The sequence below is a fragment of the Micromonospora sp. ANENR4 genome (assembly GCF_015354395.1).
Taxonomy (GTDB): domain Bacteria; phylum Actinomycetota; class Actinomycetes; order Mycobacteriales; family Micromonosporaceae; genus Micromonospora; species Micromonospora aurantiaca.
This window is the reverse complement of sequence record NZ_JADKYQ010000001.1, coordinates 170,993-227,253: the sequence shown is the minus strand read 5'-3', so window position 1 is coordinate 227,253 and position 56,261 is coordinate 170,993. Positions and strand designations below refer to the sequence as shown.

At 72.4% G+C, this 56,261-nt stretch carries 52 protein-coding genes (1 of these 52 cut by a window edge); 32 read left to right on the top strand and 20 right to left on the bottom strand.

The annotated features are described in order from the left end of the window. Nucleotides 1-511 precede the first annotated feature (511 nt). Nucleotides 512-766 (top strand): hypothetical protein, encoded by a 255-nt coding sequence (locus IRY44_RS31205; protein WP_091415556.1) that lies wholly within the window; start codon nt 512-514, stop codon nt 764-766. A gap of 292 nt (nt 767-1,058) precedes the next feature. On the opposite strand, the gene IRY44_RS01040 is transcribed toward IRY44_RS31205, so the two are convergent. Then, the gene (locus IRY44_RS01040; RefSeq protein WP_121684324.1) at nt 1,059-1,511 is read right to left on the bottom strand and encodes a hypothetical protein; all 453 of its coding nucleotides are present in this window, start codon (nt 1,509-1,511) and stop codon (nt 1,059-1,061) included. Between the two features lie 101 nt (nt 1,512-1,612). Next, nucleotides 1,613-1,825: an acyl-CoA carboxylase subunit epsilon gene (locus tag IRY44_RS01035; RefSeq protein WP_194798600.1), complete on the bottom strand. Its 213-nt coding sequence runs from the start codon at nt 1,823-1,825 to the stop codon at nt 1,613-1,615. A 92-nt stretch (nt 1,826-1,917) separates the two neighbouring features. Here IRY44_RS01035 and IRY44_RS01030 point away from each other — a divergent pair, with 92 nt between their 5' ends. Together IRY44_RS01030 and IRY44_RS01025 are read left to right on the top strand one after the other, a co-directional pair. Then, complete coding sequence (locus tag IRY44_RS01030; RefSeq protein WP_194798599.1) at nt 1,918-3,906, top strand: serine/threonine-protein kinase; 1,989 nt, start codon at nt 1,918-1,920, stop codon at nt 3,904-3,906. An 88-nt stretch (nt 3,907-3,994) separates the two neighbouring features. Further along, nucleotides 3,995-4,207 (top strand): hypothetical protein, encoded by a 213-nt coding sequence (locus IRY44_RS01025; protein ID WP_194798598.1) that lies wholly within the window; start codon nt 3,995-3,997, stop codon nt 4,205-4,207. A gap of 65 nt (nt 4,208-4,272) precedes the next feature. Here the strand turns inward: IRY44_RS01025 and IRY44_RS01020 are convergent, their stop codons facing one another. Continuing rightward, entirely contained in the window at nt 4,273-5,028 is a 756-nt protein-coding gene (locus IRY44_RS01020; protein ID WP_194798597.1) for a GH25 family lysozyme, read from the bottom strand. A 290-nt stretch (nt 5,029-5,318) separates the two neighbouring features. Here IRY44_RS01020 and IRY44_RS01010 point away from each other — a divergent pair, with 290 nt between their 5' ends. From IRY44_RS01010 to IRY44_RS00995, 4 genes are read left to right on the top strand one after another with little or no spacing between them, the layout of a single operon-like run. Further along, nucleotides 5,319-6,062: a M50 family metallopeptidase gene (locus IRY44_RS01010; RefSeq protein WP_194798596.1), complete on the top strand. Its 744-nt coding sequence runs from the start codon at nt 5,319-5,321 to the stop codon at nt 6,060-6,062. Nucleotides 6,063-6,122: 60 nt separating this feature from the next. Then, on the top strand, nt 6,123-7,106 hold the full coding sequence (locus tag IRY44_RS31200) for a ketopantoate reductase family protein (RefSeq protein ID WP_194798595.1): 984 nt from the start codon (nt 6,123-6,125) through the stop codon (nt 7,104-7,106). Between the two features lie 59 nt (nt 7,107-7,165). Beyond that, nucleotides 7,166-7,669, top strand: a complete 504-nt coding sequence (locus tag IRY44_RS01000; protein WP_194798594.1) for a SigE family RNA polymerase sigma factor — start codon at nt 7,166-7,168, stop codon at nt 7,667-7,669. Continuing rightward, a complete protein-coding gene (locus tag IRY44_RS00995; protein WP_194798593.1) occupies nt 7,662-8,549 on the top strand; it encodes a hypothetical protein in 888 nt (295 codons plus the stop codon). The genes IRY44_RS01000 and IRY44_RS00995 overlap by 8 nt, the downstream gene beginning before the upstream one ends. Before the next feature lie 43 nt (nt 8,550-8,592). Here IRY44_RS00995 and IRY44_RS00990 read toward each other — a convergent pair whose 3' ends face one another. Further along, nucleotides 8,593-10,176, bottom strand: a complete 1,584-nt coding sequence (locus tag IRY44_RS00990; protein ID WP_013284052.1) for an acyl-CoA carboxylase subunit beta — start codon at nt 10,174-10,176, stop codon at nt 8,593-8,595. 72 nt (nt 10,177-10,248) lie between these two features. Here IRY44_RS00990 and IRY44_RS00985 point away from each other — a divergent pair, with 72 nt between their 5' ends. Both IRY44_RS00985 and IRY44_RS00980 read left to right on the top strand, forming a co-directional pair. Then, on the top strand, nt 10,249-11,121 hold the full coding sequence (locus tag IRY44_RS00985) for a biotin--[acetyl-CoA-carboxylase] ligase (RefSeq protein WP_194798592.1): 873 nt from the start codon (nt 10,249-10,251) through the stop codon (nt 11,119-11,121). A 110-nt stretch (nt 11,122-11,231) separates the two neighbouring features. Beyond that, nucleotides 11,232-11,801, top strand: a complete 570-nt coding sequence (locus tag IRY44_RS00980; protein ID WP_194798591.1) for a PH domain-containing protein — start codon at nt 11,232-11,234, stop codon at nt 11,799-11,801. Nucleotides 11,802-11,857: 56 nt separating this feature from the next. Here the strand turns inward: IRY44_RS00980 and IRY44_RS00975 are convergent, their stop codons facing one another. Beyond that, complete coding sequence (locus IRY44_RS00975) at nt 11,858-12,553, bottom strand: GtrA family protein (RefSeq protein WP_194798590.1); 696 nt, start codon at nt 12,551-12,553, stop codon at nt 11,858-11,860. A 62-nt stretch (nt 12,554-12,615) separates the two neighbouring features. After that, the gene (locus IRY44_RS00970; RefSeq protein ID WP_194798954.1) at nt 12,616-13,152 is read right to left on the bottom strand and encodes a GtrA family protein; all 537 of its coding nucleotides are present in this window, start codon (nt 13,150-13,152) and stop codon (nt 12,616-12,618) included. 491 nt (nt 13,153-13,643) lie between these two features. Here IRY44_RS00970 and IRY44_RS00965 point away from each other — a divergent pair, with 491 nt between their 5' ends. The 4 genes from IRY44_RS00965 to IRY44_RS00950 are packed head-to-tail and all read left to right on the top strand — an operon-like array spanning nt 13,644 to nt 18,436. Beyond that, on the top strand, nt 13,644-15,485 hold the full coding sequence (locus IRY44_RS00965) for a phosphoenolpyruvate carboxykinase (GTP) (protein WP_194798589.1): 1,842 nt from the start codon (nt 13,644-13,646) through the stop codon (nt 15,483-15,485). A gap of 40 nt (nt 15,486-15,525) precedes the next feature. After that, a complete protein-coding gene (locus IRY44_RS00960; RefSeq protein WP_194798588.1) occupies nt 15,526-16,416 on the top strand; it encodes a hypothetical protein in 891 nt (296 codons plus the stop codon). A gap of 57 nt (nt 16,417-16,473) precedes the next feature. Continuing rightward, a complete protein-coding gene (locus IRY44_RS00955; RefSeq protein WP_194798587.1) occupies nt 16,474-17,634 on the top strand; it encodes a geranylgeranyl reductase family protein in 1,161 nt (386 codons plus the stop codon). 31 nt (nt 17,635-17,665) lie between these two features. Beyond that, complete coding sequence (locus IRY44_RS00950; RefSeq protein WP_194798586.1) at nt 17,666-18,436, top strand: isoprenyl transferase; 771 nt, start codon at nt 17,666-17,668, stop codon at nt 18,434-18,436. Between the two features lie 151 nt (nt 18,437-18,587). On the opposite strand, the gene otsB is transcribed toward IRY44_RS00950, so the two are convergent. The 3 genes from otsB to IRY44_RS00935 all read right to left on the bottom strand — a co-directional run bounded on the left by otsB (nt 18,588) and on the right by IRY44_RS00935 (nt 20,439). Next, nucleotides 18,588-19,412 carry a trehalose-phosphatase gene (gene otsB, locus IRY44_RS00945; protein WP_194798585.1) on the bottom strand — a complete coding sequence of 275 codons (825 nt, stop codon included), beginning with the start codon at nt 19,410-19,412 and terminating at the stop codon, nt 18,588-18,590. Nucleotides 19,413-19,481: 69 nt separating this feature from the next. Continuing rightward, complete coding sequence (locus tag IRY44_RS00940) at nt 19,482-19,835, bottom strand: hypothetical protein (RefSeq protein ID WP_013284062.1); 354 nt, start codon at nt 19,833-19,835, stop codon at nt 19,482-19,484. Nucleotides 19,836-19,998: 163 nt separating this feature from the next. Beyond that, nucleotides 19,999-20,439: a helix-turn-helix transcriptional regulator gene (locus tag IRY44_RS00935; RefSeq protein ID WP_194798584.1), complete on the bottom strand. Its 441-nt coding sequence runs from the start codon at nt 20,437-20,439 to the stop codon at nt 19,999-20,001. A 264-nt stretch (nt 20,440-20,703) separates the two neighbouring features. Between IRY44_RS00935 and IRY44_RS00930 the strand changes: the two genes are divergently transcribed. From IRY44_RS00930 to IRY44_RS00905, 6 genes are all read left to right on the top strand, one after another. Continuing rightward, nucleotides 20,704-21,045, top strand: coding sequence for a hypothetical protein (locus IRY44_RS00930; RefSeq protein ID WP_013284064.1), 342 nt, complete (start codon nt 20,704-20,706; stop codon nt 21,043-21,045). Continuing rightward, nucleotides 21,042-21,467, top strand: a complete 426-nt coding sequence (locus IRY44_RS00925) for a hypothetical protein (protein ID WP_194798583.1) — start codon at nt 21,042-21,044, stop codon at nt 21,465-21,467. The genes IRY44_RS00930 and IRY44_RS00925 overlap by 4 nt, the downstream gene beginning before the upstream one ends. A 317-nt stretch (nt 21,468-21,784) precedes the next feature. Continuing rightward, the gene (locus tag IRY44_RS00920; protein ID WP_194798582.1) at nt 21,785-23,191 is read left to right on the top strand and encodes a PhoH family protein; all 1,407 of its coding nucleotides are present in this window, start codon (nt 21,785-21,787) and stop codon (nt 23,189-23,191) included. Between the two features lie 232 nt (nt 23,192-23,423). Beyond that, nucleotides 23,424-24,113: a transglycosylase SLT domain-containing protein gene (locus tag IRY44_RS00915; protein ID WP_194798581.1), complete on the top strand. Its 690-nt coding sequence runs from the start codon at nt 23,424-23,426 to the stop codon at nt 24,111-24,113. A gap of 101 nt (nt 24,114-24,214) precedes the next feature. After that, complete coding sequence (locus IRY44_RS00910) at nt 24,215-24,871, top strand: rhomboid family intramembrane serine protease (RefSeq protein ID WP_013284068.1); 657 nt, start codon at nt 24,215-24,217, stop codon at nt 24,869-24,871. A gap of 105 nt (nt 24,872-24,976) precedes the next feature. Continuing rightward, complete coding sequence (locus tag IRY44_RS00905) at nt 24,977-25,945, top strand: NAD(P)/FAD-dependent oxidoreductase (protein ID WP_194798580.1); 969 nt, start codon at nt 24,977-24,979, stop codon at nt 25,943-25,945. Between the two features lie 12 nt (nt 25,946-25,957). On the opposite strand, the gene IRY44_RS00900 is transcribed toward IRY44_RS00905, so the two are convergent. After that, nucleotides 25,958-26,644, bottom strand: a complete 687-nt coding sequence (locus tag IRY44_RS00900; RefSeq protein ID WP_194798579.1) for a TetR/AcrR family transcriptional regulator — start codon at nt 26,642-26,644, stop codon at nt 25,958-25,960. 140 nt (nt 26,645-26,784) lie between these two features. On the opposite strand from IRY44_RS00900, the gene IRY44_RS00895 reads away from it, so the two are divergent. Next, nucleotides 26,785-27,723, top strand: a complete 939-nt coding sequence (locus IRY44_RS00895) for an NAD-dependent epimerase/dehydratase family protein (RefSeq protein ID WP_194798578.1) — start codon at nt 26,785-26,787, stop codon at nt 27,721-27,723. A 100-nt stretch (nt 27,724-27,823) separates the two neighbouring features. Here the strand turns inward: IRY44_RS00895 and glpX are convergent, their stop codons facing one another. Further along, complete coding sequence (gene glpX, locus IRY44_RS00890) at nt 27,824-28,855, bottom strand: class II fructose-bisphosphatase (RefSeq protein WP_194798577.1); 1,032 nt, start codon at nt 28,853-28,855, stop codon at nt 27,824-27,826. A gap of 147 nt (nt 28,856-29,002) precedes the next feature. Here glpX and IRY44_RS00885 point away from each other — a divergent pair, with 147 nt between their 5' ends. Together IRY44_RS00885 and IRY44_RS00880 are read left to right on the top strand one after the other, a co-directional pair. Further along, nucleotides 29,003-29,695 carry a DUF4245 domain-containing protein gene (locus IRY44_RS00885; protein ID WP_194798576.1) on the top strand — a complete coding sequence of 231 codons (693 nt, stop codon included), beginning with the start codon at nt 29,003-29,005 and terminating at the stop codon, nt 29,693-29,695. A 92-nt stretch (nt 29,696-29,787) separates the two neighbouring features. After that, a complete protein-coding gene (locus IRY44_RS00880; protein WP_194798575.1) occupies nt 29,788-30,627 on the top strand; it encodes a hypothetical protein in 840 nt (279 codons plus the stop codon). 40 nt (nt 30,628-30,667) lie between these two features. Here IRY44_RS00880 and IRY44_RS00875 read toward each other — a convergent pair whose 3' ends face one another. Both IRY44_RS00875 and xseA read right to left on the bottom strand, forming a co-directional pair. Next, on the bottom strand, nt 30,668-30,880 hold the full coding sequence (locus IRY44_RS00875) for an exodeoxyribonuclease VII small subunit (protein WP_194798574.1): 213 nt from the start codon (nt 30,878-30,880) through the stop codon (nt 30,668-30,670). 13 nt (nt 30,881-30,893) lie between these two features. Further along, a complete protein-coding gene (gene xseA, locus IRY44_RS00870) occupies nt 30,894-32,150 on the bottom strand; it encodes an exodeoxyribonuclease VII large subunit (protein ID WP_194798573.1) in 1,257 nt (418 codons plus the stop codon). Nucleotides 32,151-32,237: 87 nt separating this feature from the next. Between xseA and IRY44_RS00865 the strand changes: the two genes are divergently transcribed. Together IRY44_RS00865 and IRY44_RS00860 are read left to right on the top strand one after the other, a co-directional pair. Then, complete coding sequence (locus tag IRY44_RS00865; protein WP_194798572.1) at nt 32,238-33,227, top strand: 4-hydroxy-3-methylbut-2-enyl diphosphate reductase; 990 nt, start codon at nt 32,238-32,240, stop codon at nt 33,225-33,227. Nucleotides 33,228-33,265: 38 nt separating this feature from the next. After that, on the top strand, nt 33,266-33,682 hold the full coding sequence (locus IRY44_RS00860) for a hypothetical protein (protein ID WP_194798571.1): 417 nt from the start codon (nt 33,266-33,268) through the stop codon (nt 33,680-33,682). A 62-nt stretch (nt 33,683-33,744) separates the two neighbouring features. Here the strand turns inward: IRY44_RS00860 and IRY44_RS00855 are convergent, their stop codons facing one another. Both IRY44_RS00855 and IRY44_RS00850 read right to left on the bottom strand, forming a co-directional pair. Further along, nucleotides 33,745-37,035 (bottom strand): S8 family serine peptidase, encoded by a 3,291-nt coding sequence (locus IRY44_RS00855; RefSeq protein ID WP_194798570.1) that lies wholly within the window; start codon nt 37,033-37,035, stop codon nt 33,745-33,747. Between the two features lie 148 nt (nt 37,036-37,183). Continuing rightward, entirely contained in the window at nt 37,184-38,362 is a 1,179-nt protein-coding gene (locus IRY44_RS00850; RefSeq protein ID WP_194798569.1) for a DNA recombination protein RmuC, read from the bottom strand. Nucleotides 38,363-38,416: 54 nt separating this feature from the next. Between IRY44_RS00850 and IRY44_RS00845 the strand changes: the two genes are divergently transcribed. Beyond that, the gene (locus IRY44_RS00845) at nt 38,417-39,181 is read left to right on the top strand and encodes a hypothetical protein (protein ID WP_194798568.1); all 765 of its coding nucleotides are present in this window, start codon (nt 38,417-38,419) and stop codon (nt 39,179-39,181) included. Nucleotides 39,182-39,231: 50 nt separating this feature from the next. On the opposite strand, the gene ppc is transcribed toward IRY44_RS00845, so the two are convergent. Both ppc and IRY44_RS00835 read right to left on the bottom strand, forming a co-directional pair. Next, nucleotides 39,232-42,018 carry a phosphoenolpyruvate carboxylase gene (ppc, locus tag IRY44_RS00840; RefSeq protein ID WP_194798567.1) on the bottom strand — a complete coding sequence of 929 codons (2,787 nt, stop codon included), beginning with the start codon at nt 42,016-42,018 and terminating at the stop codon, nt 39,232-39,234. A 123-nt stretch (nt 42,019-42,141) separates the two neighbouring features. Then, nucleotides 42,142-43,170 (bottom strand): hypothetical protein, encoded by a 1,029-nt coding sequence (locus IRY44_RS00835; RefSeq protein WP_194798566.1) that lies wholly within the window; start codon nt 43,168-43,170, stop codon nt 42,142-42,144. Between the two features lie 84 nt (nt 43,171-43,254). Here IRY44_RS00835 and IRY44_RS00830 point away from each other — a divergent pair, with 84 nt between their 5' ends. Then, on the top strand, nt 43,255-44,295 hold the full coding sequence (locus IRY44_RS00830) for a S66 peptidase family protein (RefSeq protein WP_194798565.1): 1,041 nt from the start codon (nt 43,255-43,257) through the stop codon (nt 44,293-44,295). 141 nt (nt 44,296-44,436) lie between these two features. Here IRY44_RS00830 and IRY44_RS00825 read toward each other — a convergent pair whose 3' ends face one another. After that, nucleotides 44,437-45,339 carry a cyclase family protein gene (locus tag IRY44_RS00825; protein WP_194798564.1) on the bottom strand — a complete coding sequence of 301 codons (903 nt, stop codon included), beginning with the start codon at nt 45,337-45,339 and terminating at the stop codon, nt 44,437-44,439. A 155-nt stretch (nt 45,340-45,494) separates the two neighbouring features. On the opposite strand from IRY44_RS00825, the gene mfd reads away from it, so the two are divergent. The 4 genes from mfd (at nt 45,495) to IRY44_RS00805 (ending at nt 52,903) form a co-directional block, all read left to right on the top strand. Then, complete coding sequence (gene mfd, locus IRY44_RS00820; protein WP_194798563.1) at nt 45,495-49,151, top strand: transcription-repair coupling factor; 3,657 nt, start codon at nt 45,495-45,497, stop codon at nt 49,149-49,151. Between the two features lie 104 nt (nt 49,152-49,255). After that, on the top strand, nt 49,256-50,026 hold the full coding sequence (locus IRY44_RS00815; protein WP_194798562.1) for a hypothetical protein: 771 nt from the start codon (nt 49,256-49,258) through the stop codon (nt 50,024-50,026). Then, complete coding sequence (locus tag IRY44_RS00810; protein WP_194798561.1) at nt 50,023-51,012, top strand: nucleoside triphosphate pyrophosphohydrolase; 990 nt, start codon at nt 50,023-50,025, stop codon at nt 51,010-51,012. The genes IRY44_RS00815 and IRY44_RS00810 overlap by 4 nt, the downstream gene beginning before the upstream one ends. 271 nt (nt 51,013-51,283) lie before the next feature. Further along, on the top strand, nt 51,284-52,903 hold the full coding sequence (locus IRY44_RS00805; RefSeq protein WP_194798560.1) for a DUF885 domain-containing protein: 1,620 nt from the start codon (nt 51,284-51,286) through the stop codon (nt 52,901-52,903). A gap of 31 nt (nt 52,904-52,934) precedes the next feature. Here the strand turns inward: IRY44_RS00805 and IRY44_RS00800 are convergent, their stop codons facing one another. Further along, nucleotides 52,935-53,759, bottom strand: coding sequence for an NUDIX domain-containing protein (locus IRY44_RS00800; RefSeq protein WP_194798559.1), 825 nt, complete (start codon nt 53,757-53,759; stop codon nt 52,935-52,937). Beyond that, the gene (locus IRY44_RS00795; protein ID WP_194798558.1) at nt 53,756-54,448 is read right to left on the bottom strand and encodes a hypothetical protein; all 693 of its coding nucleotides are present in this window, start codon (nt 54,446-54,448) and stop codon (nt 53,756-53,758) included. Before IRY44_RS00795 ends, IRY44_RS00800 begins: the two co-directional genes overlap by 4 nt. A gap of 212 nt (nt 54,449-54,660) precedes the next feature. Between IRY44_RS00795 and eno the strand changes: the two genes are divergently transcribed. Together eno and IRY44_RS00785 are read left to right on the top strand one after the other, a co-directional pair. After that, nucleotides 54,661-55,944, top strand: a complete 1,284-nt coding sequence (eno, locus tag IRY44_RS00790) for a phosphopyruvate hydratase (protein WP_013284093.1) — start codon at nt 54,661-54,663, stop codon at nt 55,942-55,944. 28 nt (nt 55,945-55,972) lie between these two features. Beyond that, nucleotides 55,973-56,261, top strand: the 5' portion of a protein-coding gene (locus IRY44_RS00785) for a septum formation initiator family protein (RefSeq protein WP_194798557.1). 347 nt of this gene lie beyond the right edge of the window; 289 of the gene's 636 nt are visible here — the first part of the coding sequence; the start codon lies at nt 55,973-55,975; its stop codon lies beyond the right edge, outside the window.

Below are 56,261 nucleotides of genomic sequence, written 5' to 3'. Positions count from 1 at the left end.
GTTGACCCGCCGCGGAGCGCTTGGCGCTGGTTGGCTGATGCCTTGGCTCGGGGGTACTCCAACAAATCCGTTAGGTAGAGCTGGACGCCCAGTGCTGCCTGAAGGTGGGCGAGACGTCCCCACGTCACTTGTGGGAAGGTTCGGCTGTGCGGGTGCTGCCGAGCGGTGAAATGAGTTTCGCCCGAGGTTTGCCGTTGGTGAAAGGCCGATCTGCCCTCCAACCCCAGTCGTGGGATGGAGGGCTTGGCTGATCGGTGGCGATGGCGCCAGCGGCGGGACTGGCGCTGCCCCGGGTCCGGCCCCGCCCAATATCGGTCCAACGTTGCTCGAAGGTGTTGTCGGTGACTTGGCCGCTGATGGGGAGATCGTCGATGGCTTGGCGGGTGACCGTCGTGCTGAGGCCGGAACCTGGACTGGCGCAACCGGTGGGATGACCGGCGGGACCTCGCCGTAGGCGTCGGGATCGCTGATCTGGCGGCCTGGGCGGATTGGTGTGGGTGGGCGCTGGAGCATGACCTGGGCGTGCTGGAGTTCGCCGCTCAGCCCCGTCATCAACCCGCGCGCCCGTACGTTCAACTGCTCCAGGTCGTCGTCCGTCACCGGGGGCCGCTCCGGCAACCGGCTGCCCGCAACCGCCTTCGGGTCGGCGATCGTCGCCTCGTACGCCTGCTTCTGCCGCAGCTTCTTCGCGTACTCCTCGTGCAGTGGTTGCAGCTCGGCCCGCGCGCTGCCGATGGCCCGGGCGGCGGCCGCCAGCGCGTCGTAGTTCGCGGCGGCCGCGTCGTGGGTGCGCTGCACGCGCTCGATGAGCTGGTCGAGTTCGGCGATGTACGCCCGCGCGGCGGCGTTGGTCTCCGGTGGCCACGCGTCGGCCAGGCCGCGCCGGTATTCGCGCAGGCGGCTCAGGTGGGCCAGGGCGAGGTCGCAGACCTTGCGCCAACCGGCGACCTGCTTCCACTGGCCGGCGGTGTCCTGGTCCTGCACGCACGCCCACATGCTGAGGACGTCCATCAGCCGCCAGTCGGTCAGCCCGGAGGTGCGTCCGCTGCCCCGTTCGATCACGGCAGGATCACCCGGCTCTGTTCGGGGGCGGTGGGGTCGGCCAGTGGCGGCATCGGGCGGGCGACGGTGGCGGACGGCCCGGCGAGCGCTCGTTCCACGTCGGCCACGCGGGCGGAGGAGAACGCGTCGGCGTCGCCGTAGCGGGCGGCGATCCGCCCGGCGGCGTCGGCGAGCCGGCCGGTCGCCGGTGCGAGATCCCAGACCGCGCTCACCGCGGCGGTCTGGGTGTCGTGGTGGGCCTGGAGGAACTGGACCAGCTCGATGAAGGCGTCGGCCGGGTTGGGCACCGGCGCCTTCATGTCGTCGGCGATGTAGGACAGGTGCGGCGAGTAGTTGCGCGTCACCTCGTCCTGGAGGCGGTCGGCGAACTCCCGCATCTGTCGGATGTCGGCCTCGATGCCGCCGTAGCCGCGCAGCCAGCCGGCTGGCTGGTTGTCCTCCGGGATCATCGGAGCCTCCTGCCCGTCACCACACGGTTTCCCTGAGTGAGGTTAATGGCTCGACGCTGATCCCGGCAGCCCCGCCCCGTCGCCGCGAGCGGGAGGTGAGGTCAGCGGGGGAGGCCGGAGGCCCGCCACGCGCCGGGGCCCGCGACGTGCCCGGCCAGGGCGGGGCGTGCGCTGCGCGCCCACTGCGACACGGGGGCCGGCGCGGCGGCCTGGGCCGGGCGGGTGCGCACCACGATCGCGCCGACCAGAGCGGCCAGCTCCTCGGCGGTGGGCACGCCACGGACGATCCGGAACAGCGGCTCCTCGGCAGACATGACCCAAGGGTACGCGTCGCGAATTCGACCTTCGCCGTACAGTGGCGTGCCGACGGTGTGGGCGTCGCAGCGGCCGGGTACGGTTCTCTGCGATGTCGAACGCGCTCCCCCAACTCGTCGCCGACCGGTACCGGCTTCTCACGCCGCTCGGCCAGGGCGGCATGGGCCGCGTCTGGAAGGCGCGGGACGAGGTGCTGCACCGGGACGTGGCCATCAAGGAACTGGTCCCGCCCCCCGGCCTCACCCCGGAGGAGCGCCGCGAGATGCGCGAGCGCTCGCTGCGTGAGGCGCGGGCGATCGCCCGCCTCAACAACGTCAACGTGGTCCGCATCTTCGACGTGCTGCGCACCGACGGCGATCCGTGGATCGTGATGGAGTACGTGGCGTCGAAGTCGTTGCAGGACACCATCGCCGAGGACGGCCCGGTCACCCCGGCCAAGGCGGTCGAGATCGGCCTCGGCGTGCTGAACGCGCTGAAGGCCGCGCACAAGGCCGGCATCATGCACCGCGACGTCAAGCCGGGCAACGTGCTGCTCGGCGAGGACGGCCGCGTGGTGCTCACCGACTTCGGCCTGGCCACCATCCCCGGCGACCCGAACGTGACGCGTACCGGCATGGTGCTGGGCTCGCCCGCGTACATCTCGCCGGAGCGTGCCCGCGACGGCACCGCGGGTCCGGAGGCGGACCTGTGGTCGCTCGGCGCCACGCTCTACGCGGCGGTCGAGGGCAAGTCGCCGTACGCGCGCCCGTCGGCGATCGCCACGCTCGCCGCGCTCGCCACCGAGCCGATGCCGCCGCCGCGCAACGCCGGGCCGCTCAAGCCGGTGCTCCAGGGCCTGCTGCGCAAGGATCCGGACGAGCGGATCACCGCCGAGGTCGCGGAGCGCATGCTGCGCAAGGCCGCCGGTCGGCGGGCCAAGAGCATCTCGCTGCTGGACGGCGTACGCCGGCCCGGGCCCAACGGTCCGCGTGTGCCGCGCCCGCCGCTGGTGCCCGCGCCGCGCCCGGCCGACCAGGCCGAGCGATCGGCGGGCGCCGCGTCCGGGGTCGCCGCAACCGGAGGTACGGCGGCAGCCGCCGACCCGACGGCGAAGGTGCCGGCACCCACCTCGGACGCCGGTCCCACCGCGAAGGTGACCCCGCCGCCCGCCGACCCGACGGCGAAGCTCGACCCGGCGCCCTCGGCCGACGAGACGCTTGTGGACGACGAGGCGCGGGTGGACGGCGTCGACCCGGCGCTGGACGAGACGCGGCTCGACGGCGAACCGGTCGCCGACACCCCGGCGCCGGTGAGCCCGGCCGTGACCGGCTCCGCGCCGGTCAGCCCGGCTCCCGTGCAGGAGGCGTCGTCGACCGGCCGGGCGACGGTGCTGCCGGTCGAGAAGTCCGCGCCGAACCGGCGCAACCTGCTGATCGGCGCGCTGGTAGTGCTGCTGCTCGTCGGCCTGGTGGTGGCCGTGCCGCTGCTGAACAACGGTGACGACGGCGACGGCGGTGAGCCGACTGCAGGCACCTCGGCGTCGGCGGCGGCGCCGCCCGCGCCGAGCGAGAGCGCGTCGCCGAGTGCCCCGGCGGCGAGCGCGTCGGCCAGCCCCACGCCGTCGGCCAGCCCGTCGGCCTCGGGGTTCACGCTGCCGGCCGGGTGGCGTCTCTACACCGGCCCGAACGGCTTCAAGGTGCCGATCCCGAACGGTTTCGAGGCGCGGGTCCGCAGCGACAACGTCGTGCTCTACGAGGTCGGTGGCGCCCGGCGGGTGCTGTTCATCCAGTGGACGCCCTCGCCGGAGAAGGACGCGTACGCCGACTGGAAGAGCAAGGAATCGTCCCGGCGCAACTACGTCCGGAATTACGAGTACGTCAGCATCACCAAGTGCGACCCCTACTTCCGCACCTGCGCCGACTGGGACTGGCTGGAGACGCGCGACGACGGCACCCGGTTCCACGTGCGTAACCGGGGTGTGGCGACGGCCAGCAACAGGGGCTTCGCGCTGCGCTGGGAGGTGCCCGCGAAGGACTGGGACGCCAACCTGGCCAACTGGGAGATCATCACCAAGGGCTTCGTGCCGGACCGTCAGAACTGACCGGGAATCCCGCCGCTCACGAAACTCGCTCGCATGGCTTTCCGTCCTCGGGGGTATGAATCCCTCCGACGACGGAAGGAGGCGCGACATGGGTTACCGACGGAGGTACACCGGCCCGCGGCTGGCACTGTGGATGCTCGTTGCGCTCGGCGACGTCGTACTGCTCCTGATCAGCGCCGGTCTGTCCGCGCCGGTCGCGGTCCTCGGCGTGCTGACGCTCACGGTAGTGGGCGTGGCGGCGTGGCGCCTGACGCGCCGCACGCCGGTGCCCGTCCCGGCCACCGCGCGCCGCAGAGCCTGACCTCGGGGTACGACGACAGCGGGACCGCCTCGTGACGAGGCGGTCCCACTTGTGTCGCACGTACGTCAGGCGGTGTTGTTCGCCAGCGCGATCAGCCGGCTGCGGTCACCGTTCCAGTAGTTGCGGTCGACGTTGCCGCTGATCCCGGAGACGGCGCCGGTGCTGGTGTACTGCCAGAAGCTCCACACCGGGGCGCCGGCCGGCAGCGTGCCGGGCGCGCTGGCCCAGCGGGCGAGCCACAGCGGGTGGTTGGCCCACGGGCCGGTCCAGCTGCCCGTGCACTGGTTCCACCAGCTCGTGGTGGTGTAGATGACCGCGTACCGGCCGGTGCGGGAGCGGTAGGTGTTGAGGAAGTCCTGGATCCAGTTGCGCATGCCGGTGGTGCTCAGGCCGTAGCAGTAGCCGCCGCTGTACGGGTTGCCCTCGATGTCCAGCGCGGCGGGCAGCGTACGGCTGTCCGCCGACCAGGCGCCACCGTTGCTGGCCAGGTAGTTGGCCTGGGTGGAACCGGCGGAGATGTTCGGCCGGGCGAAGTGGTACGCCCCGCGGATCACCCCGGCGTTGTACGCGTTGACGTAGTTCGCGTTGAAGTTCGGGTCCTTGTAGCTCGTGCCCTCGGTGGCCTTGATGAAGGCGAACTGGATACCCGAGTTGCGCACGCTGGTCCAGTTGATGCTGCCCTGGTAGCGGGAGACGTCGATCCCGGGCGTGGTCGCGGCGGCGGCCGGTCCGGCGGTCGCCACGAGGGCCACGGCCGCGGTGGCGGCGGCGGCCAGGCCGGCGGCGAGAAGCCGGCGTACGGAGAGTCTGGTGCTGGGCATGGTTGCCTCCAGAGGGACGTCCGTCTATTGACGCCCATCTTTGGAGCTTAGTGCCCTAGATCGCAATAGGGGGAAAGGAAATTTTCATCGACGGCCGTCGTTCGTCCAGGTGGCGCGACGGATGCGGGTCAGCGCAGGTCGCTCGGGTCCATCGCCCAGCGGAACGGCTCGGTGACACTCAGCGTCTCGCCCGCCTTGGTGACGGCATCCTCGACGTAGTGCGCGCCGTCGAGCCGGTGCAGCAGCACGCCGGTCGAGCGACACGGCTCGGGGCGGTAGGCTCCCCGCCCATGCCCCTGATCGACGGTCTCACCACGCTCTGGGACACGCTGACCAGCGCCCAGCCGGACCCGCCGCCGCTGCTCGTGGTGGTCACCGCCGTGGTCGCGCTCGCGGTGGTCGTGGCCCGGCTGCCCTGGCGGATCGCCCGCAACGCGGTGACCATCGCGCACGAGGGCGGCCATGCGCTCGTCGCGTTGCTCACCGGCCGGCGGCTGCACGGCATCCGGCTGCACTCGGACACCTCCGGGCTGACGCTGTCCGCCGGCCGTCCCACCGGGCCCGGCATGATCCTCACGCTGCTCGCCGGGTACGTCGCGCCGTCGCTGCTCGGCCTCGGCGGCGCGTGGCTGCTGGCCGGGAACCGGATCACGCTGCTGCTCTGGCTCGCGGTGGCGCTGCTGCTGGGCATGCTGGTGATGATCCGCAACCTGTTCGGCGTGCTGTCGCTGCTGGTCACCGGCGGCGTGGTGCTCGCCGTCTCCTGGTACACCTCGCCCGAGGTGCAGGCCGCGTTCGCTTGGACGTCGGTGTGGTTCCTGCTGATCGGCGGCGTACGGCCGGTGTTCGAGCTGCACCGGCAGCGCGCCCGGGGCCGGATGCCGCAGTCCGACGCCGACCAGCTCGCCCGGATCACGCCGTTCCCGGCGCTGTTCTGGGTGGGCCTGTTCCTGCTGGTGAGCGTGGGCGCACTCGCCGCCGGAGCGCTGCTGCTGGCCGGCCCGATCCTCGCCGACACGGGCCTCACCGCCTGACCGAGCCGAACCGCATCTCGTCCCGGAGCGGACCGCCTCGCGACAGGGCAGAATCGGACCGTGCGATACGTGATCATCGGAGCGGGCGCGGTCGGCGGCACCATCGGCGTACTCCTGGCCGACGCCGGCCACGACGTGACGCTCGTGGCCCGCGGCGCGCACCTAAACGCGCTGCGGGAACGGGGTCTGACGCTGCGCACGCCGGACCGCGAGGTGACGGGCCGGCTCCCCGCGGTGGCCGGTCCGGACGGGCCGCCACTGCCGGCGGACACCGTGCTGGTCCTCACCGTGAAGTCGCAGGACACCGTGGCGGCGCTCGACACCTGGGCGGACGCCCCGGTCGAGGGCGGCGGAACGGCGGGCGAACGGCTGCCGGTCGTGCTGGCGCAGAACGGCGTGGCGAACGAGCCGGCCGCGCTGCGTCGCTTCGCCCGCGTGCACCCGGTGTGCGTGTGGCTGCCCGCCACCCACCTGGAGCCGGGCGTGGTGGTCGCCAACGGCCATCCGCATCCGGGCATGCTGCACATCGGCCGCTACCCGACCGGCGCCGACGACACCAGCCGCGCGGTCGCCGCCGACCTGACCGCGGCCGGGTTCGTCGCGCCTGTCCGGGACGACGTGATGCGCTGGAAGTACGGCAAGCTGCTCGCCAACCTCGGCAACGGCCTCCAGGCCCTGCTCGGCCGGGACGTGCCCGAGCCGCTGTCGAAGCGGGTACGCGCAGAGGGAGAGGCGGCGCTCGCCGCGGCGGGCATCGCCCACACCACTGTCGAGGAGGAGGCCGCCGAACGGGGCGACCTGGTGTCGCACCGGCCGGTCGGCGGCGAGGAGCGCTCCGGCGGTTCCACCTGGCAGAGCCTGGCCCGTGGTGCCGGCTCGGTCGAGACCGACCACCTCAACGGTGAGATCGTGCTGCTCGGGCGCCTGCACGGCGTACCCACCCCGGCCAACGCGGCCGTGCAGACCGCGGTCCGCCGGGCGGTCCGCGACCGGATCCCGGCCGGCGGCTTCCCGCTCGGCGAGTTGGAGAAATTGCTCGGCTGAGCGGGCAACCCGCGCCGCGCCGCCAGGCGTGTCCCCTCACGAACACGGGGAGGTGGCAGGTGCCCGACAGCGACGGGTTCGACGAGTTCTACCGGGGCAGCCGACAGCGGCTGCTCGGCTTCGTCTACGTGCTCACGGGTGACCTCGCCGAGGCGCAGGACGCCGTGCAGGAGGCGTACATCAGGGCCTGGCAGCGGTGGTCCACGGTGCGCGGGTACGACGACCCGGAGTCCTGGGTGCGGGTGGTGGCGAGCCGGATCGCGGTGAGCCGCTGGCGCAGCCTGCGCAGCCGGGCGCGCGCCTACCTGCGGCACGGCGCGGTGGCGGACGTGCCGGCGCCGAGCACCGAGACGCTGGACGTGGTCGCCGCGCTGCGCCGGCTGCCCGAGGCCCAGCGCACCGCAATCGCCATGCACTACCTGCTCGGCATGCCGGTCGCCGAGGTGGCGCGCGAGACCGAGGCGCCGATCGGCACCGTCAAGGCCCGGCTCTCCCGGGGGCGGACCGCGCTCGCCGGGCTGCTCGCCGTGGTGGACCTGGAAGAGGAGGCGGCAGATGCCTGACGACGTCGCACTCGTGGAGTTGCTGCACCGGGATCTGCGCAACGTCACCTGGCCGGAGCCGGAGGCGATCCGGGCCACCGCCCGGCGGCGCAGCCGGCGCTCCGCCGCGCTCGCTGCGGCTTCGGTGGTGGTCGTCGCGGCGCTCACCGCGACGCTCGTGGACCGGGCCGGCGCGCCGCCACCGCCCGCCGCCGGTGCCGTCGACGGGCGGGGGGAGATCGTGGCCGAGGCGATGCTGGAACCGGCCGACGTCCCGGTACCGACCGGTGAACGGCTCGGCGAGACCGGCCTCGACGAGCCGGTCCGGGTCGACGACCTGCTTCAGGTCTGCGCCCGGGAACAGGGGCGGCCGGCCGAGGAACCGCGCTCGCGCTACTCACGGGGGCAGACCCTGATGGAACCGCCGACCGAGCCCGCTACGACCATCGGATCGGTCCTCACCCAGGACGTCTACCGGATGGAGCCAGGCGAGGCGGGCCGGTTCGTCACCGACCTGGAGGGCACTGTCGCGGCCTGCGGGGCGTGGCGGACGACCGGCCAGGCCTACACCGAGCGGGGGATGGTCAGCGCGGATGTCGTGCACCGCTGGTACGTCGCGGCGACCGGCTTCGCCGGAGACCAGGCGCTGCTGCTGCGGCACGAGGCGAGCGTGCCGCCCGACGAGACGACCGGCTGGCCGCCCGGCTACGCGCCGTTGTTCGAGGACCGGCTGGTCGTACGGGTGGGTGACCTCGTGACGGTGCTGATCCCGTCCGGCCGGCTGCGGACCGACCTGCCCGAGGGCCAGGTGCCCGAGGCCAGGGTGACCGAGGAACAGGTGCGGCAGATGGCGCAGGTCGCGGCCGAGCGGATGTGCGTGGCCGCGAACCCGGGCTGCTGACGCCGGTGCCCCCGCCGCCTCAACGTCGGGGGCACCGGGCCGGCTACAGCGGGATGTTGCCGTGCTTCTTCGGCGGCAGCGTCTCGCGCTTGGTGCGCAGCACCCGCAGCGCCCGCACGATCTGGGTACGCGTCTCGTGCGGCGGGATCACCCCGTCCACGTAGCCGCGCTCGGCGGCGATGTACGGGTTGGCGAGCGTGTCCTCGTACTCGGCGATCTTCTCGGCGCGGACGGCGGCCGGGTCCTCGGCGTTCGCCAGCTCCGAGCGGTAGAGGATGTTCACCGCGCCCTGCGCGCCCATCACCGCGATCTGCGCGGTCGGCCAGGCGAAGTTCAGGTCCGCGCCCAGGTGCTTGGAGCCCATCACGTCGTAGGCCCCGCCGTACGCCTTGCGGGTGATGACGGTGACCTTCGGGACGGTGGCCTCGGCGTACGCGTAGATGAGCTTCGCGCCGCGGCGGATGATGCCGTCCCACTCCTGGCCGGTGCCGGGCAGGAAGCCGGGCACGTCGACGAAGGTGAGCACCGGGACGTTGAACGCGTCGCAGGTACGCACGAACCGGGCCGCCTTCTCCGACGCGGCGATGTCGAGCGTGCCGGCGAACTGCATCGGCTGGTTCGCCACCACGCCTACCGGGCGTCCCTCGACGCGGCCGAAACCGACCACCATGTTCTGCGCGTACAGCGGCTGCACCTCGAGGAACTCGCCGTCGTCGAGCACGTGCTCGATGACCCGGTGCATGTCGTACGGCTGGTTCGCCGAGTCCGGGATCAGCGTGTCCAGCTCGCGGTCCTCGTCCGTGACGTCGAGGATCGCCGGCGCGTCGAAGACCGGCGGCTCGTCCAGGTTGTTCGACGGCAGGTACGACAGCAGCGCCTTCACGTACTCGATCGCGTCCTCCTCGTCGGTGCCGAGGTAGTGCGCGTTGCCGCTGCGGGTGTTGTGGGTACGGGCGCCGCCCAGCTCCTCCATGCCCACGTCCTCGCCGGTGACCGTCTTGATCACGTCGGGGCCGGTGATGAACATGTGCGAGGTCTGGTCGACCATGACGGTGAAGTCGGTGACCGCCGGGGAGTAGACGGCGCCGCCCGCGCACGGGCCCATGATGAGCGAGATCTGCGGGATGACGCCGCTGGCCCGGACGTTGCGGAAGAAGATCTCGCCGTAGAGGCCGAGGGACGTGACGCCCTCCTGGATCCGCGCGCCGCCGGAGTCGTTGATGCCGACGACCGGGCAGCCGATCTTCATGGCGAGGTCCATCAGCTTGACGATCTTCTCGCCGAAGACCTCGCCGAGGGAGCCGCCGAAGACGGTGAAGTCCTGCGAGAAGACGCAGACCTGCCGGCCGTCGACGGTGCCGTAGCCGGTCACCACGCCGTCCCCGTACGGGCGGGTCTTCTCCAGCCCGAAGTTGGTCGAGCGGTGCCGGGCGAACTCGTCCAGCTCGACGAACGAGCCCTCGTCGAGGAGCATCTCGATCCGCTCGCGGGCGGTCTTCTTGCCCCGCGCGTGCTGCTTCTCGACGGCGCGTGCCGACCCGGCGTGCACCGCCTCGTCGAGCCGTCGCTCCAGGTCCGCCAGCTTGCCGGCGGTCGTGTGGATGTTGAACCCGGTCTCGGTAGTCACCCGTGGAATATAACGATGGTTCAGGTCGAAGAGGCTGTGCAGTGCGCCTCACTCGGGCCGTAGGCTGGCGGGATGCCCGGCTCGCCGTACACCGATCTGGACCGACCGCCGCTGTCGGCGGCCCGGCTGCGGCGCGCGCTGGTCGCGCCGCACGGCCCCTGGCGCCGCCTGGAACTGCTCGCCGAGACGGGCTCGACGAACGCCGACGCGGTGACCGCGGCGCGCGCCGGCGAGCCGGAGGGCCTGGTGGTGGTCGCCGAGCGGCAGACCTCCGGCCGGGGGCGGCGGGGCCGCGTCTGGCAGTCGCCGCCGCGTGCCGGTCTCGCGACGAGCGTGTTGCTGCGGCCCGGCGAGGCGGACGCCGAGCGCGGCTGGTCGCCGGTGCCGGTCACCGGGTACGGCTGGCTGCCGCTGCTCGCCGGTGTCGCGCTGGTCGAGGCGGTACGCCTGCTGGCCGAGCTGGACGCGCGGCTGAAGTGGCCGAACGACCTGCTGGTGGACGGCGCGAAGTGCGCCGGGGTGCTGGCCGAGGCGGTGCCGGGGGAGAGCGACAGGCCGCCGGCGATCGTGGTCGGTGTCGGGCTGAACGTGACGCTGCGCGCCGACGAGCTGCCGGAGAACCCGACCGGGCTGCCCGCCACCTCGCTCCAGCTCGCGGGTGCCACCGCCACCGACCGGGATCCGCTGCTGCGGGCGCTGCTGCGCGCGCTCGCCGACTGGTACGAGCGCTGGCGTGACGCCGGAGGGGACGCGGAGGCCAGCGGGCTGCGCGAGGCGTACCTGGCCCGGTGCGCCACCATCGGCCGTCAGGTACGGGTGCTGCTGCCCGACGGCAGCGAGGCGTACGGCACCGCCACCGGCGTGGACGGCGACGGGCAGCTCCTGGTCGAGACGGGCGCCGAGACGCTGCGGCTGGCGGCAGGCGACGTGCTGCACCTGCGGTGAGGGAAGGGCCCCCTGTCAACAACCACGGGTAGCCGTCCGCGCGGCCGATGCCGACCGGATGCGCCGACCGGTTACGGTCAGCGCGTCCTGTTCTGCGAGGAGGTTCCGCCGTGGCGTTCCCCGAAGACGTGCTCACCGAGGACGAGCACGTCGTGTTGCACCTGCACCCGCACTGGAAGGCCCTGATCCGGCCGGTCCTGGTGCTCGTGCTCGCCGTCGCGGCGGTCGTCGCCGGCTGGCTCCTGCTGCCCGACGGCAGCGGCGGCACGATCGCGCTCTACGCGATCGCCGTGGTCGCCCTGGCGCTGGTGCTGTGGCTGGGTCTGTGGCCGTTTCTGGTCTGGCGCACCACGCACTACCTGTTCACGAACGAGCGGGTGCTCCTCCAGCAGGGGGTGCTGTCGCGTAACCGGCGGGACCTGCCGCTGACCCGGATCAACGACCACGCCATGCACCAGCGTTTCGTGGAGCGGCTGCTCGGCTGCGGCACGCTGACCATCGAGTCGGCGGGTGAGCGTGGCCAGTCGGTGCTGCACGACGTGCCGGGCGTGGACAGGGTGCAGACGAAGCTCTACGAGCTGGTCGAGTCGCACCACGACAAGCACAGCCTGGGTGACGGCGAGATGCGCGAGATCCTGGCCGACATGACCGAGGGCAAGTCCCTGCGCGAGCAGCCCTGACCCGTCTGACGGAGAAGGCCGGCACCCCTGACCAGGGGTGCCGGCCTTCTCGTGGTTCAGCGGCGGGCGCGGCGGGGCTGGAGTTCCGCGGCGAGTTCGGCGTCCAGGTCGGCGCCGAGCGCCCCACCGAGTCCGGCGTCCGCCGGTGCGGGGCGACCACGCGGTGGCGGGAAGCCGGCCGCCCGGCCGGTGCCCGGAGCCGGTTCCTCCTCCTCCAGCTCGCTGACCGACTCGGCCAGCTCGGCCACCGGGTCCATCTCGGCGACGTTGTCCCACTCGTCACGCGGCACCGAGTGCCAGGTCTCCTCGGCGTGCTTGGGGACGGGCTGGAAGACGAACGTCCGGTAGGACCAGAAGCGGAACAGCGTGGCCAGCAGGACACCGATGGTCTTGGCGACGTTCAGCGCGAGCAGCCCGTGGACGCCGAGGCCGTACTTGGCCAGGGCCAGGACGCCGAGCTCGATGAGCAGGCCCGCCCCGTTGAAGAGGAAGAACAGGACGTATTCGCGCCGGAGTGCCGATTTCGGTCGATCACGGTACGTCCAGTGACGATTCATCAGATACGACGTGATCGTGGCGACAATCGTCGCGACCACTGTCGCCTTCAGCTGACCGTCACGGAAAACCGTGAGTGCCAGCGCATTGAACACCGCGTAATTGATGACGGTGTTGATGCCGCCGACGATGCCGAATTTGAGCGCCTCGTGGATGAACTTCTGCCAGCGCTCGGGCAGCAGACGGACTCCAGGCATGCGGAACACCTTAGGCAGTTGGCTGGGCCGGCTGGGCCCGGCGGGTCGGGATGGGCGGTTCGTCACGCCCCGGACTCTCGGTCGTGGCTCGTTGCCGGAACGGGAGGTGTTCCCGCCTCGACGAAGACGAACCGTCGGTACGACCAGAACCGGAAGAGCGTGCCCAGGCCGGTGCCGACGATGAAGCTGGCGAGGTTGTCGGCCAGGGGGGTCTGGAACACCGCGGGCCAGATCGCGCCGAGCCCGTAGTGGCTGATCGCCAGGCAGGCCACCGCGATGCCGAGGCCGACCGCGTTGAAGAAGAAGAACAGGGCGTACTCGCGGGCCGGGTTCGACCGCTGCCGGTGCCGCCACGTCCAGAACCGGTTGCCGAGGAAGGCGACTGTCGCGGCGATCACCGTGGAGATGGTCTTCGCGGCCAGCGGCGGCATGTCCCGGCCGCTGGACAGATAGTTGAAGAGGACGAAGTCCACGACGAAGGCGAGCCCGCCGACGGTGGCGAACTTGCTCAGTTCGTGGATGAGGTGACCGAAACGGTCGAGCAGTGCTCCGATCGGACCCCGGCGGGTCTGCGGAGCCCCCGGTTGGTCTCCGGTCATCGTCGCGGCCACCCGCCGAGAGTACCGGTTGTGCGGTAACCGGGCGGACTCCAACGGCGAGTCGGCCACGACGGCTTCGCCGCGGCTGTCTCGCGCGGGCCGCCCGGGTCGGAGAGGCGTCGCCCGTTCTCGATGTCCGTGAGCAGAGCGTAACGCGCTGTGCGAATCTGTGGAGCGCATCACGGAATCGTCTTTCGCGACATGTTCGTACGCTTCCCCGCGATCGGACGTCGGAGTCACTCCGGTGCCGGACCCGGCCGTCGAAGGTTCACCGCAGGATTTGCGTGAAACTGCGCGCGAAAGCGGGTATCAGATCGTGATGCCGCAGCGTGGCCGTACCTTGTGCAGTTCTTCACAACCAGTCCCACTGACTGACGAGGCAGTCCGGTTTACGCTGAGCCCAATCCCAGGTTTCCACGAGGCGGCGTACCAGCCCGCCGGAACTCGTGCACCCCATAGATCGGTCAGCGTCGACCACAAGGAGAAGTGACATGGTTGCTCCGGCTGCTGTTCGGGGTATCGATCAGGCCCCGACGTCCCACCCCAAGCTGCTGGCCTGGGTACGTGAGGTCGCGGAACTGACCACCCCCGACCGCGTGGTCTGGGTGGACGGGTCTGATGAGGAGTGGCGCCGCCTCACCGACGAACTCGTCGAGAACGGCACCCTGATCCGACTGAATCCCGAGAAGAAGCCCAACTCGTTCTACGCGCGTACCGACCCCACGGACGTCGCCCGGGTGGAGGAGCGCACCTTCATCTGCTCCGCCGACGAGGCGGACGCCGGCCCCACCAACAACTGGATGGCGCCGGCCGAGATGAAGCGGACGATGACGGAGCTGTACCGCGGCAGCATGCGCGGGCGCACCATGTACGTCATCCCGTTCTGCATGGGCCCGGTCGAGGCCGAGAACCCCATGTTCGGCGTGGAGATCACCGACAGCCCGTACGTCGTCGCCTCGATGCGGATCATGACCCGGATGGGGTCTTCGGTCCTGGAGGCGATGGGCGACGACGCCGACTTCGTGCACGCGCTGCACTCCATCGGCGCCCCGCTCGCGCCGGGCGAGCAGGACGTGGCGTGGCCGTGCAACGAGACCAAGTACATCTCGCACTTCCCGGAGACCCGGGAGATCTGGTCCTACGGCTCCGGCTACGGCGGCAACTCGCTGCTGGGCAAGAAGTGCTACTCCCTGCGTATCGCCAGCGTGATGGGGCGCGACGAGGGCTGGCTGGCCGAGCACATGCTGATCCTCAAGATCACCTCGCCGGAGGGCAAGGTCTACCACATCGCGGGCGCCTTCCCGTCGGCCTGCGGCAAGACCAACCTCGCCATGCTGGAGCCGACCATCCCGGGTTGGAAGGTCGAGACGATCGGCGACGACATCGCCTGGATGCGGTTCGGCGCGGACGGCCGCCTCTACGCGGTCAACCCCGAGTACGGCCTGTTCGGCGTCGCGCCCGGCACCGACTGGAAGACCAACGCCAACGCCATGCGGACGCTGGACCGGGGCAACTCCATCTTCACCAACGTGGCGCTGACCGACGACGGCGACATCTGGTGGGAGGGCATGGGTGAGCCGCCGGCGCACCTGATCGACTGGAAGGGCAACGACTGGACGCCGGAGAGCGAGAACCTCTCCTCGCACGCGAACAGCCGTTTCTGCACGCCGATCACGCAGTGCCCGATCCTGGCGGACGACTACTACGACCCGAACGGCGTGCCGATCGACGCGATCCTGTTCGGTGGCCGTCGCCGGGACACCATCCCGCTGGTCACCGAGGCCCGCGACTGGGTGCACGGCGTCTACATGGGGGCCACCCTCTCCTCGGAGACGACCGCCGCCGCCTCCGGCGCGGTCGGTGTGGTCCGCCGCGACCCGATGGCCATGCTGCCGTTCATCGGTTACAACGCCGGCGACTACTTCCGGCACTGGATCGAGATGGGCAAGGGCGCGGACGGCGACGAGGCCAAGCTGCCCAAGATCTACTACGTGAACTGGTTCCGCAAGGACGCCGAGGGCAACTTCCTCTGGCCGGGCTTCGGCGAGAACTCCCGCGTGCTCAAGTGGGTCATCGAGCGGCTGGAGGGCCGGGCCGAGGCGGTGGAGACGCCGATCGGCATGGTCCCGGCGCAGGACGCGCTCGACGTCGAGGGTCTGGACATGACCCCGGAGGACGTCCGGATCGCGCTGAAGGTCGACGCGGACGAGTGGCGCAACGAGCTGCCGCTGGTCACCGAGTGGTTCGAGAAGTTCGGGGACAAGCTCCCCGGCGTGCTCTGGGCCGAGCTGGACGCGCTGCGCGCCCGGCTGGACGCGGAGCCGCAGAAGTAACAGGTGTGCCTGTTGCCCGCGCCGGGCAACATCGGATGCCATGAGGACGGCCGCTGAACCTGTCGAGGTCCGGCGGCCGTCCGCCGTCCGGGCGCTCACCACGCTGCTCGCCGTGACCGCGGCGGCCACCGTCGTGGTCGAGCTGCTCAACTACTGGTACGCCCCGGAGCAGGAGTTCGGTCTGGCCGTACGCACCGGCTGGGCGATGCTCCGGTCGCTCGGCTTCCTGCTGCTGATCGGCCACGTGAACAAGGGACGGGTGGGGGCCCGGCCGTTCGGGCTGATCCTGGCGGTGACCACGATCTTCGCGGTCGGGCGGCTGATCGTGCCCCGGCAAGGGGTGCCCGCGCTGCCCGGCCTGGTCGGGTTCGCCGTGCTCACCGCGTTCTGCGTCGCCGTCGTGGTGTTGCTCTACCGCTCCGAGGCGATCCGCGCACACCTGGTCCGGCACCGCAAGGGCCTGGTCGTCGAGGGCGGGACGATCGCCTGGCGGGAGGTGGCGCCGAGGCGCCCGCAGGCGAACGGCTGGCTGCTCACCGCCCGCGTCGCGGCGTTCACCTACAGTCCGCTGATGCTCGTGCCCGCGCTGGTGGCGACGGGTGCCGTGCTGGACGGGCGGCTGGCCGCCGTACCGGCATTGATCTTCTGGTTCGGCGCCGGCATCGCGGTCAGCTACGCCGTGCTGTTCTGTACCGCCTTCCTGCTGCGTGACAAGGCGTGGGCGCGGAAGGGCCTGGTGGCCGTCACGCTCGGCGTCCTCGCGATCGACCTGCCCCTGTGCTGGTGGCTGCTCGGCACCGACGGCCTGATCCGCGACGGCGCCCCCCTGGTCACCGCCGCCGCCCTCACCCTCTGGTCCCTCAACCGAGCCACCCGCACCCCACCCCACCCCGTCGATCATGAAGTTGACGGCGATTTCGATCTCCGTTGATGCCGCCAACCTCATGATCGTCGCCCGGGGCGGGGCGCGGCGGGGCAGGATGAGGGGGTGTGGGACGTCGTGGTGGTGGGGGCGGGGCCCGCTGGGGCCGCCGCCGCGCTCGGCGCGCGGCGGGCCGGGGCGGCGCGGGTGCTGCTGCTCGACCGGTCCGACTTCCCCCGCGACAAGGCGTGCGGGGACGGCATCGCCGCGCACGCGCTGGACGTCCTCGCCGAGCTGGGCGTGACCGGCGCCGTCGACGGCTACGCACCGCTGCCCGCGCTGCGCCTCGTGGGGCCCGGTGGCGGCACCGTCGCCCGGACGCTGCCCCGGCCCGCGTACACGGTGCCCCGCAAGGTGTTCGACGCTCGCCTGGTCGCGGCGGCGGTGGCCGCCGGCGCGGAGTTGCGGCGGCACACCGTACGCCGGGTGGAGATCGCCGCCGACCGGGTGCTGCTCGACGGCGAGCTGCCCGCGCGGGCGGTGGTGGGCGCCGACGGCGCCGGATCGGTGGTACGGCGCGCGCTCGGCCACCCGGTCAACCCGGACCGGCACCTGGCGCTCGCCATCCGGGGCTACGCGCCCGCGCCGGCCGGGCCGCCGGAGCAGCTGATCGTGACGTCCGCGGCGCGCTGGCCCGCGTACGCCTGGGCCTTTCCGATCGGCGACGGTCGCGCGAACGTCGGGTACGGGGAGGTGCTGCGCGGCGAACCGCTCAGCCGCGCGCACCTGGTGGACCGGATGGCCGCGCTGCTCCCGGACGTCGACCCGGCCACGGTGACCGGGCTGCGGGCGCACCACCTGCCGCTGTCCACCCACCGGCCGGCGCCCGGCCGGGGGAGGGTGGTGCTGGCCGGGGACGCGCTGTCGCTGATCAACCCGTTCACCGGCGAGGGCATCTTCTACGCGCTGCGCTCCGGGGCGCTCGCCGGTGCGGCGGCGGCCGGCTCCCCGGCCGAGGCCGCCCGGGTGTACGCCGCCGCCCTGCGCGCCCGGCTCGGCACCCACCTGCGGCACAGCTCGGTGGCGGCGTGGCTGGCCCGGCGGCGCCGGGTGGTCGACGCGGTGGTCGGCGCGGCCCGGCGGGACGAGCGCGTCTATCGCACCGTCGTGGAGCTGGGACTCGGCGACGGCCGGCTCGACGCGCGCACCCTGATGGCGATCGGCGCGGACCTGCCGCGACCGCGCCGGACCGGCTCGCCCTCAGGTGATATGCCACCGAGACACTGATCTCTCCCGCGGGTCGCTACCCTGCAAGGTGATGACTCTGCGGAAACTCCTCTACTCCGTGTACGAGCGCCGGCTGACGGCGAAGCTCGCGGGCAAGCCCGTACCCGCACACGTCGGCGTGATGTGCGACGGCAACCGCAGATGGGCCCGGGAGATGGGCTTCGTCGACCCGAACGACGGCCACCGGATGGGCGCCGAGCGGATCAAGGAGCTGCTCCGCTGGTGCGACGCGGCCGGCGTCGGGCACGTCACACTCTGGTTGCTCTCCACCGACAACCTGTCCCGCCCGGCCGCCGAGCTGGACCCGCTGCTCCAGATCATCGAGGACCTCAGCACCGAGCTGGCCGAGGAGGGCAACCCCTGGCGGCTGCGGATGGTCGGCGCGCTCGACGTGCTGCCGGCGCAGCACGCCGCCGCGCTCAAGGCCGCCGAGGAACGCACCCGCGACCGCGACGGCGGGGCTCAGGTCAACATCGCGGTCGGGTACGGCGGGCGGCGCGAGATCGCCGACGCGGTCCGCTCGCTGCTGGTGGAGCACGCGGCGAACGGCGGCACGATCGAGGAGCTGGCCACCTCGATCAACGTCGACCACATCTCCGAGCACCTCTACACGAAGGGGCTGCCGGACCCGGATCTGATCATCCGGACCAGTGGCGAGCAGCGGCTCTCCGGCTTCATGCTCTGGCAGAGCGCGCACTCGGAGTTCTACTTCTGCGAGCTGAACTGGCCCGACTTCCGCAAGGTCGACTTCCTGCGGGCCCTGCGCTCCTACGCCACCCGCCAGCGCCGCTTCGGCACCTGACCCACCCTCGCCCCGGCCGCCCCGCCCCGCCCTCGCCCCGCGCGCCTCGGCGATCTTGCACCTTCGGCCCCGAAAGCGTGGCTTATGCCCCCTTTTCCGGGGCGGCAAGTGCAAGATCGCGGAGGAGAGACGGGCCCCGGGGCCCGGGGGGTCAGCGGAGGTGGGGCAGGGCTGAGGTGAGGAAGTCGGCCAGGGCGGCGGGGGAGTCCAGGGTCAGGTCGGCGGCGTCGGCCACCTCGTGACCGGTCTCCGGGTTGGCGACCGCGACGCAGACACCGAGGAAGTCGGGATCGGCGGCGGCGCGGGCACGCAGCGCGGCGAACGCCTTGATGTCGGAGACGTCGTCGCCGAAGTACCAGGCGCCACCGGCGTCCCGGACCGTCTCGCCGATCACCATGCCCTTGTCCCGGTCGACCGGAGGCTTGAGTTCCAGCACCATCCGGCCCGGCTGGGCGCGCAGCCCCAGCCGCTCGGCCTGGGCCCGGCCCCACTCCTGCACCAGGTCGCCGAGCTGCGGGGCGGTACGCCAGTGCAGCGCCACGGAGAGCCGTTTGAACTCGACGAGCGCGCCGGGCGGCAGTTCGGCGCGGGCCTGCTCGGCCAGCTCCGACATGGTCGGCACCCACGGCAGGGCGGCCGGCTCGGTGACCGTCTCGCCGCCGGAGTGGCTGTGCTCCAGGCCGTAGAGCCCGTACAGGTCGATGCCGGCGAGGCCGCCGAGGTGGTCGCGGAGGAAGTCCACCGGGCGTGCGGAGACGATGGCGATCCGGCGGACGTGCGGGGCGAGTGCCTCCAGTGCGGTGAGCACGTTGGGTGCGGGCCGTACGGCCGTGGGATCGTCGTCGACGGGCGCGAGGGTGCCGTCGAAGTCGAAGAAGAGGACGACGTCACCCGCGCGGGCGGCGGTCGCACGCCAGGCGTGCTCCGCGTTCAACGGGGTCTTCGGCTGCTGGTTGCCCAGATTCAACGGCGGCACGCGCGTCAGCGTACCCCGCGCCGGGCGGCGTATTCGTGGCCGAGATGTGACGTCGGAACGACGTGGTGATCAGCGTTCGGCGGCTCCTCGTCCCCGGCGACCGAACGGCACCACTGCTGCCTCCTGCCCGTGGCTGAGCAGGTAGCCCTCCACGAAGCCGGTGTTGCGGTCGCCGGTGTGCGCCTCGATCTCGTTGAGCCGCGCCACCAGGAACTCGGTGAGCGCGCTGACCCGGTCGTTTAGTCGATCGTGCAGCTCGGCGACGACGGCGAGGATCACCGCGGTGCCGGCTGTGGTGAGCGCGAAGAGGTTGACGACCAGGGGAAGCTGCCCGCCGTCCAGTACGCCGACCACCACGTTGCCGGTCACGCACGATGTCAGCGACACCACCGCGACCACGACTGCCAACCATTTCAGGGTCATGGACAGACCCCTCCTTCTGTCCCGCAGGGCTGGGTTCGGCTGTGTCCCGTCCCCCCGCCGATGACGAGCCCCTAGCAGTACAAACGTGGACGCTAGCGGGTCCGATCCGTCCCCGCGGCGAAACGATCGGGTCCGACCTTCCGTTCTTTCGCCATCTGAGGAACTACCCGGCCTGTTTACCCCTATTTCGGACACCGCCCGGCAGCGTCGGGCGATATGCGAGGTAACGAATGGTTTCTCGAATGTGGAACTTCTCCGCGTCGGAGACGTTCGGGTCGACCAGCCGGCGCAGCAGCGCCTCCACGTCCGGGTCCATCGGGGGCGGGGCCGGCGCGGTGCGCGGTCCGGCGGCCCGGTCCCAGCCGAGCGCGGTGAACGCGACGGCCGGATCGAGTCCCAGCCCTTCGCAGAAGGCGACGACGCGTTCCGCCTCCGGGTCGCTCGCCCAGTCGCCGCGTACCCATCGGTTGATGGTCTGGCGGGAGACGCCGGTGCGCCGGGAGACCTCGGTGCCGCTCCAGGCCCGCAGCGCGCGGGCGTCGTCGAGCGCGCGCCGGACGAAGGTGGCGAACGCGATCTTCCGTGCGTTGGTCGTCTCGGTCACCCCGTGACGGTACGGCCAGTCGGTCCCGGGAGGGCGGCTCGGCACGCTGCTGTCACGCCGACGTGACGTCGGTGGCGGATTTCCGGTAAACGATCCAGTGCTGCTCCTGAGGGGTGTCACCCGGGCAGAATAGATGGACGCCAGTACGGCGGCAAAGGCCTGAAAAGCTGATACTGTCACGCTCATGAGACAACTTACGGTGTGTCACGTGCTTGAGACGACGAGTGCTCACATGCGTCACTCCGCGGGTGCCGAGGGGGTCTCGTGACCGAGCTCGCGACCCGTGCCCAGGCCTTCGGGCTGATCGCGGACGGAGTGTCCGCCGGGCTGAGCGCCCCCTGGCGTCTCTATCTCGCCCGCGGGTGCCGGTACCTCTCGCTCAGCGTCGGCGACCGGGGGGAGTGGGACGCCTGGCGTACCCACCTCGGCTGCCCCGAGCTGAGCGTGCGGGTCTACGACTCCGGCGGTGAGATCCGCCGGGCGTCGGTGGCCGAGGTGATCCTCGACGGATGCCGGATCAGCGTCGAGCTGGTCGAGGAGGTCAGCACCGACGACCTGGAACGGCTGCTGGTGGTCGACCCGCTCCCCGGGGCGGACGAGCGATGACCCCCTTTCTCGCCGTGGTGCTCGTCCTCGTGCTCGGCTCCACCTGCTACGCGGCCGGCCGCCTGCACGGCCAGCTCAGCTACCGCATCGGCTACCGGTTCGGTTACCGCCAGGGCTACTTCGACGGTGACCGGGGCGCCTGGAACCGCCGCCGGCGCGACGCCCAGGCGGCCATCGCCTCCGCGTTGTCCGGTCCCAGTCCCACGGTGGTGACGTCGGCCGGCCGCTCGGCCGTGCCGTTCGCCGGCACCTCCGTACCCGCGGCGGTCGCCGCCCGGCCCGGCTCCGCTCCGGCCGTCCGCGTCACCGCCACCGCCCAGTTCGGCGGCGTCGGGCGGGTGGGCACCACGTACACCGGATCGTCGTTCGGCGCGGCCGGCGCCGGACCGCGGGCCGGGACGCTGGTGCGCCGCCAGGGCTGAGGCCCGCGCCGCGTCGCGGCGCCGCAGTGGACGACCGGCCGGGGTGCGCGCAGGGGGCATGCATCCCGGCCGGTTCCGGTCCGCCGGTCACTCGAACGGGTGTACGTCAGGCGAAGACCGGACGATGATCCACGCGCGCCTCTAGCCCCGCGGCCCCGGTGCGATTAGCGTCTAGGCATGGCACGGGGTTTTCCCGGGCCAGCCGGACAGCCCGGACCTGCGTCCTCGCGCACGGGGCCCGCATCCGACCCCGTGTCCTCCGGGCACCGGAAGAGGCGGAACTCGGGTGGCCGGGTGCCCATCCGCGGAGCAGGCCTGTGACCACTCGCCGTACCCCCGCCGGAGCCGAGCAGACCCCGGCCTCGACCGCCCCGACCCGCCGGACCACCCGCAGCCGCCGCGGCGCCGCCGCCGAGGCCGAGGAGCCCCGACCAGCCGGCCCGGCCTTCGTCCTGGACACCTCGGTCCTGCTGTCCGACCCGGCCGCCTTCCACCGCTTCGCCGAGCACGAGGTGGTGCTGCCGCTGGTGGTGATCTCCGAGCTGGAGGGCAAGCGACACCACCCCGAGCTGGGCTGGTTCGCCCGCCAGTCGCTGCGCATGCTGGACGAGCTGCGGGTGCGGCACGGCCGGCTGGACCGCCCGGTGCCCGCCAACGATCAGGGCGGCACGCTGCGGGTGGAGCTGAACCACACCGACGACGGGGTGCTGCCGCCCGGCTTCCGCAACGAGTCGAACGACGCGCGCATCCTTTCCGTGGCGCTCAACCTGGCCGCCGAGGGGCGTGAGGTCACGCTCGTCAGCAAGGACATGCCGCTGCGGGTGAAGGCGGCCTCGGTGGGCCTGCGCGCCGACGAGTACCGGCACGGCCAGGCCAGCGATCCGACCTGGACCGGGATGGCCGAGCTGGACCTGGCCGAGGAGGAGATCGGCCGGCTGTACGCGGGCGAGGCGCTCGACGTCGACGCGGCGGCGGGCCTGCCCTGCCACACCGGCCTGGTGCTGCACTCGGGGCGGGGCTCGGCGCTGGGACGGGTGCTGCCGGACAAGACGATCCGGCTGGTCCGGGGCGACCGGGAGGCGTTCGGCGTGCACGGGCGCTCGGCGGAGCAGCGGATCGCACTCGACCTGCTGCTGGACGAGTCCATCGGCATCGTGTCGCTCGGCGGGCGGGCCGGCACCGGCAAGTCCGCGCTGGCGCTCTGCGCCGGCCTGGAGGCGGTGATGGAGCGTCGCCGGCACAAGAAGGTGATCGTGTTCCGTCCCCTGTACGCGGTCGGCGGCCAGGAACTCGGCTACCTGCCCGGGTCGGAGTCGGAGAAGATGTCGCCGTGGGCGCAGGCCGTCTTCGACACGCTCGGCTCGGTGGTGCACGAGAACGTGCTGGAGGAGGTCACCTCGCGCGGGCTGCTGGAGGTGCTGCCGCTGACCCACATCCGCGGCCGGAGCCTGCACGACGCGTTCGTCATCGTGGACGAGGCGCAGTCGCTGGAGCGGGGCGTCCTGCTCACCGTGCTGTCCCGGATCGGTCAGGGGTCGCGGGTGGTGCTCACCCACGACGTGGCCCAGCGGGACAATCTGCGGGTCGGCCGGCACGACGGGGTGACGGCGGTGATCGAGGCGCTGAAGGGGCATCCCCTCTTCGCGCACGTCACCCTCAGCCGATCGGAGCGTTCTCCGATCGCCGCTATGGTCACCGATCTGTTGGAGGACATCCCCGGCTGACTGCCGCTTTTGCCCCACTTTGTCCGCATTTTGAGGGTGACGCAGATCACTTTTAGGCCCGGCCATTTCCCACCGGCCTCACTGTGCGCAATGGTGTCCATCGAGCGTCACCTACCACTCGGGAGCCGGACACGGCCCGAAGTCACACCGGTACCGGTGCGCTCACGGCACCGGCGTGACCCGACCCGGCCATGCGCGTGCCGTGTCCCTGCCCCCGACGAAGGGAAACTTCGTGAGTCGGCTCTGGAGCCGGTTCGGCGCCCGTACGGCCGCTGTCGCGCTGCTCTCCGTGGGCGTCGCCGGCGGCTTCTATCTGGGTGAGGATCGACAGACCCAGCAGCAGGGCCTGACCGCGCAGGTCGGCCTGGAGGTCGACCAGGCGGAGTACGCGTACCAGCGCGACCGGCTGTCCGACCACCGCGTGGACTCGTCCCGGCAGCGGGCCGCCGAGTACCAGGCGAAGCTGCGTGCCGCCGCGGCGGCGAAGGAGGCCGCCGAGCGGGCCAGGAAGGCCGAGGCGGCCGCCGCCACCCGCAAGAAGGAGCGGGCCGCGGCCGAGGAGGAGGCGGAAGCCAAGGTCAAGCCGTACGACGGCCCGATCCCGTCCTCGTGCGCGGAGTACAGCGGCAACCGGAAGATCGGTTGCGCCGTCATGCTCGACAAGGGCTTCGGCATCGACCAGTTCCCCTGTCTGGACAAGCTCTGGACCAAGGAGAGCGGCTGGAACCCGAAGGCTTCCAACAGCTCGTCCGGGGCGTACGGGATCCCGCAGGCCGTGCCGGGCAGCAAGATGGCCTCGGTGGCCGACGACTGGAAGACCAACCCGGCGACCCAGATCACGTGGGGGCTCGGCTACATCAAGGGCCGGTACGACACCCCCTGCGGCGCCTGGCAGAAGTCACAGAGTTCGGGCTGGTACTGACATCACGACGGCGGCGGGACACGCGGGGAGACCCGGTGTCCCGCCGTCGTCGTACCGGCCCCGACTGGCGGCCTGCCGCTTTTGCTGATAGCTCTTGGTAGGTGACCTGGCACGGCGGCCCCAGCGGCGACCCCTACCGGTTCGGCACCGACGCGTTCTACGCGGCGCTCGGCCGGGCCTTCGTCGCCATGTGCGCGGTCGTGCCGGTGCTGTTCCTCATCGAGGCGCTCGACGTCGGCCTGCGACTCGGCCTGGACTACACCGCCGGCATCATCCCGCAGCGGCTCCAGGGCCTGGACGGCGTCTTCTTCTCACCGTTCCTGCACGCCGGCTGGAACCACCTCTACAGCAACAGCATCCCGCTGATCCTGCTCGGCACGTTCGTGCTCGCCGCGGGCACCCGCCGGTTCCTCTGGTCCACCGCCGTCATCATCCTGGTCAGCGGCCTGGGCGTCTGGTTCACCGGCTCACCCAACTCGGTGGTGGTCGGCGCTAGCGGCGTCATCTTCGGCTACCTCGGCATCCTGCTCACCCGGGGCGTGGTGGAGCGGAGCTGGTGGAACTTCGCCGTCGGCCTGCTGGTCGGGTTGCTCTACGGCTGGCAGCTGCTCGGCATCCTGCCCACCGACGAGCGCATCTCCTGGCAGGGCCACCTGTTCGGGCTGCTCGGCGGCGTGGTCGCGGCGATCCTGTTCCGCCGCCGCAACGACACCGGCGAATCCGACCGCCTCGGCTCACCCAGGATGACGCTGCCCTGACGGCGCGTTGATCGAAGCGCGGGACATGCTTGCCCGGGGCCACCCGCCCGCCTACCGTTTCGGCATCAGCACGGGGTGATCCGAAGCGGAAAGTGACGGTACGCCATGCGCGAGGTCGATGTCGCCGTGATCGGGGCCGGTCCCGCCGGGCTCTTCGCCGCCTACTACGCCGGTTTCCGCGGACTCTCCGTGTCGGTGATCGACGCGCTGCCCGAGCCGGGCGGTCAGGTCACCGCGATGTACCCGGAGAAGCTGATCCTCGACGTCGCCGGCTTCCCCGCGATCAAGGGCCGTGAGCTGGTCACGAACCTGGTCGCCCAGGCCGCGCCGTTCCACCCCGACTACCGGCTCGGCGTACGCGCGGAGAAGCTGTCCTACCTCGACGGCCGGCCGGTGCTCGGCCTCGCCGGCGGTGAGCAGCTCACCTGCGGCGCGGTGCTGGTCACCGGCGGGCTCGGCAGCTTCACGCCCCGGCCGCTGCCGGTCGCGGAGAGCTTCACCGGCGGCGGGATCGTCTACTTCGTGCCGCAGCCGGCCGAGCTGACCGACCGGCACGTGCTCATCGTCGGCGGCGGCGACTCGGCGTTCGACTGGGCCGCCACGCTCGCCCCGCTGGCCCGGTCGGTGACGCTGGTGCACCGGCGGGACCGCTTCCGGGCGCACGCCGCCACCATCGAGCGTGTCCGCGCGCTGCCGGTGCGGATCGTGGTGAACGCCGAGGTGAGCCGGCTGTACGGCGAGGAGACGGTCACCGGCGCCGAGCTGACCGTACGCGGCGGCGAGGTGGAGACGCTGCCGGTGGACACCGTGGTGGCCGCGCTGGGCTTCACCGCCGACCTCGGCCCGCTCGCCGAGTGGGGGCTGAACCTCGACCGGCGGCACATCGTGGTGGACAGCGCGATGGCCACCAACCTGCCCCGGGTGTTCGCGGCCGGTGACATCACCGAGTACCCGGGCAAGGTCCGCCTGATCGCCACCGGCTTCGGCGAGGCCGCCACCGCCGTCAACAACGCGGCCGTCGTCATCGACCCGACCGCGCACCTGTTCCCCGGTCACTCCTCCGACGGCACCTGACGCCGATCGGCGTCAGGGCAGGCCGACCAGGTCCGCCATCAGGCCGATCTGGTGGTCGAAGTACTCGTCGCGGTGCGGTAGCGCCCGGTTGATCCGGCCGAACAGCTCGAAGCTGATCAGCCCGAACAGCTGGGTCCAGCCGGCCATGCCGCGGGCCAGCAGCGCGGGTGGCACGTCCATGCCGAGCAGCCCGACCAGTTCGGCCACGTCGCCGCGCAGCGGCTCGGGCAGTTCGTCGTCGGGCGGGGCGAGCCGGCCGGAGGCCAGGCCGTCGCGCAGGATGCCGACCAGGGTCACCGGAGGGCGCTGGGCCGGCGCGACCGTGTCGTCCGGGGCCGCGTACCCGGGCACCGGGCTGCCGTAGAGCAACGCGTACTCGGCGGGGTGGGCCAGCGCCCACGTACGGGCCGCCCGGCAGGCGGCGAGCCACCGTCCGCGCAGGTCGGCCTGGTCGGCGGCGGCGTCGGCCGCCTCCACCGCGTCGCCGAGCGCGTCGTACGCCTCCAGGATGAGCGCGGTGAGCAGGTCGTCGCGGCTGGGGAAGTAGCGGTAGATCGCCGAGGAGACCATGCCGAGGTCGCGGGCCACTGCGCGCAGGGAGAGGTTCGCGCCGTCGGTGTCCAGGTGGCGGCGGGCGACCGTCTTGATCTCTTCGATCATCCCGGCGCGGACCCGGGCGCGGAGCGAGGGAGCGACCATGCCGTCACTCTGCCACGGATGAGAGCAGCAATCAAAAGAGAGAGCACTGCTCTTGACGTGGGCTGCTCGCATGAGTCATGCTCTGTTTCGAGAGCGGTGCTCTCGCTTCGAACAACTGCTTCAGTGAAGGTGGACCTGTCATGGCACTGCACGTGATCGTCGGCGCCGGCCCCGTCGGCACCGCCACCGCCCGCCTCCTCGCCGAGCGCGGCGAGCGCGTGCGCGTGGTCACCCGGCGCGGCACCGGCCCCGAGCACCAGGCGATCGAGCGGGTGGCCGCCGACGCCGCCGACGCGGACCGGCTCGCCGCGCTCACCGAAGGCGCTGACGCGCTCTACAACTGCGCCAACCCGGAGTACCACAGGTGGCGGACGGACTGGCCGCCGCTCGCAGCCGCCCTGCTCACCGCCGTCGAGCGCAGCGGCGCCGTGCTCACCACAGTCGGCAACCTCTACGGGTACGGCCCGGTCGACGCCCCGATGACCGAGGCCACCCCGCTCGCCGCCACCGGCGTCAAGGGCCGGGTCCGCAACCGGATGTGGGCCGACGCCCTGGCTGCCCACCGCGCCGGCCGGGCCCGGGTCACCGAGGTACGCGGCTCCGACTACATCGGCCTCGGCGGCAACTCGCTGCCGATGATGGTGCTGCCCAAGGTGCTCGCCGGGCAGCGGGTGTTCCTGCCGGTCGCCTGGGACGCCCCGCACACCTGGACGTACGTGGGAGACGTCGCCCGTACCCTCGTCGCCGCCGCCACCGACCCGCGGGCCTGGGGACGAGCCTGGCACGTGCCGAGCGCGCCCTCGATGTCCATGCGGGCGCTGGCCGACCGGGCGGCGAAGCGGGCCGGGGCGCCGGCACCCCGGCTGATCCGAATGCCCTACCCGGTGCTCTGGCTCGGTGGCCTGGCCGACCCGTTCGCCCGGGAGCTGCGGGAGACGGCGCACCAGTTCGCCGGGCCGTTCGTGATGGACTCCACCGCCGCGAGCGAGACGTTCGGGATCGAGGGGACGCCGCTGGACCGGGTGGTCGACGAGATGGTCACCGGCCTGCGGGCCGCCGCACCCGCCGCCGCCCGTTAGGGGCGGCGGGCCGGGCCGAGGGCGGCGACGAGCACCGCGACCAGGGTCAGCGCCGCGGTGGCCAACCCGACACCGTCGCCCGGTCGACAGCGTGTCCGGCTCACTCCTGCTCGGCCAGCGGGCGTCCGTCGAAGTCGACAGCCGAGTAGAGGGCGAGCTTCTCCAGGCGGTGGTACGAGTCGATCACCCGGATCGTGCCGCTCTTGGAGCGCATCACGATCGACTGGGTGTACGCGCCACCGGAGCGGTACCGCACGCCGCGCAGGAGGTCACCGGAGGTGACACCGGTGGCCACGAAGAAGCAGTTGTCGCCGGTGACCAGGTCGTCGGTGAACAGCACCCGGTCCAGGTCGTGCCCGGCGTCCAGCGCCTTGCGGCGCTCCTCGGCGTCCTTCGGCCAGAGCTTGGCCTGCATCATGCCGCCCATGCACTTGAGCGCGCACGCCGCGGTGATGCCCTCCGGGGTGCCGCCGATGCCCATCAGCACGTCCACGTCCGACTCGCCGCGGGCCGCCGCGATGGCGCCGGCGATGTCGCCGTCGGAGATGAACCGGATCCCCGCGCCGGTACGCCGGATCTGCTTGACCAGGTCGTCGTGGCGCGACCGGTCCAGCACGCACACGGTCACCTCGGCGGCGTCGGTGCCCTTGACCTTGGCGATCCGGTTGATGTTCTCGGCCACCCCGGCGTTGATGTCCACCACGTCGGCGTACATCGGGCCGACCGCCAGCTTCTCCATGTAGAAGACCGCGCTCGGGTCGAACATCGCGCCGCGCTCGGCCACCGCGAGCACCGCCAGCGCGTTCGGCATGCCCTTGCTCATCAGCGTGGTGCCGTCGATCGGGTCGACCGCCACGTCCACCTCGGGGCCGGTCCCGTCGCCGACCTCCTCGCCGTTGAACAGCATCGGGGCGTTGTCCTTCTCGCCCTCACCGATCACCACGACGCCGCGCATCGGGATCGAGTTGATCAGCTTTCGCATGGCGTCGACAGCTGCGCCGTCGCCGCCTTCCTTGTCGCCCCGGCCGACCCAGCGGCCGGCGGCCATCGCCGCGGCCTCGGTCACCCGGACCAGATCGAGGGCGAGGTTGCGGTCGAGATCCTGGGGCGTCCGCGTCCTGGTGGTTGTCATGGCGGCCTCCTCGCGACGTTGCGGGGTGGGACCGGCGGCCACCGCCGCCGGTTTTGTCGCTGATCCTCACACGATCTCAGGTTCGCCGTCCCGGCGGGGCGGAGGAGGCCAGGATCACGTCCCCCGGTGGGCTGCGACAATGGCCCGGTGGAAGCCGCACAGCCTGCCGACCGCACACCGACCGACGCCACCCCGCCGGACGGCCAGCCGCCGGTCCGACCGGACGGCGGCCCGGCCCCGTCCGAGGGGCAGCCCGCGCTGGTCGAGCCGGCTGCCGCGGCCGGCGAGCCCGCGCCCGCCGAGCCCGTGGTCGCCCCGGCGGCGGGCAAGGCCCGGTCCGAGCGGTCGCCGAAGGACATGGCGCTGTCCCTGCTGATCCTGCTGGTCCCGATCGCGCTGCTGCTCGCCTTCTACCGGGGCTTCCTCGGGGGCGACTCGCCGGTCACCGTCGACCCGGCGCCCGCGCTGGAGCAGGCCCGCTCCGCGAACGCCTTCCCGGTCAGCGAGCCGACCGGTCTGGGCGACGACTGGCGTACGGTCAACGCCCGATTCCGGACCGAGCCGGACGGCTCGACGCTGCGGATCGGATACGTGACCCCGGAGGGCCGGGGCGCGCAGCTCGTGGAGAGCAACGTCCCGGCGGAGAAGCTGCTGCCGGCCGAGCTGACCGAGGGGCAGCCGCAGGGCGCTGCCGACCTGCCCGGCGGGCTGAGCTGGCAGCGCTACACGGCACGCGGCAACGAGCAGGCGCTCGTCCTGCTGGAGCCGAACCGCACCGTGATCGTGGTCGGTGACGCGGGCGAGACGGAGCTGCGCAAGCTCGCCACGTCGCTGCGCTGACATCCTCCCTCCGGGTGAGGCGGGATTGCGGATCCCCGCTTCCGGGAACAGAAGGGACATCGAGCCCGGACGACCCACCTGGAGAGGTTGACGTGAAGATACGACGCTTCAGCGCCACCGCGTTCGCCGCGGCGCTGCTCATTCCCGGCCTGGCGGCCTGCAACGGCAACGGGACGACGTCCGACGCCTCCGCGACCCCGAGCGCCTCCGGCAGCGTCGCACCGAGCGCCACGGCGTCCAGCAGCGCGGCCAAGCAGGCCCTGCTCGACTCCACGAACGCGATCCGCGAGGGGAACTTCAAGTTCTCCATGACCGGCGCGGGCTCCACCGCCGAAGGGCAGGTGCACGAGCCGAGCCAGAGCGCCGACATGCGGATGACCATCGGCGACCCGTCGTCGGACCTGATGATGAAGCTCGACCTCATCCACGCGAAGCCGGACAGCTGGGTCAAGCTGGAACTCGGTGGCACCGCCGCCGCGCAGATCCCCGGCGTGAAGAACCTCAACACCGGCAAGTACCACCACCTCGACCAGAACCGGATCAAGGGCAACCGGGCGCTGGGCTTCGACTTCGAGAAGCTCGACCCGGCCGGCAGCGCCGTCCTCACCCAGGGCATCACCGAGGTACGGCAGACCGGCGAGGGCGCGTACGAGGGCACCGTCGACGTGTCGAAGGCCGCCGAGGCGGGTTCGCTCGACCCGGCCGTGATCACCGCGCTCGGGGCGCAGGCCCAGTCGGTGCCGTTCACCGCCAAGGTCGACACGCAGGGGCGGCTCAGCGAGATGGTGCTCAAGATCCCGGCCGCCGGCCAGAGCGCCGCGCAGGACCTGAAGATCACCTACACCGACTACGGCAACGCGGCCCCGGCCCAGAAGCCCTCGGCCGACCAGGTCGTCGAGGCGCCCTCCGAGCTGTACAACCTGTTCAACTGAGGTCCGCGGTGGGGTTCGGCGAGCGCGCCGGACCCCACCGTCAGTCCTCGGCGCGCTGGCGGGCGGCGTCGATGCGGGCGCGCGCGCCGTCCAGCCAGCGCTGACACACCCCGGCGAGCTGCTCGCCGCGCTCCCAGAGAGCCAGCGACTCCTCCAGCGAGGTGCCGCCCGCCTCCAGCTTCTCCACCACCGAGGCCAGCTCGGCGCGGGCCTGCTCGTAGCTGAGCTGTTCGTCCTGCTTCCTGCCGGTCATCGTCTCTCTTCCCTCAGCCGTCGACGGTCGCGGTCAGCTCGCCCTCGGCGAGGCGTACCCGCAGTGGATCGCCCTTGGCGACCTCGGAGGCCGCGCGGACGACGTGGCCGTCGGCGCGCTGCACGATCGCGTAGCCGCGCTCCAGCGTGGCGGCCGGGGACAGCGCGCGCAGCCGGGCCAGCGTGTGCCGCAGGTCGTCGGTGGCACCCCGCAGCCGGTGCTCCAGCGACCGGCCGGCGCGGTCGCGCAGCGCTGACACGTCCACCGCCCGCTGTTCGACCATCACCTGCGGCCGGGCCAGCACCGGGCGGGAGCGCAGCAGGTCGATCCGGTGCTGCTCCCGGTCGACCAGGTGACGAACGGCCCGTTCGAGCCGGGACCGGGCCTGGCCGATCAGTCGGACCTCCTCGGTCAGGTCCGGCACGATGCGCTTCGCCGCGTCGGTCGGGGTGGAGGCGCGCACGTCGGCGACGTAGTCGAGCAGCGGCGCGTCCGTCTCGTGGCCGATCGCGCTGACCACCGGTGTGCGGCAGGCGAAGACCGCCCGGCACAGCGCCTCGTCGGAGAAGGGCAGCAGATCCTCGATGCCGCCACCGCCCCGGGCGATGACGATCACGTCGACGGCCGGGTCGGCGTCGAGCACCTTGAGCGCGCCGACGATGTCGGGTACCGCGCTCGGCCCCTGCACCGCCACGTTGATCGTGCGGAAGTCGACGGCGGGCCAGCGGCGGCGGGCATTGGTCAGCACGTCCCGCTCGGCCGCCGAGGCGCGGCCGGTGATCAGGCCGACCCGGCCCGGCAGGAACGGCAGCCGCCGCTTGCGGGACCGGTCGAACAGGCCCTCGGCGGCGAGCAGCTTCTTGAGCTTCTCCAGCCGGGCCAGCAGCTCGCCGAGGCCGACCTGGCGGATCTCGTCGGCGCGCAGGCTGAGTGTGCCGCGCGCGGCGTAGAACTCCGGCTTGGCGTGCAGCACCACCCGGGCACCCTCGCGCAGCTCCGGCGCGCCCGCGTCCAGCACGTCGCGGTTGGTGGTGACGGTGAGGCTGAGATCGGCCGACGGGTCGCGCAGCGTGAGGAAGACGGTGCTCGCGCCGGGGCGGCGGCTGATCTGCGCCACCTGGCCGTCGACCCACACCCAGCCCAGGCGGGCGATCCAGGCGCCGACCTTCTGGCTGACCACCCGGACCGGCCAGGGCTCCTCGGCCGTGCTCCGTCCGTCCGGGCTGCTCCGCCCGTCCGGCGCCCCCCGGCCGTCCTCTCCCGCGCTCACCCGCCCACCCTACGGCCCGGGACCGACAGCGCCCGCGCGTGCCTCGCGGCCGCTGCCGTGCGGGAGGGCGGCACGTACGATGGGCGGGTGACTGACGCTGAGACGACTCCCCGGACCGGCAAGCGCGTGCTCCTGGCCAACCCCCGCGGCTACTGCGCGGGCGTGGACCGGGCGGTGCAGACCGTCGAGGAGGCGCTGAAGCTCTACGGCGCGCCGATCTACGTGCGCAAGCAGATCGTGCACAACAAGCACGTGGTGCGCACGCTGGAGGCCCAGGGCGCGATCTTCGTGGAGGAGAACGAGGAGGTGCCGGAGGGCGCCACCGTCATCTTCTCCGCCCACGGCGTCGCCCCCGAGGTCTACGACCAGGCCAAGCAGCGCTCGCTGCGGGCGATCGACGCCACCTGCCCGCTGGTCACGAAGGTGCACCACGAGGCCCGGCGGTTCGCCGCGCAGGACTACGACATCCTGCTCATCGGGCACGAGGGGCACGAGGAGGTCATCGGCACCGCCGGTGAGGCCCCCGCCCACATCCAGCTCGTCGACGGCCCGGACGGCGTCGACAAGGTCACCGTGCGCGACCCGGAGAAGGTGGTCTGGCTGTCCCAGACCACGCTGTCGGTGGACGAGACGCTGGAGACCGTGGCCCGGCTCAAGAAGCGGCTGCCGCTGCTCCAGTCGCCGCCCAGCGACGACATCTGCTACGCCACCTCCAACCGCCAGCACGTGGTCAAGGAGATCGCCCCCGAGTGCGACGTGGTGGTCGTGGTCGGCTCGCGCAACTCCTCGAACTCGGTCCGGCTGGTCGAGGTGGCGCTCGACGCCGGAGCCCGCGCCGGCTACCTGGTCGACTTCGCGCACGAGATCGAGGACGCCTGGCTTGCCGGGGCGAGCACTGTGGGTGTGACCTCCGGCGCGAGCGTGCCCGACGAGCTGGTCCAGCAGGTGCTGGCGCACCTGGCCGAGCGCGGCTTCGGCGACGTCGAGGAGATCACCACCGCGGACGAGCGGCTGACGTTCTCGCTGCCGCAGGAGCTCAAGCGCGACATGAAGGCCGCCGCCGCGGCCCGCGGCTGACCGGGAACGGATCGGCCGTCCGCCGCGTCCAACCGACCATGAAGACTCCTCGTACGGTGCTCGTCGCACTGCTCGCCGGCCTCGCGCTGACCGCCTGCGCCGCACCCGGCGACGGGTCCGCCGATTCCAGCCCGAGCCCGAGCCCGAGTACGACGGGAGCCGCCCCCGTGACCAGCCAGCCCGACCCCGGCACGAGCCCGAAGCGTCCCGGCCCCTCCTGGAAGGGTGGCCCGTCGACCCCGCCGGGGGTCGGCGGCACCGTCATCAGCGGCACCGTGCAGGCCGGCGTCGAGCCGAACTGCCTGTTGCTCGACGGCCACCTGCTCGTCGGCGGGCCGCGCGACGTGCTCAAGCCCGGCGCCCGGGTCGAGGTCACCGGCCGCCCCGAGCCGGGCATGATGACCACCTGTCAGCAGGGCACCCCGTTCGTGGTCGAGTCCGCCCGCCGCGCCTGACCGCAAGCACGAAGGAGCCCCGCCCCCTCCGAGAGGGGACGGGGCTCCTTCGTGTCAGCGGCTCAGTTGACCGCGAGGACCTCGACCGAACCGCGGCCGACGACCGCGCCCTCGGTGGTGGTCACGGCCATGTCGCCGTACAGCTCCCGGCCGGCGGCCGGGGTGGACAGGGCGGTCACCGCACCGGTGAGGGTGGCGGTGGCGCCGTTGGCCAGGGACAGCGGCGTGGACGGCGCGGAGAGCGTGCCCAGCGCCGGGGACGCGAACGAGTCCCGGTAGTCGTACGCGGTGCTCGGGTCACTCATCGAGTAACCGTCGACCACGACCCGGTAGGTGCCGGGCGTCGGGTTGGTCAGCGTGACCGCCTCCTCCGAGTCACCGTCGGCCGACTGGCCCACCTGCGTGGTGCCGCGGAAGACCGTCAGGTCCAGGTCGGCGCTCAGGTCGGACGGGTTGCCGATCCGGGCGGTGAACGAGGTGGCGCCGGCGGGCACCTCCACCGTGTACTCCTGGGTCGCGCCCTCGGTGATGCTGGGACGCTCGGACCGGACGCTCGCCAGCGGACCGCCGACGCCGGTCACCTGGACCGGGCCGAACGTGTTGGTCAGGCTCCAGCTCACCGAGGCCGGGGTGCCGGCGGTGACCGACGGGAGCTGGACCACTGCCGGCTCCACAGTGACGCCCTGCACGCGGGCCTGGAGCCGGAACGGGTTGTCCAGCGCCGGCGAGGTGCGACGCGCCTCCACCTCGATCTCCCACACGCCCGGCAGCGGGTTCTGGTAGTCCCGCTCCTGCGGCTTGCAGACCGCGGCGTCGGAGAAGTTGGTGTAGCAGGCGGTGCTGGCGGTGCTCTCGACCGGCACGCCGTACGGGTTGATGGCGATGAAGCGGGTCTGCGAGCCGGTCGCGATGCCGGACAGGTTGACCTGCAGCGCGCCGGCACCCGGCGGCACCGTCACGAAGTACGACCGGAAGCCGTTGCGCTCGACCGAGCCGTCGGCCGAGAACGAGTACGCCGGAGCGGCGACCGGGTTCGAGGCGATCACGACGGTGGCGACCTCGAAGTCGACGACGGAGGTGGCCGGGTCGTCGACGGTCATGATGGCGCCGTGCGCACCGGCCGTCATCGGCTTGGCCTTCACCTTGACCGTGACGGTCTTGTTCAGCGGCAGCCACACCACCTTGGGGGCGCTGTAGGTGCCGTCGTTGCCGCGGAAGGCGACCTCGTGCTTGACGCCCTTGTTCGGGCCGCTGGTGCGGGTCAGCTTCACCTCGTAGTGGCGGCTCTCCTTGACCTTCTGGCCACCACGGTCGGCGGCGCAGCGGTTGTAGAGGCCGGTGCCGACGTTCGGGTTCGGCACGAACGTGCCGGAGGCCCGGTCGTAGCGGGTCAGGTTCGGCGACAGCTCGGTGCAGACCGGCGCCTCGGAGGTGTAGGTGCGGGTCTGCACGCCCTTGGCGAGCAGGCTCCACGCGCCCGGTACGTCGAACATGCCGTAGCCCTGCGCGTACGTCGGGACGCCGCTGATCGGGTCCGCCGAGGTGTAGACGGCCCGGCGCAGCGCGGCCGGGGTGACGCCCTTGCCGGTCGCCTTGGCGGCCGACAGCAGCAGCGCGGCGGCACCGGCGGCCTGCGGGGACGCCATCGAGGTGCCGTTGAGCATCTGGTAGCCCGGGGGCAGCGAGTAGCCCGCCTCCGGCACCGGGTTGCCCGGCTGCCAGGTCGGCGCGGTGGAGATGGCCGAGCCGGGGGCGGCGATGTTCGGCTTGAAGCCGCCGTCCTCACGCGGGCCGCGCGACGAGAAGTTGAACAGCGCGTTGTCCTTGCGGACCACCGAGCCGTAGTTGGCCAGCCAGGTGTCCTTGCTGACGCTCGCCGCCACGCTGACCACGTCGGTGGCGACAGACGGGTCACCGACGGTGTTCACGCCCGGACCGGAGTTGCCGGCCGAGATGAACAGCTGCACGCCGTAGGTGTTGATGAGGTCGTTGTAGAGGACCGCACGGGCGTTCGAGCCGTCGTTGAGCGCCGGCAGACCGCCGATCGACATGTTCACCACGTCGACCTTGCGGTTGATCACCAGGTCGGCCATGCCGGTGGTGAGCGCCGCGGCGGTGCAGCCGCCACCCCAGGAGCAGGCGCGGGCGGAGACCAGCTTGGCACCCGGCGCGGCGCCGTCGAAGGCGCTGTTGCCGAGCATGTCGTTGGCGGCGGTGATGCCGGCGACGTGGGTGCCGTGGGTGCTCTCGATGATGCCGATGTTGACGTAGTCGACCAGGCCGGGGCCGCCGACCGGGGCGGTGTTCACGTTGCGCCGGTACTCGACCACGAACGGGATCTGCTCGCGGACCGCAGTGGCCGGGTTGTCGGTGCCGAAGTGGCCGACCTGGAACTTCTCCTTGTACGGCCGCATCACCTCGTCGTCGGTGAAGTCGTTGTTCTGGTTCGCGTCGACGCGGACGTCACCGGTGGTGGGGTTGTAGAGGACGCCCCAGAAGTCGGTGGTGTCGCCGTCGCGGTTGAGGTCGCCGCGCGCGTCGCTGTTCGCGGTGATGTTCTCGCGGAACACGTTGAACCGGTAGTTGCCGGCCGGCGCCGTCCAGGTGCCCAGCGAGGTGGTGAACGTCGGGCCGCTGACCTCGGTCAGCATGGGGCGCCAGGAGGCGTCCTCCAGCGGGTCGGTGGCGGTGACCCAGTCGACGATCTTGCGCTCGCCGGTGGTGGTCTGCTGGAGCGCCGGGTGGTCGAGGTCCACACCGGAGTCCATGATGCCGATGGTGACGCCGCGGCCGTCCCACTGCGGGTTCGCGGCCTTGAAGGCCTCCGCGCCGGTCTCGTTCGTCGGCATGTACGGGTTCACCGCGCCGGTGTCGCCGCCCGGCCCGGCGAGCGTCTCGGCCTGCGAGGCGGTCTTGGCACCCTTCGGCGCCGCCTCGGGCGCCGGGTCGGGGAGCTTGATGGTCTCGTCCAGGTCGACGGCGGCGACACCCGGCAGCGTGGCGGCCTTGAGCGCCTTCGCGGTCGGGACCTTCGCCAGCACGTAGCCGATCTGGTCGTACCGCTGGCTGACGGTGGCGCCCAGGCCGGTCAGGCCGTCGACGACCTTCTTGGCCGAGCCCTTCTTCGCCGCGATGATCATCGTGACGGTCGGCGCGTTCTTCGCCTCGGCCTCGTCGAGCAGCTTGGCGTCGTGGGCGCCCAGTGCCTTCGCGGCGGTCGGCTGCGAGGGCGGGGTGGCGGGGGCGGCGCTCGCGGTGCCGGCGCCACCCCCCACGGTCAGGGCGCCGGCCGCGAGGACCGAGGCCAGGAGCGCGGCGGACGGTCGCCGGCTGCGCGTGCGGGGTTTACTCAACGTTCTCTTCCTCCAGAGAACAGGGCCCTCGAGGGGCAGGGCACGTGTGACGGTGATCCTGCGTGTCAGGACGGCAGGTGTCACTACTCGGCCTGGGTTTGTGACCAGTCCGTGATAGAAATCGGCCTACGTCATCACGTGCGGCGTGTTAGGCGTCGACGTCCGTCGACCTCTCGGCCGATGTGGACGGCGTGCCCAGCAGCTCCGGTGCCTGCGGCTGCCTCGGCGCCAGCTCGACCTGCGCCGGCGCGGCCAGCTCGTCGTCGGAGACGCCCAGCTCGGCCAGCTTGCGGGCGCTGACCAGCACCCGCGCCTCCAGGGACCCCACCGCGCGGTTGTACGCCGTCACCGCCCCGCTCAGCGAACTGCCGAGCTTGCCCACGTGGTCACCCAGAGTGGACAGCCGCCCGTACAGCTCGCGGGCCAGCGAGTGGACGGTGGCGGCGTTACGCGCCAGCGCCTCCTGCCGCCACGAGTAGGCGACGGTGCGCAGCAGCGCCACCAGCGTGGCCGGCGTGGCGAGCACCACGTTGCGGGCGAACGCGTGCTCCAGCAGGGACGGGTCGCGTTGTAGCGCCACGTCGAGGAACGGGTCCGCCGGTACGAACAGCACCACGAATTCGGGCGTCTGGTCGAACGCCGACCAGTAGGACTTGGCCGCCAGGCCGTCCACGTGCGCGCGCAGGTGCCGGGCGTGCGCGTCCAGGTGGGTGTCGCGCCCCCGCTCGTCGCGCGACTCCATCGCGGTCAGGTACGCGTCGAACGGCGCCTTCGCGTCCACCACCACCGTCCGGCCGCCGTGCAGCCGTACCACCAGGTCGGGGCGTACCCCCTGGTGGTCGGTCGCGGCGGTGACCTGCTCGCTGAAGTCGCAGTGTTCGAGCATGCCGGCGGCCTCGACGATCCGGCGGAGCTGGTGCTCGCCCCAGCGGCCACGCACCTGCGGCGCGCGCAGCGCGGCGACCAGCTGCTTGGTCTCGGTGCGCAGCTCGCCGGAGACGGCGCTCATGGACCGCACCTGTTCGCGCAGTTCGGCGTACGCGTCGACCCGGTCCCGCTCCAGCTCGGCCACCCGCTGTTCGTAGCGGCGCAGCGTGTCGTGCAGCGGCGCCACCGCGCGGGCGACCGCCTCCTGGGACTGCGCCGTCGCCTCGTAGCTCAGCGCCCGCATGGACTGCTCCAGCCGCCCCTCACCGGCCTGGGTGGCGGCGAGCGTCGCCTCCAGGCGGGCGATGTCAGCCGCCGCGCGCGCCCGCGCGGCCAGCCAGCCCACCGCGCCGCCCGCGGCGAGGCAGAGCACCACCACGGCCAGCGTCGCAAAGCTCATGGCCAAGAGCTTGCCAAACGGGTACGACGAGCGCCCGGTGGGTACGTTCGAGTCATGGAGTTCGCGTTGTGGCTGGTCCTGATCCTGCTGCTCGGAGGTGCGTTCGTGTTCTGGCGGAGGGGGAGCAGATCGCGCCGGTCGAACGAACTGGCCGACGCCCGCGCCGAGGCGCAGCGCTGGTACGAGCGGCTCGGCGGCCAGCTGATGAACCTGCACGGCGACGCCCCGGCGGTCCGGCAGGCGCTCGCCGACGCCGGTGAGCGCTACAACGCGGCCGGTTCGCAGCTGGAGCAGGCGACCACGCCGCGCCAGTTCGGGCTGGCCCGGGAGACCGCGCTGGAAGGGCTGGCGTACATCCGGGCGGCGCGGACCGCGATGGGCATCGACCCGGGCCCGGAGCTGCCGCCACTCGCCGCCGCCCAGGGTGCCGGCGCGCTCACCAAGGAGCGCCAGGTCGACGTGCAGGGGCAGACGTTCCGCGCCGGCCCGCAGCCGGGGAACGCGACGCCCTACTACTACCCGGGTGGCCGGTTCCAGGGGCGGCCGGTGCCGGCCGGCTGGTACTCCACGCCGTGGTGGAAGACCGCGCTCGGCGCGGGTGTCGGTGTGGTCGGCGGTCTCCTGATCGCGGACGCGCTGTTCTCACCCGCGTTCGCCGATCCCGGGTACGACGCCGGCTACCAGGAGGGCTTCGGCGACGGCCAGGACTTCGGCGACCAGAGCGACATGGGCGGCGGCGACGCGGGCGGCGGTGGCGACTACGCCGGTGGCGACTTCGGCGGCGACTTCGGTGGTGACTTCGGCGGCGGCGACTTCTAGCCGGCCCCGGCGGGGCCCTCGCTCGCACGAGTGCCCCGCCCGGGACGGGATCAGCCGGTGTTGCGCATGCCGGCGGCGATGCCGTTGACGGTGGTCAGCAGCGCCCGCTCCAGCGCCGTACCGTCGTTCGGGGCCCGCCGCCCACCCGGCGCGGTCGCCACCGCCCGCCCGGCGGCGCCGGATTCGCGGTACTGCCGCAGCAACGCCACCTGGAGGTGGTGCAGCGGCTCCAGGTAGGTGTCCCGCACGGCGAGCGTGCGCTGCAGCACCGGTGAGTTGTCCAGCAGCGCCGGTGCGGCGGTGACCGCCAGCACCTCCTGCTTGGTCAGCTCGTACTCCTGCTCGATCTTGTCGAAGATCGGGTGCAGCTTCTTCGGCACCAGCGTCTCGACGTACCGCCGGGCGATGGTCAGGTCGGTCTTGGTCAGCATCATCTCGACGTTCGACAGGAACGTGCGGAAGAAGTGCCAGTTCCGGTTCATCTCGGCGAGTACGTCGGCCAGCCCGGCCGCCCGCGCGGCGGCCAGTCCGGAGCCCACACCGAACCAGCCCGGCACGATCTGCCGGGTCTGCGTCCAGCCGAACACCCACGGGATGGCTCGCAGGCCGGACAGGCCGGCGCCGGTGTTCGGGCGCTTCGCCGGCCGGGAACCGATGTTCAGCGCACCGAGCAGCTCGGTCGGGGTGGACGCCCAGAAGTACGCGGGCAGGTCCGGGTCCTCGACCAGCGACCGGTACGACCGGAACGCCGAGGAGGACACCACGTCCATCGCCGCGTCCCAGCGCTCCAGCATCTCGGCCGGCTGCCGGGGAGCGGTGTGCAGCAGCGTCGCCTGGAGCACCGCCGCGACCGTCAGTTCCAGGTTCTCCCGGGCCAGCGCCGGCAGCGTGTACTTGTCGGAGATGACCTCACCCTGCTCGGTCACCTTGATCGCGCCGTCCAGCGTGCCGTACGGCTGGGCCAGGATCGCGTCGTGCGTGGGGCCGCCGCCCCGGCCGACGGTGCCGCCCCGGCCGTGGAACAACCGCAGATGTACGCCGTGCCGCGCGGCCACGTCCCGCAGCGCGCGCTGCGCCCGGTGGATGGACCACTGGCTGGTGGTGATGCCGGCCTCCTTGTTGGAGTCGGAGTAGCCGAGCATCACCTCCTGCACGTCGCCCCGGGCCGCCACGAGCGCCCGGTACGCGGGCAACGACAGCAGCTCGTCCAGCAGCTCACCACCGGCGTTCAGCTCGGCCGGGGTCTCCAGCAGCGGCACGATGCCGATGCGGGCCCGCCCGGAGTGCACGTCCACCAGGCCGGCCTCGCGGGCCAGCACCACGGCGGCCAGCACGTCGTCCACGCCGAGCGTCATCGAGATGATGTACGACTCGATCACCTCGGGGCCGAACCGGTCCTGCGCCTCGCGGATCGCCGCGAACACGTCGAACGTCTTGCGGGCCGACTCGGTGAGCGGGCTGTCCTGGGTGGAGAGCGGCCGGCGGCCGGTCAGCTCGTCGGCGAGCAGCTTGGTGCGTTCCAGCCGGGACAGCGCCGGGTAGTCGGACACCTCGCCCACCGCCTCGTAGAGCTGGGCCAGCACCTCGTGGTGCTTCTCCGCGTGCTCCCGGATGTCCATGGTGGCCAGGTGCAGGCCGAACGCGGACACCGTACGGATGGCCGAGGCGAGCCGCCCGACGGCGGTGAGCTGGCCGGAGTTACGGGCCAGCGACGCGCGCAGCAGTTCCAGGTCGGCGATCAGCTCGGCCGAGCCCCGGTAGTCGCGCCCCGGCACGTGCGGGGTGTCGGCGCGCAGCCGCTCCCGGGTGTTGGCGAGCTTCGCCTTCACGCACCGCGCCTTGAGCCGGTACGGCTCCTCCGCGTTGACCCGGCGGAACCGCGGCGCCACCTCTGGCAGCGCGTCCAGGTCCTTGGCCAGGCTGGCGGACAGGTCGAGCGACACCGCGCGCAGCCGCCGGGACACGCTGACCTCGGTGATCAGCTCGTCCATCGCCTTCTCGGTGGCGGCGATGCCGTGCTCGTGCTGGATGCGCAGCACCTCGCGGGTGACCACCGGCGTGACGAACGGGTTGCCGTCGCGGTCGCCGCCGATCCAGGTGCCGAAGCTCAGCGGGCGGGACGTCGGTGACGTCTCCACGCCGAGCGTGCGCAGCGTGTCGGCGAGGTCGTCGAGGACCTGCGGCGCGGCCTCGGCGTACAGGTCGCGCAGGTAGTAGATCGCGTTGCGCGCCTCGTCTGTCGGGTCCGGCCGGTCCAGCCGCAGCTCGTCGGTCTGCCACATGAGATCGAGCAGTTCGGCCAGGCGGCGGTTCGCCGGGCCCTCGTCGCTGGCGCCGTACAGGATCGCGTTTGCGGTCTCGGTGTCCAGCTCGTCGGCCACCGCGCGCAGCTTGGACAGGATGGACCGGCGGGCCGCCTCGGTGGGGTGGGCGGTGAAGACCGGGCGTACGGCCAGCCGGCGGGCCGCGGCGGCGATCTCCTCGGCCGGTACGCCGCGCTCGGCGATCATCTTGGCCGCCTGGTCCAGCCAGCCGCCGTGGGTGGCGCGGCGGCGGCGCAGGTCCCGGGCGCGGTGCACCTGCTCGGTGATGTTCGCCAGGTGGAAGTAGGTGGAGAAGGCACGGGCCAGCTTCGTGCCGGTGGTGACGTCGAGCCCGGCGAGGCGCTGGGCGGCGGCCGGCGCGTCGGAGCGGACCTGGGCGCGGATCTCCTCGACCAGGTCGAGCAGCGGCCGGCCCTCCTGACGGGCGAGCGTCTGCCCGAGCAGCGTGCCGAGGCGGCGGATGTCGGCCCGGAGAGCGGCGTCGGGGCCGTCGTGGTCGTGCTGGTCGGTCACGGTTGCGCTCCTTACGCGAGGACGAAGGACAGCGCTGTCCGACTCCTCTGGATGGTATCCGCGCGGCCCCGGCGGACAGGAGGGGGACGGCGTGATGATCTGCACTCTGGGACGGCCCGCCGGTCAGCCCCGCTCGACGGCGTGCCGTCCCGGCGCAGGTCGCCGGCGGGCGCGGAACATCGTCGCGGTGAGCAGACCGGCCAGGCCGGCGGCCACCCAGATCAGCAGCCCGGCCAGTGCCCAGCCGCCGCCACGCCAGTCGAAGTAGATCGCCGACTTGAACAGGTCGGTGGCCAGGCCGGGCACGTTCCAGCGGTGCATCCCGCGCAGGAACGGCGGCAGGAACTCGGGCGCGTAGATACCGCCCGAGCCGGGGTTGCCGAGCACCACGAGCAGCAGGATCACGATGCCGGTGCCGAGCAGCCCGAGCCAGCCCTGCACGGCGGCGGCGACCATCCCGGCCGCGAACGCGGCGAGCGCGCCGACCACCGCCACCGTCGCCACCTGATCGGGGAACACGCCGAGCACCGGCCCGACCAGGATCGCCCCGATGACGCCGAGCAGGATGGCGTGCACCGCCAGCGTGGCGATCCGCAGCCCGGCCCGGCGCAGGTCGCGCGGGCTGGTGCCGAGCGAGATGCCGAGCGCCGTGGACGCCAGGTAGCCGCCGAGCACCACGCCGACGGCCAGGTAGAACGGGACCAGGCCGCGCGGGTCGTCGGCGGAGACCGGCACGTCGTCGGTGACCTCCAGTGGCACCCCGGCCTGCCGGGCCGCCTCGGTGAACACCTCGGTGACGAGTTCGGTGGCGGCGGGCGCTCCCGCGCTGGCGGTGGCGAGCGTCAGGCCGCCGTCCGGGGCGGAGCTGAGCACCGCGTACACCGATCTGTCGGTGAGTCCGTCCTGGGCGGCGCCGCGGCTGTCGTACCCGACGGGTTTGATCGTGTCGGTGCGGGCGCGGACGGCGGACGTCACGGCCTGGGCCTGCTGGTCGCTCGTGACCACGGCGACCGGCACGTCACGCGGGTCCGGCTTGTGCAGCGCGCCGACGTAGGCGGCGATGAACGCGCTCGCCAGCGCGAGGGTGCCGAGGATCAGCGCCGCCGTGCGGGGCAGCCAGTCGCGGGTACGCAGCTCCGGCTCGTCGTCCACGGCCTCAGCCTATTGCGGGCATATGCCCGGCTCGTGGGGTTTCGCCTGGTGAAAACCGGTGGCCCGGGCCGGTAGCGTCGGACCATGCAGGCACCCATCTATCCCGCCAAACCGCAGCCCGGCGACCGGGTCGCGGTCGTCTCACCCTCCGCCGGCCTGCCGGGTCTCTTCCCCCACGTGTACGAGCTGGGCCTGCGCCGGCTCCGCGACGAGCTGGGGCTGGAACCGGTGGAGTATCCGACCACCCGCGTCATGGGCGCCGACCCGCGCGACCGGGCGCGTGACCTGACCGCCGCGTTCGCCGACCCGACGATCACCGCCGTGCTGGCCACGGTCGGCGGGGACGACCTGATCACCGTCACGCCGTACCTGGACGACGAGGTGCTGCGGGCCAACCCGAAGCCGTACTTCGGCTACTCGGACAACACCAACGTGCTCAACCACCTGTACCGGCTGGGTGTCGTCGGCTACCACGGCGGCTCGGTGCTGGTGCACCTCGGGCGCTCCGGCAAGCCGCACCCGCTCACGCTCGACTCGCTGCGCGCCGCGCTGTTCACCACCGGCTGGTACGACCTGACCGCCGCCCCCGAGTGGGGCGACGAGCCGTGCGACTGGCGTGACCCGGCCGCGCTGGCCGAGGAGCCGCCGATGTACCCGTCCGACGGTTGGCGCTGGCACGGCCCGGCCCGGGTGGTGCAGGGCCGGACGTGGGGCGGCTGCCTGGAGATCGTGCACTGGCTGATGGCGACCGACCGCGTTCCGTCGGCGGCCGACCTGGCCGGGTCGGTGCTGGTGCTGGAGACGTCGAACGAGCTGCCGCCCGCGCAGGAGGTCTTCCGGATCGTGCGGAACATGGGCGAGCGAGGGCTGCTCGCCGCCGTCCCGGCGATCGTGGTGGGCCGCCCCAAGGCGTGGGACTTCGACCGTCCGCACTCCGTCGCGGAGCGGCTGGCCTGGGGTGAGGAGCAGCGGGCGGCGATCCTGTCGGCACTCGCCCCCTACGCCGACGACCCGGTGGTGGTCTTCGACGTCGACCTGGGCCACACCGACCCGCAGCTGATCATCCCGTACGGCGGCGAGATCCGCGTTGACGCGGTGGAGCGCCGCATCGCCGTCCGCTACTGACCCGCCTTCACCCGCCGCCTCACCCCTCGGTTGGCGGCGTGGGCGACGCAGGCAAGATCCACTCCGTTTCGCCGAGGTGGCGGCATTGGCGGGCGTTGGACCCCGCCATTTCGGGGAAGTGGAGTGGATCTTGCGCGAGGATCAGACGATCGCGAAGGCGCGGACCGGGAACGTGCCCATGCCTGCTACCCGCGGCGGGGCGGCGGTGAACCGGAAGCCGGTCGGGGGCAGCGCGTCCAGGCCGGTCAGGTGCTCCACGATCGGGATGCCGGCGGCCAGTAGACCGGTGTGCGCCGGGCGCTGACCCGCTGCCGCCGGAGTCATGTCGTCGATGTTGATCGAGTCGATGCCGACCAGCGCCGCGCCCGCCTCGGCCAGCCACTGCGCGCCGTCACCGGTCAGGTAGGGCGCCTCCGCAGCGGCGTACGCGTCGGTGCCGAAGTGTGCGTCCCAGCCGGTGTGCAGCAGCACCGCGCACCCGGCCACGTCGTACGGGGCGAGCATCAGCCGGTCCACCGCCCGCGTACCGGCCGGCACGCGTACCACCAGGCCGGGCAGGTCGGCGAGACGGTCCAGCGGCATCCCGGTCAGGTCCGGGCCGTCGGCGAAGCGGTGCGACGGCGTGTCCACGTACGTGCCGGTGTTGGCGATCATGTTGATCCGCGCGACGTGGAACTCGACACCCGGCGCGTACCGCTTCCGGGAGTCCTCCCGGGTCAGCCAGTCGGTGATCGACGGTCCGGGCCAGCCGGGCAGCGTGACCATGCCGTCGGTGACCACGTGACTCAGTTCGACGAGCTTCCGCCCACCGGAGGCTGGCACATCGAGGCCCCGCCCGCCCTTGTGCGGCTCCTCGACGACGGTCCGGTCGGTGATCCGTACCTCGCCGACCATGAGCAGCCCGAGGTGCCGGACCAGCAGCGCGGCCACCTCGTCGTCGGTGACGTCCGGGTGCGGCACGTCCAGCCGGAACCCGTCGGTGCGCAGACCACCGCCGTTGGAGAAAAGCACCTCGGCGTCGAAGACCGTCCGATACTCGACCATCCACCCACCGCACCACGCCCGGTGGCAGCCGGTCAAGATCGAAGATCGGGCGGGCCCGGATCGTCGGTGGAGGGGGATAGGCTCGAACGGTGCACCCCCCGTCCGGCTGGACGCGGGGTCGTCGTCGTGTGTCGATCCGCTGGAAGTGATCACTGATGCTCACCGGACTCTTCTCCGCCGCCCTGGCCGACCCGGGGCTGGCCCGGGCGCGTGACCTGGCGCGCTCCGGTGCCGCGCAGGTCGACGGGCTCGACCTCACCGCCCCGGCCGCGCTGCGCCCGTTCGCGGTCGCCGCGGTCGCCGCCGACGAGCCGGCCGGTGGCGCGGGGCGCCCCGTGCTCGCGGTCACCGCCACCACCCGCGAGGCCGACGACCTGGCCTCCGCACTGGGCAGTCTGCTGCCGCCGGAGCAGGTGGCGGTCTTCCCGTCCTGGGAGACGCTGCCGCACGAGCGCCTGTCGCCCCGCTCCGACACGGTCGGGCGGCGCCTCGCCGTGCTCCGCCGCCTGGCCCACCCGGACGCCGCCGACGCGCACGGCCGCACCGGCCCGCTGCGGGTCGTCGTGGCGCCGGTCCGGTCGCTGCTCCAGCCGCAGCTCAAGGGGCTCGGCGACCTGGAGCCGGTGCAGCTCGCCGCCGGGGACGAGGCCGACCTGGAGGAGGTCGCCCGCCGGCTCACCGACATGGCGTACGCCCGGGTCGACCTGGTCACCAAGCGCGGCGAGTTCGCCGTACGCGGCGGCATCCTGGACGTCTTCCCGCCCACCGACGAGCACCCGTCCCGGGTCGAGTTCTGGGGCGACGAGGTGGAGGAGATCCGCACCTTCGCGGTCGCCGACCAGCGCACCATCGAGGGCGTCGCGCAGCTCTGGGCGCCGCCGTGCCGGGAGCTGCTGCTGACCCCGGCGGTGCGGGAGCGGGCCGCCGCGCTGGCCGCCGAGCACCCGGAGCTGGCCGAGATCCTGGACAAGCTGGCCGAGGGCATCCCGGTCGAGGGCATGGAGTCCCTCGCCCCCGCGCTGATCGGCGCCGACGCGCTGGAACTGCTCGTCGACTGCATGCCGGCCGGCACCCACGTACTCCTCTGCGACCCCGAGCGCATCCGCACCCGCGCGCACGACCTGGTCCGTACCTCGGAGGAGTTCCTCCAGGCCAGCTGGGCCGCGGCCGCCGTCGGCGGCCAGGCCCCGGTCGACCTCGGCGCCGCCGCCTTCAAGACCCTGGCCGAGGTACGCACGGCAGCCCGCGCCCTGCGCCAGCCCTGGTGGACGCTCGCGCCGTTCGGCCTGGTCGAGGCGGACGCGGCACCGGCCCGGCAGCCCTGGGAGGACGAGCCCGCCGAGGTCGACGTCACCCCCGACGACGCCATCGCGGTGAGCCTGGCCGCCCAGCCGGCCCCGCTCTACCACGGCGAGACCGCCCGGGTGGTCGACGACCTCAAGCGGTGGGCCGGCGAGGGCTGGTCGATCGCGCTCGTCTTCGAGGGGCACGGCCCCGCCCAGCGGGCCGTCGAGGTGCTCCGCGACGCCGGTCTCGGCGCCCGGCTCACCGAGGAGGTGCCCGCCGCGCCGGCACCGGGCGAGCTGCTCGTGTCGTGTGGCTGCCTGACCGCCGGGTTCGTCGACGAAGCGTCGAAGTTCGTGCTGCTCACCGGCAACGACGTCACCGGCGGCCGGGGCACCTCCACCCGCGACATGCGCAAGATGCCCAGCCGGCGGCGCAACACCATCGACCCGCTGGAGCTGAAGGCCGGCGACTACGTCGTGCACGAGCAGCACGGCATCGGCCGGTACGTCGAGCTGGTGCAGCGCACCGTCAACGGTGCCAGCCGCGAATACCTGGTCATCGAGTACGCGCCCAGCAAGCGCGGCCAGCCCGGCGACCGCCTGTTCGTCCCCACCGACCAGCTCGACCAGCTCTCCCGCTACGTCGGCGGTGAGCAGCCCACGCTGCACAAGATGGGCGGCTCGGACTGGCAGAAGTCCAAGGCCCGGGCGCGCAAGGCGGTCCGTGAGATCGCCGCACAACTCATCCAGCTGTACGCCGCCCGTAAGGCGTCGAAGGGGCACAACTTCGGCCCCGACACCCCGTGGCAGCGGGAGCTGGAGGACGCGTTCCCCTGGCAGGAGACGCCCGACCAGCTGGCCGCCATCGAGGAGGTCAAGCGGGACATGGAACAGACCGTCCCGATGGACCGGCTGATCTGCGGCGACGTCGGCTACGGCAAGACCGAGATCGCGGTACGGGCGGCGTTCAAGGCGGTGCAGGACGGCAAGCAGGTGGCGGTGCTGGTGCCGACCACGCTGCTGGTGCAGCAGCACTACAACACGTTCGCCGAGCGGATGAGCCAGTTCCCGGTGTCGATCCGGCAGCTGTCCCGGTTCCAGACGCCGAAGGAGACCGAGCAGACGCTGGAGATGGTCGCCGCCGGCACCGTCGACATCGTCATCGGCACCCACCGGCTGCTCCAGGCGTCCACCCGGTTCAAGTCTCTGGGGCTGGTCATCATCGACGAGGAGCAGCGGTTCGGCGTCGAGCACAAGGAGCACCTGAAGACGCTGCGCGCCTCGGTCGACGTGCTCGCCATGTCGGCCACCCCGATCCCGCGCACGCTGGAGATGGCGATCACCGGCATCCGGGAGATGTCCACCATCGCCACCCCGCCGGAGGAGCGGCACCCGGTGCTCACGTTCGTCGGGGCGTACGACGACCGGCAGGTGGCCGCCTCCATCCACCGTGAGCTGCTGCGCGACGGGCAGGTCTTCTACCTGCACAACCGGGTCGAGTCGATCGAGAAGACCGCCCGCAGGCTGCGGGAGCTGGTGCCGGAGGCCCGGGTCGCGGTGGCGCACGGCCAGATGGGCGAGGAAGCGCTGGAGAAGGTGATGGTCGGCTTCTGGGAGAAGGAGTTCGACGTCCTCGTCTGCACCACCATCGTCGAGTCCGGCATCGACATCCCGAACGCCAACACGCTCATCGTCGAGCGGGCCGACCTGCTCGGCCTGGCCCAGCTGCACCAGATCCGCGGCCGGGTCGGCCGAGGCCGGGAGCGGGCGTACGCGTACTTCCTCTACCCGCCGGAGAAGCCGCTCACCGAGAACGCGCACGAGCGGCTGGCCACCATCGCCCAGCACACCGAACTCGGCGCGGGCATGTACGTGGCGATGAAGGACCTGGAGATCCGCGGCGCCGGCAACCTGCTCGGCGGCGAGCAGTCCGGCCACATCGAGGGCGTCGGCTTCGACCTGTACGTGCGGATGGTCGGCGAGGCCGTGTCCGCCTTCAAGGGCGAGAGCATTGAGGAGGAGACGGAGGTCAAGGTCGACCTGCCGATCGACGCGCACCTGCCGCACGACTACGTGGCGGTGGAGCGACTGCGCCTGGAGATGTACCGCAAGCTCGCCGAGGCCCGTGACTCCGAACGCCTGCGCGAGGTGGTCGCCGAGATGACCGACCGGTACGGCGAGCCGCCCGCGCCGGTGCAGAACCTGGTCGCGGTGGCGCGGTTCCGGCTGCTGGCCCGCCGCTACGGGCTGACCGACGTGTCGATGCAGGGCAAGCACATCCGGTTCGGCCCGCTGCCGCTGCCCGACTCGAAGCAGATGCGGCTCAAGCGCTACCACCCGGACTCGGTCTACAAGCAGGCGCTCGACCAGGTCAGTGTGCCCCGGCCGAGCACCCGGCGGATCGGCGGCGAGCCGTTGCGCGACCAGGCCCTGCTGGAGTGGTGCGGTCAGCTCCTGGCCGACGTCCTCGGCAAGCCCGAGGAGCTGGCCGGTGTTGCCAGCCCCGCAGTGGCGAGCGGACGATGACACAGCAAGCCCGAGGAGTTCGCCGGTGTCGCCCGGTCCGGGGCGGGTGCGCGATGAGGTGGGCGGAGTCACAGGCCGGTACTCGGCGTGAGAGAGTGACCCTCATGCGTGCTCGCCGTTCCCTCGTCGCTGTCAGCGTCGCGGCCCTCGCCGCGCTCTCCCTCGCCGCCTGTGGCCGCTCCGCCCCGGACGTCGCCGCGTACGTCGGCGACACCCGGTACTCCGTCGACCGGGTCGACGCGATCTACGAGGACGCGCAGCGGCAGTACGCGGACGCCGTCCGTAGCCAGGCCCCGCAGACGCCGTCGCCGGCGGAGCTGCGGTCCTCGGTGACCCGGCAGGACGTGCTGAACCTGCTGGTCGCGATCGACCTGGGCAAGCGTGTGGCGGCCGAGAAGGGCCTCCAGGTCACCGACCAGATCTCTCCGGAGCAGATCCAGCAGGCGCTCCGCATGCCGGCGACCACCGAGTACACGAAGCTGTGGGGCGAGTGGGTCGACCTCTCCGGCACGCTCCAGCAGAGCCTGCCTCCGGCCGACCTCAGCGACGAGTCCCTGATGGCCGTCTACCACGCCATCGAGAAGACCGGGGCGATCCAGCCGGGCCTGAGCGTCGACCAGGTCCGGCAGGCGTTCGGCGAGGCCGGCTTCGTCCGCACCGCCACCGCGCTCAGCAGCGCGCTGCAGGAGCAGGCCGACAAGTCGGACGTCCGGGTCAACCCCCGCTTCGGCGTGACCGGCGTGCCGTCGCTCGTCAACACCGGCCAGTCGTTCGTCTTCTACTCCCTGCCGTACGTCGACAAGGACGGCCCGGTCACCGACATCTCCACGTCGGAGGCGCCGGCCTCCGGATCGCCGGCTCCCGGAGCCGCATGACCGCCCGCATCGTCCTGCTCGTCACCTCACCCCGGCTGCCCGCCGGCCTGCTGACCTCGGCCGCCTGGGACTCCGTACGCTCCGCGCCGGTCCTCGCCGGTGCGGAGAGCGAGTTGACCCGCGCGGTCCGGACGGCCGGCGCCGAGGTGAGCGTGGTGACCGAGGGTGCGACCCAGGCACTGCTCGACGCCGCCGCCGCGCACGGCGGGGCGGTGTGGCTGGCCGGCCCGGCCGGCGACGAGGCGCTGGCCCGTGAGCTGGGGCTGCGGCTTGCCCGCGAGCCCGGGCTGGCCGAGCTGGAGCTGATGTACGGCTCGTGGGATCCGCCCGGCGCCCGGCTGCTCGACGCGGTCGAGGTGATGGACCGGCTGGCCTCCCCTGGCGGCGACCCGTGGAAGCGGGCGCAGACCCACCGCAGCCTGGCCGGTTTCCTGCTGGAGGAGTGCTACGAGGCGTACGACGCGATCAGCGCCGACGACACCGACGCGCTCCGCGAGGAACTGGGCGACGTGCTGCTCCAGGTGCTGCTGCACGCCCGGCTGGCGGAGAACCTGCCGGAGGGCGAGAGCTGGACCGTCGACGACGTCGCGGGCACCCTGGTCGACAAGATGGTGCGACGCAACCCGCATGTGTTCTCCGGTGAGCCGGCCGGTTCGATCGAGGAGATCGAGGCGAACTGGGAGCGGATCAAGCGGGCCGAGAAGACCCGCGAATCGGTACTCGACGGCATCGCGCTGAGCCAGCCCGCGCTGTCGCTGGCCGCGAAGATCCTGGACCGGGCCGGTCGGGTCGGTCTCGCCGTACCGCCCCCGCTGGCCGAGTCGCAGGTGGACCCGGAGGCCCGGCTCGGCGCGAGCCTGCTGGCCACGGTCGCCGCCGCCCGTCAGGCCGGTATCGACCCCGAGGCCGCCCTGCGGCGGGCCACCTTGGCGTACGCCGAAGCAGTCAGAGCCGCCGAACGCCCCACCCCGAACCACCCCACCTGACCCAACCCACCCCCCGCCCCCGCCCCCGCCCCGCGATCTTGCACTTTCGGCCCGATCGGTGCCGCAAATGCCCCATCTGCCCGGGCGCAAAGTGCAAGATCGCCGAGTCGGACTGCCGGGCCGGCACCCCGGCAGGCGCCGGCCTTCCAGGGGACGCCCGGGTGATCAAGGGGTTTGGGTCAGGGGCGGGCTCGGGCGGGGACATCAACTCCTTGATCAACGGGGGGCGGCGAGGCGGGGGAGTGGGCGGGAGGGTCGGTAGGGTCGGGGGATGGAAGCGTTCGTGCCGCTGGCGGAGCGGATCGTGGAGGCGTTGCTGGAGAGCCGGCCCGGGCTGGCCACCTCCGTCGGGGACCACCGCTACGACGACCGGCTGCCCGATCTCTCCGCCGACGCCCTCGCCGCGGACCAGGCGATGCTGAAGGACGCGGCCGACGCACTCGCCGAGATCGACCCGGACGCGCTCGACCCGGCGGAGGGCGTCGACCACGCGCTGCTCACCAGCCTCGTCGACCGAGGTCTGTTCGAGGCCACCGAGATCGGCACCCACGAGTGGGATCCGCTGCACCACAATCCGGGGCCGCTGCTGCACGCCCTGCTGGCTCGTCCCTTCGCCCCGGCCGAGGAGCGCCTGACCAGTCTCGCCGGGCGTCTGTCGGCCGTACCCGATGCGCTGTCGACGGCGCGCGCGACGTTGCGGGACATGCCGCGGGTCCACGCGGAGACGGCGGTCGGGCAGTTCACCGGTACGGCGGCGCTGATCCGCGACGAGGTGCCCGGCCTGCTGGCCGAGGCGCCGGCGATGCGCGACCGGGTCGGCCCGGCGGCCACCGAGGCGATCGCCGCGCTGGAGGAGTTCGTGGCCTGGCTGCGACACGGCCTGGCCGCCGACGCCGGCCCGGGGCGTGACCCGCGGCTGGGCCGGCGGCGGTGGGAGGCGCGGCTGTGGCACACGCTCGACACCGAGCTGAGCGCCGCCGAGGTGCAGCGCCGCGCCTGGGCCAACCTCGAGCGGGTCACCGAGGAGATCCGCGCGGCGTCGGTCGAGCTGGTCGGTGGTCCGGCCGACGACGAGACGGTACGCCGGGCGCTGGACCTGCTGGCCGCCGAGCACCCGGACGACGCCACGATCGTCGACCTCGCCTCGGTGACGCTGGACGAGGCGAGTGACTTCGTCCGCCACCACGACCTGGTCAGCATGGTCGGCGACCCGTGCGTGATCCAGGAGATGCCGGAGTTCGCGCGCGGCGTGGCGGTGGCCTACTGCGACTCGCCGGGCCCGCTGGAGACGGCCGACGTGCCCACGTTCTACTGCATCTCGCCCACCCCGGCGGACTGGCCGGCGCAGCGGGTCGAGTCGTTCTACCGTGAGTACAACGACCACATGATCCGCAACCTGACCGTGCACGAGGCGATGCCCGGCCACTTCCTTCAGCTCGCGCACGCCCGCCGGTACGACGGCCCGACCCGGGTACGCGCGCTCACCGAGTCGGGTGTGTTCGTGGAGGGCTGGGCGGTCTACGCGGAGGAGCTGATGGCCGGGCTCGGCTTCGGCGGTCTGCCGGTGCGGTTGCAGCAGCTCAAGATGCAGCTCCGGATGACCATCAACGCGCTGCTGGACCAGCTCGTGCACTGCGACGACCTGCCCGAGTCCGAGGCGATGGCGCTGATGACCGGGCGCGGCTTCCAGGAGGAGGGCGAGGCGGCCGGCAAGTGGCGGCGGGCGCTGCTCACCTCGACGCAGCTCTCCACGTACTTCGTCGGGTACAGCGAGATGGCCGACATCGCCGCCGCCCGGCCGGACGGCGTGACGGTGCGCGACTGGCACGACGCCATGCTGGCGCACGACTGCCCGCCGCCGCGTCACCTGCGCACGCTGCTGGGGGTGTGAGGCTCACCGCCGGGCGGCGGCCCGCCTGCGGTCACCGCCCGGCGGCGACCGCGTCGATCAGCCAGCGGGACAGGGAGTACGCGGGCGGCAGCTCGGCGGGCAGCGCGTCGGCCGGGAACCAGCGCGCCTCGGTCAGCTCGGTGCCGTCGACGACGGGTTCGGCGGCCGGGTCGGTCACCTCGGCGGTGAACCCGGCGAGCAGCGTGCCCGGCCCGGACAGCGCCCAGGGTTGGCTGTCCACGTAGACCGGTCGCCGCAGCGTCAGGCCGACCTCCTCGGCGACCTCGCGGTGTACCGCCGCCTCCAGCGACTCGCCCGCCTCGACGAACCCGGCGACGAGCGCCCACAGCTGCGTCGGCCCCTGCGCGTGCCGGACCAGCAGCAGTTCGCCGGGGCCGCCGGCCGGTCCGGGGCGGGTGATCGCGGTCAGCACCGCGACGGACAGGGGCAGGAACGAGGTGAGCCCGCAGTCCGGGCAGCGCCGCGCGGTCTCGCCCGGCACGTCGGTCAGCTCGGCCCGGCACGCCCCGCACCACCTGTGGGTACGCCGCCAGGTGACCACGGCGAGCGCCCGCCCGGCCAGGTCGGCGTGGGGTGCGGGCAGTTCGGCGGCGAGGCCCCGCCAGCTGCGCCAGCGGCCGGGTAGCGACTCCGGGTCGGTCACCTCGGCCGCCCACGCGGGGATGCCGTCGAGCGTGCCGACCGAGGTCCAGGCGAGGTCGCCGGGCAGCGCGCCGATCTGCAGCGGCTGCTCGTCCGGGCCGGTCAGCAGCTTCCGCCCGGACACCGGCAGCGCCAGGTCGTCCGGGCGCGGCGGACGCCCGTGATCGGCAGCGGGCAGGAACCCCGGGGTCACGACGTGGACGGGCGGCGGTCCACCACGCCGGCGCCGGCCGGAACCGCGAACGCGGCCGCCTCGACGCTCTCGGTGTAGCGGCTCAGCGTCACCTCGGCGGGCTTGCCGTCGAGCGTGCCGGAGAAGCTGCCCAGCACGCCCTCGGTCGTCACGCAGGCGTTGAAGCGTTCCCCGTCGTGGGTGACGTCGACGCAGGTTGCGTGGCGGCCGGCGAGCGTGGTGTCGCTCTGCTCGATGACCGCGTCCGGTGCGAGCGCCGCGTCGGTGAGCAGCCGGATCACCGCGGGCGGCGTGACCAGGCCCTGCTTGCGCGCCTCGTCGTAGACGATCACCGACGGCTTCCCGGCGGTGAGCACCGGCGGCGAGACGGTGCAGGAGGTACGGGCGGCGGTGCTGGCGCACCGGGTCACCGACTCCTGGGTCACGGTGATCTTGCCGCCGGGCCAGGTGTACGTGGAGCGCAGCGGCTTCTTGGTCTGCGCGATCGAGGCGGTCCGGCCGCCGTCGATCTGGTAGTCGGCGGCCCAGGTCTGCTCCAGCGCCCGGTCCATCCGCGCGGCGAGGTCGTTGACCAGGTCGGCGCGACCGAGTGCGACGTTCGCGTCGTCCAGGGCCTGACAGCCGGTGACCGAGAGCGACGCGATGACCGAGGCGGCGAGCACGCGGAGAGTCGTCGAGGCGGCAGGCATGATGCCCAGCCTTGTCGATTGACGCAACGTCTCGCAAACCGGTTGCCGGTTGACGACCGGTAATCCGGGAATGTCCGTCTCAGCAAGCGCCTCGGGGGCCGCCCCGAGCGGGGTGCGGGAGGGCGGGGACCGATACGCTGCGTTCAACACCTGCCTCAGCCGCACCGTCGCGGCCCATACGGACCGGAACCACACAAACGAGGAGCGACTCAGTGGCAACCATCGAGGGAATCGTCGCCCGGGAGATCCTGGACTCGCGGGGCAACCCGACGGTCGAGGTCGAGGTCGGGCTCGACGACGGCACGATCGCCCGCGCCGCGGTGCCGTCCGGCGCCTCCACCGGCGCCTTCGAGGCGGTCGAGCTGCGCGACGGTGACAAGGATCGCTACCTGGGCAAGGGTGTCGAGAAGGCGGTCGCCAACATCGAGGACCGCATCGTCGACCAGCTCATCGGCTACGAGGCCAGCGAGCAGCGGCTGATCGACCAGAAGATGATCGACATCGACGGCTCGGACAACAAGGGTGAGCTGGGCGCGAACGCCATCCTCGGCGTCTCCCTGGCCGTGGCGAAGGCCGCCGCCGGCAGCGCCGAGCTGAGCCTGTTCCGCTACCTGGGCGGCCCGAACGCGCACCTGCTCCCGGTGCCGATGATGAACATCCTCAACGGTGGCGCGCACGCCGACTCGAACGTCGACATCCAGGAGTTCATGATCGCGCCGATCGGCGCGCCGACGTTCCGGGACGCGCTGCGCTCGGGCGCCGAGGTCTACCACGCGCTGAAGTCGGTGCTGAAGAAGAAGGATCTGTCGACCGGCCTGGGTGACGAGGGCGGCTTCGCCCCGAACCTGCCCACCAACGCCGCCGCGCTGGACCTGATCGCCGAGGCCGTGGAGAAGGCCGGCTACCGGCTGGGCACCGACATCGTCTTCGCGCTCGACGTGGCCGCCACCGAGTTCTTCGACAACGGCACCTACACGTTCGAGGGCAGCGCCAAGAGCGCCGAGGAGATGAGCAACTACTACACCAAGCTCGCCGGCGACTACCCGATCGTGTCGATCGAGGACCCGCTGGCCGAGGACGACTGGAGCGGCTGGGCCACCCTCACCGCCGCGCTCGGCGACCGCATCCAGATCGTCGGCGACGACCTGTTCGTGACCAACCCGCAGCGCATCGCCCGGGGCATCGCGGAGCAGGCCGCCAACGCGGTGCTCGTCAAGGTCAACCAGATCGGCTCGCTCACCGAGACGCTCGACGCCGTCGACCTGGCCCACCGGGCCGGCTTCAAGTGCATGATGAGCCACCGTTCCGGCGAGACCGAGGACACCACCATCGCCGACCTGGCCGTCGCCACCGGCTGCGGGCAGATCAAGACCGGCGCGCCGGCCCGCTCGGACCGGGTGGCCAAGTACAACCAGCTCCTGCGGATCGAGGAGGAGCTGGCCGACGCGGCGCGGTACGCCGGTGCCGGCGCGTTCCCGCGCTACCGTTCGGCCTGAGCGAGCGCTCCGGGGGAGGGGTGTGACGATGCAGCAGCGCCGCACACCGGGTGGCCAGCGGCCCGCCCGTCGGCCGGGGCAGCCCGGCTGGACGGGCGGTGCCCGGGTCCGGTCCACGGCACGCGACAACGGCGTCCGCGCGGAGGCGCGCACCGCCGGCCGGTCACCCGGCGCGTCTCGTGCCACCGACGGCGTACGCTCCGCGAGCCGCCCCGCCGCGGCCCGGCGTACCGCCGCCGGTGGCCCGGTCAAGCGGCTCACCGCACCCCAACCCCGGCGCTTCACCGGGCGCGCCACAGTGCTGTTCGCGGTGCTGA

What these genes read in the sequence shown, in the direction of transcription:
- IRY44_RS31205 (WP_091415556.1), top strand. Translation starts at nt 512, where the DNA reads ATGACCTGGGCGTGCTGGAGTTCGCCGCTCAGCCCCGTCATCAACCCG.
- IRY44_RS01040 (WP_121684324.1), bottom strand. Translation starts at nt 1,511, where the DNA reads ATGATCCCGGAGGACAACCAGCCAGCCGGCTGGCTGCGCGGCTACGGC.
- IRY44_RS01035 (WP_194798600.1), bottom strand. Translation starts at nt 1,825, where the DNA reads ATGTCTGCCGAGGAGCCGCTGTTCCGGATCGTCCGTGGCGTGCCCACC.
- IRY44_RS01030 (WP_194798599.1), top strand. Translation starts at nt 1,918, where the DNA reads ATGTCGAACGCGCTCCCCCAACTCGTCGCCGACCGGTACCGGCTTCTC.
- IRY44_RS01025 (WP_194798598.1), top strand. Translation starts at nt 3,995, where the DNA reads ATGGGTTACCGACGGAGGTACACCGGCCCGCGGCTGGCACTGTGGATG.
- IRY44_RS01020 (WP_194798597.1), bottom strand. Translation starts at nt 5,028, where the DNA reads ATGCCCAGCACCAGACTCTCCGTACGCCGGCTTCTCGCCGCCGGCCTG.
- IRY44_RS01010 (WP_194798596.1), top strand. Translation starts at nt 5,319, where the DNA reads ATGCCCCTGATCGACGGTCTCACCACGCTCTGGGACACGCTGACCAGC.
- IRY44_RS00995 (WP_194798593.1), top strand. Translation starts at nt 7,662, where the DNA reads ATGCCTGACGACGTCGCACTCGTGGAGTTGCTGCACCGGGATCTGCGC.
- IRY44_RS00985 (WP_194798592.1), top strand. Translation starts at nt 10,249, where the DNA reads ATGCCCGGCTCGCCGTACACCGATCTGGACCGACCGCCGCTGTCGGCG.
- IRY44_RS00975 (WP_194798590.1), bottom strand. Translation starts at nt 12,553, where the DNA reads ATGCCTGGAGTCCGTCTGCTGCCCGAGCGCTGGCAGAAGTTCATCCAC.
- IRY44_RS00970 (WP_194798954.1), bottom strand. Translation starts at nt 13,152, where the DNA reads ATGACCGGAGACCAACCGGGGGCTCCGCAGACCCGCCGGGGTCCGATC.
- IRY44_RS00965 (WP_194798589.1), top strand. Translation starts at nt 13,644, where the DNA reads ATGGTTGCTCCGGCTGCTGTTCGGGGTATCGATCAGGCCCCGACGTCC.
- IRY44_RS00960 (WP_194798588.1), top strand. Translation starts at nt 15,526, where the DNA reads ATGAGGACGGCCGCTGAACCTGTCGAGGTCCGGCGGCCGTCCGCCGTC.
- IRY44_RS00950 (WP_194798586.1), top strand. Translation starts at nt 17,666, where the DNA reads ATGACTCTGCGGAAACTCCTCTACTCCGTGTACGAGCGCCGGCTGACG.
- IRY44_RS00940 (WP_013284062.1), bottom strand. Translation starts at nt 19,835, where the DNA reads ATGACCCTGAAATGGTTGGCAGTCGTGGTCGCGGTGGTGTCGCTGACA.
- IRY44_RS00925 (WP_194798583.1), top strand. Translation starts at nt 21,042, where the DNA reads ATGACCCCCTTTCTCGCCGTGGTGCTCGTCCTCGTGCTCGGCTCCACC.
- IRY44_RS00905 (WP_194798580.1), top strand. Translation starts at nt 24,977, where the DNA reads ATGCGCGAGGTCGATGTCGCCGTGATCGGGGCCGGTCCCGCCGGGCTC.
- IRY44_RS00900 (WP_194798579.1), bottom strand. Translation starts at nt 26,644, where the DNA reads ATGGTCGCTCCCTCGCTCCGCGCCCGGGTCCGCGCCGGGATGATCGAA.
- IRY44_RS00895 (WP_194798578.1), top strand. Translation starts at nt 26,785, where the DNA reads ATGGCACTGCACGTGATCGTCGGCGCCGGCCCCGTCGGCACCGCCACC.
- glpX (WP_194798577.1), bottom strand. Translation starts at nt 28,855, where the DNA reads ATGACAACCACCAGGACGCGGACGCCCCAGGATCTCGACCGCAACCTC.
- IRY44_RS00875 (WP_194798574.1), bottom strand. Translation starts at nt 30,880, where the DNA reads ATGACCGGCAGGAAGCAGGACGAACAGCTCAGCTACGAGCAGGCCCGC.
- IRY44_RS00860 (WP_194798571.1), top strand. Translation starts at nt 33,266, where the DNA reads ATGAAGACTCCTCGTACGGTGCTCGTCGCACTGCTCGCCGGCCTCGCG.
- IRY44_RS00850 (WP_194798569.1), bottom strand. Translation starts at nt 38,362, where the DNA reads ATGAGCTTTGCGACGCTGGCCGTGGTGGTGCTCTGCCTCGCCGCGGGC.
- IRY44_RS00845 (WP_194798568.1), top strand. Translation starts at nt 38,417, where the DNA reads ATGGAGTTCGCGTTGTGGCTGGTCCTGATCCTGCTGCTCGGAGGTGCG.
- IRY44_RS00830 (WP_194798565.1), top strand. Translation starts at nt 43,255, where the DNA reads ATGCAGGCACCCATCTATCCCGCCAAACCGCAGCCCGGCGACCGGGTC.
- IRY44_RS00825 (WP_194798564.1), bottom strand. Translation starts at nt 45,339, where the DNA reads ATGGTCGAGTATCGGACGGTCTTCGACGCCGAGGTGCTTTTCTCCAAC.
- mfd (WP_194798563.1), top strand. Translation starts at nt 45,495, where the DNA reads ATGCTCACCGGACTCTTCTCCGCCGCCCTGGCCGACCCGGGGCTGGCC.
- IRY44_RS00815 (WP_194798562.1), top strand. Translation starts at nt 49,256, where the DNA reads ATGCGTGCTCGCCGTTCCCTCGTCGCTGTCAGCGTCGCGGCCCTCGCC.
- IRY44_RS00810 (WP_194798561.1), top strand. Translation starts at nt 50,023, where the DNA reads ATGACCGCCCGCATCGTCCTGCTCGTCACCTCACCCCGGCTGCCCGCC.
- IRY44_RS00805 (WP_194798560.1), top strand. Translation starts at nt 51,284, where the DNA reads ATGGAAGCGTTCGTGCCGCTGGCGGAGCGGATCGTGGAGGCGTTGCTG.
- IRY44_RS00795 (WP_194798558.1), bottom strand. Translation starts at nt 54,448, where the DNA reads ATGCCTGCCGCCTCGACGACTCTCCGCGTGCTCGCCGCCTCGGTCATC.